Annotated in this window: 50 protein-coding genes, 1 tRNA gene and 1 pseudogene (1 of these 52 cut by a window edge); 18 read left to right on the plus strand and 34 right to left on the minus strand. The window is 59.9% G+C overall.

Features of this window, described 5'->3' with window-relative positions; genetic code table 11:
* From nadA to ACS4NR_RS15230, 20 genes are all read right to left on the minus strand, one after another.
* Window positions 1-407 carry the 5' end (the start) of a quinolinate synthase NadA gene (nadA, locus tag ACS4NR_RS15135; protein WP_003227499.1) on the minus strand. 652 nt of this gene lie to the left of the window's left edge, so 407 of the gene's 1059 nt are visible here — the first part of the coding sequence; its start codon is at window positions 405-407; its stop codon lies beyond the left edge, outside the window.
* Window positions 408-673: 266 nt separating this feature from the next.
* On the minus strand, window positions 674-1645 hold the full coding sequence (locus ACS4NR_RS15140) for a hypothetical protein (protein ID WP_166496459.1): 972 nt from the start codon (window positions 1643-1645) through the stop codon (window positions 674-676).
* A gap of 420 nt (window positions 1646-2065) precedes the next feature.
* Window positions 2066-2141, minus strand: a tRNA-Lys gene (locus tag ACS4NR_RS15145).
* A 62-nt stretch (window positions 2142-2203) separates the two neighbouring features.
* Window positions 2204-2896 carry a 7-cyano-7-deazaguanine synthase QueC gene (gene queC / locus ACS4NR_RS15150; RefSeq protein WP_095137036.1) on the minus strand — a complete coding sequence of 231 codons (693 nt, stop codon included), beginning with the start codon at window positions 2894-2896 and terminating at the stop codon, window positions 2204-2206.
* Window position 2897: 1 nt separating this feature from the next.
* Entirely contained in the window at window positions 2898-3545 is a 648-nt protein-coding gene (queE, locus tag ACS4NR_RS15155; protein WP_003227504.1) for a 7-carboxy-7-deazaguanine synthase QueE, read from the minus strand.
* A gap of 166 nt (window positions 3546-3711) precedes the next feature.
* The gene (ybgF, locus tag ACS4NR_RS15160; protein ID WP_456017790.1) at window positions 3712-4545 is read right to left on the minus strand and encodes a tol-pal system protein YbgF; all 834 of its coding nucleotides are present in this window, start codon (window positions 4543-4545) and stop codon (window positions 3712-3714) included.
* 6 nt (window positions 4546-4551) lie between these two features.
* Window positions 4552-5049 (minus strand): peptidoglycan-associated lipoprotein Pal, encoded by a 498-nt coding sequence (gene pal, locus ACS4NR_RS15165; RefSeq protein ID WP_003178634.1) that lies wholly within the window; start codon window positions 5047-5049, stop codon window positions 4552-4554.
* A gap of 52 nt (window positions 5050-5101) precedes the next feature.
* The gene (gene tolB, locus ACS4NR_RS15170) at window positions 5102-6382 is read right to left on the minus strand and encodes a Tol-Pal system beta propeller repeat protein TolB (RefSeq protein ID WP_164747834.1); all 1281 of its coding nucleotides are present in this window, start codon (window positions 6380-6382) and stop codon (window positions 5102-5104) included.
* A 17-nt stretch (window positions 6383-6399) separates the two neighbouring features.
* Window positions 6400-7476, minus strand: a complete 1077-nt coding sequence (tolA, locus tag ACS4NR_RS15175; protein ID WP_443534194.1) for a cell envelope integrity protein TolA — start codon at window positions 7474-7476, stop codon at window positions 6400-6402.
* On the minus strand, window positions 7476-7928 hold the full coding sequence (gene tolR / locus ACS4NR_RS15180; protein WP_161794900.1) for a protein TolR: 453 nt from the start codon (window positions 7926-7928) through the stop codon (window positions 7476-7478). The genes tolA and tolR overlap by 1 nt, the downstream gene beginning before the upstream one ends.
* Before the next feature lie 23 nt (window positions 7929-7951).
* Window positions 7952-8647, minus strand: a complete 696-nt coding sequence (gene tolQ / locus ACS4NR_RS15185) for a protein TolQ (RefSeq protein WP_007912733.1) — start codon at window positions 8645-8647, stop codon at window positions 7952-7954.
* The gene (ybgC, locus tag ACS4NR_RS15190; protein ID WP_027612533.1) at window positions 8637-9104 is read right to left on the minus strand and encodes a tol-pal system-associated acyl-CoA thioesterase; all 468 of its coding nucleotides are present in this window, start codon (window positions 9102-9104) and stop codon (window positions 8637-8639) included. Before ybgC ends, tolQ begins: the two co-directional genes overlap by 11 nt.
* A 127-nt stretch (window positions 9105-9231) precedes the next feature.
* On the minus strand, window positions 9232-10293 hold the full coding sequence (gene ruvB, locus ACS4NR_RS15195; RefSeq protein WP_007962024.1) for a Holliday junction branch migration DNA helicase RuvB: 1062 nt from the start codon (window positions 10291-10293) through the stop codon (window positions 9232-9234).
* Window positions 10294-10902 (minus strand): Holliday junction branch migration protein RuvA, encoded by a 609-nt coding sequence (gene ruvA / locus ACS4NR_RS15200; RefSeq protein ID WP_003227522.1) that lies wholly within the window; start codon window positions 10900-10902, stop codon window positions 10294-10296.
* 114 nt (window positions 10903-11016) lie between these two features.
* Window positions 11017-11544: a crossover junction endodeoxyribonuclease RuvC gene (gene ruvC / locus ACS4NR_RS15205; RefSeq protein WP_007951206.1), complete on the minus strand. Its 528-nt coding sequence runs from the start codon at window positions 11542-11544 to the stop codon at window positions 11017-11019.
* A gap of 158 nt (window positions 11545-11702) precedes the next feature.
* Window positions 11703-12449, minus strand: a complete 747-nt coding sequence (locus tag ACS4NR_RS15210) for a YebC/PmpR family DNA-binding transcriptional regulator (RefSeq protein WP_003227527.1) — start codon at window positions 12447-12449, stop codon at window positions 11703-11705.
* Window positions 12450-12578: 129 nt separating this feature from the next.
* Window positions 12579-14354 (minus strand): aspartate--tRNA ligase, encoded by a 1776-nt coding sequence (gene aspS / locus ACS4NR_RS15215; protein ID WP_003227530.1) that lies wholly within the window; start codon window positions 14352-14354, stop codon window positions 12579-12581.
* Window positions 14355-14454: 100 nt separating this feature from the next.
* Window positions 14455-14676, minus strand: coding sequence for an FmdB family zinc ribbon protein (locus ACS4NR_RS15220; protein WP_003227532.1), 222 nt, complete (start codon window positions 14674-14676; stop codon window positions 14455-14457).
* 133 nt (window positions 14677-14809) lie between these two features.
* Complete coding sequence (locus ACS4NR_RS15225; RefSeq protein ID WP_456017791.1) at window positions 14810-15145, minus strand: ribbon-helix-helix domain-containing protein; 336 nt, start codon at window positions 15143-15145, stop codon at window positions 14810-14812.
* A gap of 186 nt (window positions 15146-15331) precedes the next feature.
* Window positions 15332-15802 carry a Dps family protein gene (locus ACS4NR_RS15230; protein WP_007912745.1) on the minus strand — a complete coding sequence of 157 codons (471 nt, stop codon included), beginning with the start codon at window positions 15800-15802 and terminating at the stop codon, window positions 15332-15334.
* Window positions 15803-16112: 310 nt separating this feature from the next.
* Here ACS4NR_RS15230 and ACS4NR_RS15235 point away from each other — a divergent pair, with 310 nt between their 5' ends.
* The gene (locus ACS4NR_RS15235) at window positions 16113-16715 is read left to right on the plus strand and encodes a cold-shock protein (protein ID WP_027612531.1); all 603 of its coding nucleotides are present in this window, start codon (window positions 16113-16115) and stop codon (window positions 16713-16715) included.
* Between the two features lie 72 nt (window positions 16716-16787).
* Here ACS4NR_RS15235 and ACS4NR_RS15240 read toward each other — a convergent pair whose 3' ends face one another.
* Window positions 16788-16994 (minus strand): SlyX family protein, encoded by a 207-nt coding sequence (locus tag ACS4NR_RS15240; protein WP_007962092.1) that lies wholly within the window; start codon window positions 16992-16994, stop codon window positions 16788-16790.
* Window positions 16995-16997: 3 nt separating this feature from the next.
* The gene (locus ACS4NR_RS15245) at window positions 16998-17423 is read right to left on the minus strand and encodes an HIT domain-containing protein (RefSeq protein WP_456017792.1); all 426 of its coding nucleotides are present in this window, start codon (window positions 17421-17423) and stop codon (window positions 16998-17000) included.
* Window positions 17424-18316: 893 nt separating this feature from the next.
* Here ACS4NR_RS15245 and ACS4NR_RS15250 point away from each other — a divergent pair.
* Window positions 18317-19681, plus strand: coding sequence for an OprD family porin (locus ACS4NR_RS15250; RefSeq protein ID WP_456017793.1), 1365 nt, complete (start codon window positions 18317-18319; stop codon window positions 19679-19681).
* Between the two features lie 116 nt (window positions 19682-19797).
* Here the strand turns inward: ACS4NR_RS15250 and ACS4NR_RS15255 are convergent, their stop codons facing one another.
* Together ACS4NR_RS15255 and ACS4NR_RS15260 are read right to left on the minus strand one after the other, a co-directional pair.
* Complete coding sequence (locus tag ACS4NR_RS15255) at window positions 19798-20640, minus strand: mechanosensitive ion channel family protein (protein ID WP_041068538.1); 843 nt, start codon at window positions 20638-20640, stop codon at window positions 19798-19800.
* Between the two features lie 150 nt (window positions 20641-20790).
* Window positions 20791-21276 (minus strand): YajQ family cyclic di-GMP-binding protein, encoded by a 486-nt coding sequence (locus ACS4NR_RS15260; RefSeq protein ID WP_003227548.1) that lies wholly within the window; start codon window positions 21274-21276, stop codon window positions 20791-20793.
* A gap of 140 nt (window positions 21277-21416) precedes the next feature.
* On the opposite strand from ACS4NR_RS15260, the gene ACS4NR_RS15265 reads away from it, so the two are divergent.
* From ACS4NR_RS15265 to ACS4NR_RS15275, 3 genes are read left to right on the plus strand one after another with little or no spacing between them, the layout of a single operon-like run.
* On the plus strand, window positions 21417-22334 hold the full coding sequence (locus tag ACS4NR_RS15265; RefSeq protein ID WP_456017794.1) for a putative 2-dehydropantoate 2-reductase: 918 nt from the start codon (window positions 21417-21419) through the stop codon (window positions 22332-22334).
* A 45-nt stretch (window positions 22335-22379) separates the two neighbouring features.
* The gene (locus ACS4NR_RS15270; protein WP_456017795.1) at window positions 22380-24416 is read left to right on the plus strand and encodes a sensor histidine kinase; all 2037 of its coding nucleotides are present in this window, start codon (window positions 22380-22382) and stop codon (window positions 24414-24416) included.
* 3 nt (window positions 24417-24419) lie between these two features.
* Window positions 24420-25004 carry a cob(I)yrinic acid a,c-diamide adenosyltransferase gene (locus tag ACS4NR_RS15275; RefSeq protein ID WP_027612526.1) on the plus strand — a complete coding sequence of 195 codons (585 nt, stop codon included), beginning with the start codon at window positions 24420-24422 and terminating at the stop codon, window positions 25002-25004.
* Window positions 25005-25127: 123 nt separating this feature from the next.
* On the opposite strand, the gene ACS4NR_RS15280 is transcribed toward ACS4NR_RS15275, so the two are convergent.
* From ACS4NR_RS15280 to secA, 4 genes are all read right to left on the minus strand, one after another.
* A complete protein-coding gene (locus ACS4NR_RS15280; RefSeq protein ID WP_456017796.1) occupies window positions 25128-26072 on the minus strand; it encodes a Nudix family hydrolase in 945 nt (314 codons plus the stop codon).
* Window positions 26069-26701 carry a glutathione S-transferase family protein gene (locus ACS4NR_RS15285; RefSeq protein ID WP_443534178.1) on the minus strand — a complete coding sequence of 211 codons (633 nt, stop codon included), beginning with the start codon at window positions 26699-26701 and terminating at the stop codon, window positions 26069-26071. Before ACS4NR_RS15285 ends, ACS4NR_RS15280 begins: the two co-directional genes overlap by 4 nt.
* 160 nt (window positions 26702-26861) lie before the next feature.
* Window positions 26862-28079, minus strand: a complete 1218-nt coding sequence (argJ, locus tag ACS4NR_RS15290) for a bifunctional glutamate N-acetyltransferase/amino-acid acetyltransferase ArgJ (RefSeq protein ID WP_456017797.1) — start codon at window positions 28077-28079, stop codon at window positions 26862-26864.
* 122 nt (window positions 28080-28201) lie between these two features.
* Window positions 28202-30937: a preprotein translocase subunit SecA gene (secA, locus tag ACS4NR_RS15295; protein WP_115984280.1), complete on the minus strand. Its 2736-nt coding sequence runs from the start codon at window positions 30935-30937 to the stop codon at window positions 28202-28204.
* Between the two features lie 307 nt (window positions 30938-31244).
* On the opposite strand from secA, the gene ACS4NR_RS15300 reads away from it, so the two are divergent.
* Entirely contained in the window at window positions 31245-31700 is a 456-nt protein-coding gene (locus ACS4NR_RS15300; protein ID WP_166496449.1) for a DUF721 domain-containing protein, read from the plus strand.
* Window positions 31701-31827: 127 nt separating this feature from the next.
* On the opposite strand, the gene ACS4NR_RS15305 is transcribed toward ACS4NR_RS15300, so the two are convergent.
* Entirely contained in the window at window positions 31828-33315 is a 1488-nt protein-coding gene (locus ACS4NR_RS15305; RefSeq protein WP_456017798.1) for a helicase HerA-like domain-containing protein, read from the minus strand.
* Window positions 33316-33501: 186 nt separating this feature from the next.
* Between ACS4NR_RS15305 and ACS4NR_RS15310 the strand changes: the two are divergent.
* The 5 genes and pseudogenes from ACS4NR_RS15310 to ACS4NR_RS15330 form a co-directional block, all read left to right on the plus strand.
* Window positions 33502-34533 (plus strand): annotated as a pseudogene (locus tag ACS4NR_RS15310) (HAMP domain-containing protein); the annotation flags it as partial.
* A 93-nt stretch (window positions 34534-34626) separates the two neighbouring features.
* Complete coding sequence (locus ACS4NR_RS15315) at window positions 34627-35391, plus strand: methyl-accepting chemotaxis protein (RefSeq protein WP_371260380.1); 765 nt, start codon at window positions 34627-34629, stop codon at window positions 35389-35391.
* A gap of 260 nt (window positions 35392-35651) precedes the next feature.
* Window positions 35652-36764, plus strand: coding sequence for a glycosyltransferase family 4 protein (locus tag ACS4NR_RS15320; protein ID WP_456020393.1), 1113 nt, complete (start codon window positions 35652-35654; stop codon window positions 36762-36764).
* Window positions 36757-37533, plus strand: a complete 777-nt coding sequence (locus ACS4NR_RS15325; RefSeq protein WP_456017799.1) for a DUF2334 domain-containing protein — start codon at window positions 36757-36759, stop codon at window positions 37531-37533. The genes ACS4NR_RS15320 and ACS4NR_RS15325 overlap by 8 nt, the downstream gene beginning before the upstream one ends.
* Entirely contained in the window at window positions 37530-38525 is a 996-nt protein-coding gene (locus tag ACS4NR_RS15330) for a lysylphosphatidylglycerol synthase transmembrane domain-containing protein (RefSeq protein WP_456017800.1), read from the plus strand. The genes ACS4NR_RS15325 and ACS4NR_RS15330 overlap by 4 nt, the downstream gene beginning before the upstream one ends.
* 72 nt (window positions 38526-38597) lie before the next feature.
* On the opposite strand, the gene ACS4NR_RS15335 is transcribed toward ACS4NR_RS15330, so the two are convergent.
* Both ACS4NR_RS15335 and purU read right to left on the minus strand, forming a co-directional pair.
* Window positions 38598-38765 carry a hypothetical protein gene (locus tag ACS4NR_RS15335; protein WP_166496444.1) on the minus strand — a complete coding sequence of 56 codons (168 nt, stop codon included), beginning with the start codon at window positions 38763-38765 and terminating at the stop codon, window positions 38598-38600.
* A gap of 88 nt (window positions 38766-38853) precedes the next feature.
* Window positions 38854-39702, minus strand: coding sequence for a formyltetrahydrofolate deformylase (gene purU / locus ACS4NR_RS15340; RefSeq protein ID WP_003227580.1), 849 nt, complete (start codon window positions 39700-39702; stop codon window positions 38854-38856).
* Between the two features lie 337 nt (window positions 39703-40039).
* Here purU and mvaT point away from each other — a divergent pair, with 337 nt between their 5' ends.
* On the plus strand, window positions 40040-40417 hold the full coding sequence (gene mvaT, locus ACS4NR_RS15345; protein WP_003227581.1) for a histone-like nucleoid-structuring protein MvaT: 378 nt from the start codon (window positions 40040-40042) through the stop codon (window positions 40415-40417).
* A gap of 103 nt (window positions 40418-40520) precedes the next feature.
* On the opposite strand, the gene sbcB is transcribed toward mvaT, so the two are convergent.
* A complete protein-coding gene (gene sbcB / locus ACS4NR_RS15350) occupies window positions 40521-41951 on the minus strand; it encodes an exodeoxyribonuclease I (protein ID WP_443534165.1) in 1431 nt (476 codons plus the stop codon).
* A 181-nt stretch (window positions 41952-42132) separates the two neighbouring features.
* Between sbcB and ACS4NR_RS15355 the strand changes: the two genes are divergently transcribed.
* Genes ACS4NR_RS15355 through ACS4NR_RS15380 form a run of 6 tightly spaced genes read left to right on the plus strand, consistent with a single transcriptional unit; the run spans window position 42133 to window position 48849 of the window.
* Window positions 42133-42858, plus strand: coding sequence for an RDD family protein (locus tag ACS4NR_RS15355; RefSeq protein ID WP_095137017.1), 726 nt, complete (start codon window positions 42133-42135; stop codon window positions 42856-42858).
* Window positions 42855-43832 (plus strand): stage II sporulation protein M, encoded by a 978-nt coding sequence (locus ACS4NR_RS15360; protein WP_166496441.1) that lies wholly within the window; start codon window positions 42855-42857, stop codon window positions 43830-43832. The genes ACS4NR_RS15355 and ACS4NR_RS15360 overlap by 4 nt, the downstream gene beginning before the upstream one ends.
* Window positions 43819-45363 (plus strand): DUF4129 domain-containing protein, encoded by a 1545-nt coding sequence (locus tag ACS4NR_RS15365; protein WP_456017801.1) that lies wholly within the window; start codon window positions 43819-43821, stop codon window positions 45361-45363. The genes ACS4NR_RS15360 and ACS4NR_RS15365 overlap by 14 nt, the downstream gene beginning before the upstream one ends.
* Entirely contained in the window at window positions 45360-46523 is a 1164-nt protein-coding gene (locus ACS4NR_RS15370; protein WP_456017802.1) for a DUF4350 domain-containing protein, read from the plus strand. The genes ACS4NR_RS15365 and ACS4NR_RS15370 overlap by 4 nt, the downstream gene beginning before the upstream one ends.
* Window positions 46520-47521, plus strand: a complete 1002-nt coding sequence (locus ACS4NR_RS15375) for an AAA family ATPase (RefSeq protein WP_456017803.1) — start codon at window positions 46520-46522, stop codon at window positions 47519-47521. Before ACS4NR_RS15370 ends, ACS4NR_RS15375 begins: the two co-directional genes overlap by 4 nt.
* On the plus strand, window positions 47518-48849 hold the full coding sequence (locus ACS4NR_RS15380) for a DUF58 domain-containing protein (protein ID WP_456017804.1): 1332 nt from the start codon (window positions 47518-47520) through the stop codon (window positions 48847-48849). Before ACS4NR_RS15375 ends, ACS4NR_RS15380 begins: the two co-directional genes overlap by 4 nt.
* Before the next feature lie 55 nt (window positions 48850-48904).
* Here ACS4NR_RS15380 and ACS4NR_RS15385 read toward each other — a convergent pair whose 3' ends face one another.
* Both ACS4NR_RS15385 and ACS4NR_RS15390 read right to left on the minus strand, forming a co-directional pair.
* Window positions 48905-53581: a hypothetical protein gene (locus tag ACS4NR_RS15385; RefSeq protein WP_456017805.1), complete on the minus strand. Its 4677-nt coding sequence runs from the start codon at window positions 53579-53581 to the stop codon at window positions 48905-48907.
* Window positions 53574-57650 (minus strand): Tc toxin subunit A-related protein, encoded by a 4077-nt coding sequence (locus ACS4NR_RS15390; RefSeq protein ID WP_456017806.1) that lies wholly within the window; start codon window positions 57648-57650, stop codon window positions 53574-53576. The genes ACS4NR_RS15385 and ACS4NR_RS15390 overlap by 8 nt, the downstream gene beginning before the upstream one ends.
* Between the last annotated feature and the right edge of the window lie 21 nt (window positions 57651-57671).

Below are 57671 nucleotides of genomic sequence, written 5' to 3' on the forward strand. Positions count from 1 at the left end.
GTGCGCTCCGGGTGCTGATCGCAGAACGCCGAGAACTCGTCCACCGGGCAACCGAGGTCCAGCGAGCAGGTCGCGTCCAGGGTCGGCATCAGCACGCGTTTTTCCGGGTTGAGGATCTTCGCGGTCTCGCCCATGAACTTCACGCCGGCGACCACCACGGTCTTGGCCGGGTGAGCGTTGCCGAAGCGCGCCATTTCGAGGGAGTCGGACACACAGCCGCCGGTTTCTTCGGCCAATGCCTGAATCACCGGATCGCAATAGAAGTGGGCAACCAGCACCGCGTCCTGAGCCTTGAGCTCGGCGGCAATGGCGGAACGGTAGTAGGCCTCTTCCTCGGCAGTCAGCGGTTTGGGCTGTTTGGCATCGAGGTGGGCTTGAACCAGAAGGCGTTCGGAAATCTGCGTCATGTTCGCAAGACCTGCAGGCGCTTTCGCGCGAAAGTCGAGTATACACCCGGCTCCGGACCACTTGAGGGTACCGCCGGGAAAGTGAGTATTATCAGGCAAGGACAGCATTGAAGATGCGCAAGGCTACAGAATATCCCGTTGATACAAAAGATGATTCTGACCTGCGTCATGCATGGGGAAGCAGCGCCGTCCAAACAGCGCTGCCGTCACGAAAAGCATTGATGAGGGTTGATCGCCAATTTTCGCGCCTCATGGGCTATCGATGATTACTTTACGCCACGGGCTGCTTCCTCCGCGTCTTTTGCTTTGCGCGCATCTTCGGCCTTTTTTCTCGCTGTAGTCCATGTCTCGCTCAACGATTTGGCTTGAGCCAAAGAGGCATTGACCAGCTCGGATCCGGTGCTGATGTCCGCCTTCTCCGCCAACACATTGGCACCGCAGACCGAATGGAAATTCACCGTGCCTTTGTTGGGCAGACCAATGACCTGAACATAATTGGGATCTGCAACCGTGGTGACGAACTCCAGACCATATAGTTCACTAGCTGTATCGGTGAACCTGATTTTTGCGCTCCTGCAGGCAGGGATAAAAATGGCGTGCTGGGATTTGCCTTGGGTCGCGCTCAGGTAATCCTTCAGAGAGATCGTGGCGGGCGGCAAGGGACCGAATGACAGCGTGAACCCGACCTTGCCCGCAGCATCGGAGCTGCCGTTATCAGCCGTGTCTGGCAAATCCCCCTTGGTATAAGCGGTCAAAAAGGGCTCAGTGTCGATAGCCAATGGCAATGCAACCTTTGCCTTGGCGGGTGGCACCGGGCTGCCCTCATCATCCAGATCTATCGTTTGTGTCAAAAGCACAGAGGCGATGCTCGCCAGGGCGCCACCCACGGCCTGAATGGTTTTGATGCGATTGTCCTCGACCTCCGTACCGACTGATTGCAACAGGTTGGTGTTTTCTCGCTTGACCCATTTGAACGATGTCTTGATCAACCAGGGATCGTCTTGGTGAATCTGGAAAAGGTTGCCTTCAGACTCACCAGGAATCGCCTCCAGCACCCATTTTTTATCTTTATCGCGATCGAGCTTGAGTATGGTTTTGGGCAGGTTGAACTTCACCAGACCTTCAAGATCCGGCGGCGTTTTTGCCGTTACTTTTTCATATTGAACTGAAGGAAAATGTGTACCGCATCCACCGAGCGTCAACGCGCCCAGCAGCAGAACCAGCATTGGTTTATTCATCACGGCCTCCGAGTGGGGGCAATGGCGCCATCACAGCGATAGCATCATTGCGCCATCTGACCCTAGCCGCGCCCTCTTCCACCGTCGAACGATTACAACGGGTATCCCGCCCAACGGTCACGCTGCATATCGCACAAAAATTTTTTTGGCACCTGTAAGACCTGACAGGTTTTCATAACGTTTTTCAATAACGTCAATAACCGCAAATCACGGGCGATGAATTCATTGGCCAAGGCTGGAAGTAGAGGCTGATCAGGAGGGGGGTGCAATTTGACTGTGACACCAGCGACAGAAGGCCGGCATTCGAGAAGCATGTCTTGCGTTCTATCAAGAACAAAAGCGCAGCTATATTCACGGACAAAAAAAAACCCGGAAATCCTCACTTTCGTGGGCCTTCCGGATTTTCTAAACCGCCAAATATGGTGGGTCGTGTGGGATTCGAACCTACGACCAATTGGTTAAAAGCCAACTGCTCTACCAACTGAGCTAACGACCCGCTGTGTGGTGGCGCGTATAATACTGATTTTTAAGGACTATTCAACACCTTTTTGAAAAAAATCAAAAATAAGGTGTTGGGTCGTCCACACCAGCGGCCGCAAAGCCTTCTGCACGCAGGCGGCAGCTGTCGCATTTGCCGCACGCGCGGCCTTCATCGTCGGCCTGATAGCAGGAAACGGTCAGGCCGTAATCCACGCCCAGCTTCACGCCCGCCTGGACGATCTGCGCCTTGCTCAGGTTCTGCAGCGGCGCCTGGATGCGGAAACCGGTGCCTTCCACGCCCGCCTTGGTCGCCAGGTTGGCCATGCGCTCGAACGACTCGATGAACTCCGGACGGCAATCCGGGTAACCGGAATAGTCCACCGCGTTGACACCGATAAAGATGTCACGGGCGCCGAGCACTTCCGCCCAGCCCAGTGCCAGCGACAGAAACACGGTGTTGCGTGCCGGCACATAGGTCACCGGGATGCCCTCGCCCAGCTCTTCCGGGATATCGATGCTGGTATCGGTCAACGCCGAACCGCCCATGCCATTCAGGTTCAGGCCGATCACTTTGTGCTCGACCACACCCAGATCGCGGGCGACGCGCGCTGCGGCATGCAGCTCTGCGTGGGAGCGCTGACCGTAATCGAAACTCATGGTGTAGCAGGCGTAACCTTCAGCCCGGGCCATCGCCACGACCGTGGCCGAATCCAGACCGCCCGACAGCAAAATCACTGCACGCTTTTCGTTGGTGTTCAGTTGTTCAGTCATATCAGCGCCCCGGCTCGTCATTCCATAGATATTTATGCAGCTGCAATTGCAACCGCACCGGCAGGTTGTCTGCCACCACCCAGTCCGCCAGATCCCTGGCATTGAGGTCATGATGACTTGGGGAAAACAGCACTTCACCCGCACGTCGATCAAGACCGTACTGGATCAGCTTCGAGACCGCCCAGTCATAGTCGTCCCGCGAGCAGATGACAAACTTCACCTGATCGTTGGGCGTCAACAGTTCGATATTTTCGTAGCGGTTGCGGTGGGCCTCCTTGGAGTCCGGCGTCTTCAAGTCGACTACGCGACTGACGCGCGAATCTACCGCCGAGATATCGAGTGCACCACTGGTTTCCAGTGACACTTCGTAGCCGGCATCACACAACTGCTTGAGTAAAGGGATCGCATTGGGCTGTGCCAGCGGCTCACCGCCGGTGACGCACACATAGCGCGGACGATATCCGGCCACTTGCTCAAGGATGTCGTCGAGGGTGCGGATCGTGCCGCCGCTGAACGCATAGGCGCTGTCGCAGTATTGGCAACGCAATGGGCAACCGGTCAGGCGCACAAAAACCGTGGGCAGCCCGGCAGTCCGCGTTTCCCCCTGCAACGAGTAGAAAACTTCGGTAATTCTCAATGTGTCTTGCATAGTCGCCACGGGCGTAACAGCTAAACAGGCTGTCCGCCTCCGTCAGGCACTTCCGGCAACCCCGCCAACGCGTAGATCACCAGAAGCGTGTTTCAGAAAAAGGGCGTGAATTCTAACGAAAAAACCCGCGACAAGCGCGGGTTTCTTCCAAACGGGTCAAACACACTTACATGCGTTGCAGATCGCGTTGGGCCAACTGAGCAGCGGAGGTCCCCGGGTATTGGGAAACCACCTGTTGCAGAATGCCTTTGACCTTGTCGGTGTGACCGAGGCGGCGCTCTACATCAGCCAGCTTGTACAGCGAATCCGGCACTTTGGCGTGCTTGGGATAGAGCTGCGATACCTTGGCAAAAGCCTGACCTGCACCTTGCAGATCGCCCTTGGCCAGGTTCACTTCGCCCAACCAGTACTGGGCATTGCCAGCGTATTGGCTGTTCGGGTACTTGCGCAGGAATGCCGCAAAAGCCTGGCTGGCCTTGTCGAAATCCTTGGCTTTGATCAGGTCGAAAGCCGCATCGTAATACAGCTTTTCCTTGGCCGGATCACCCGGTTCGCTACTTGCAGCAGGTGCCTGGGCGGCAGCCCCGGCGCCAGCGGCAGCACCGGCAGCCGCACTTGCGTCGCCACCGGCAGAAGAATTCTCAGGAGTCGCGGCAGGTGCAACGCCGGATCCTATGCGCCGATCAAGATCCTGGTATCGCTCCAGGGATTCCTGTTTCATGCGCGCAACCTGATTCTGCAGTTCTTCGATCACGCCTTGCTGGCGCGATATCTGATCCTGCATCTGTTGCAGTTGGTTGAACAGCATGCCCTGTGCCGAGGCAGGGGCCGAAGCCGCTCCCCCGGCATAGGCGCCGTTCGTACCGTAACCCGCAGGCGGATAACTGCTCCCGCTATTGTTATAACCGGAGTTGTCATCGACCACAGGAACCGCAGCCCACACCGCAAGCGGTGCGAGACTGAGAGCCAGGACAGTTACAGCACGACGGCACGTTCGCATATCGAATTACTTACGCAGTTCGACGCGACGGTTTTGAGCCCAGGACTGCTCGTCGTTGCCGGTAGCAACTGGACGCTCTTCGCCGTAGGAAACCAGTTCCAGCTGAGCTGGGGAAACACCTTGCAGTACCAGGTAGCGCTGAACGGCTTTCGCACGACGCTCGCCCAGTGCCATGTTGTACTCACGAGTACCACGTTCGTCGGTGTTGCCTTCCAGAACAACGCGAGCGCCGTTTGCTTTCAGGTCTTTGGCGTGAACGTCCAGAGCGCGCATGGCTTCTGGCTTCAGGTCCGAGCTGTCGTATTCGAAGTAGAAGGTGGTGATTGCGCGCAGAGCAGCTTCTTCGCTCAGGGAACCGTCAACGGCACCAGTGTTTGCGCCGTAACCAGCGTTTGGATCAACAGCGCCTTCACCGGCGTTGTCGCCGCCTTTGGACGAGCAACCTACAGCTACAGCCATGGCCAGAGCCAGCGCAGCAAATTTACCAAACTTCAGCATTTCCATCGTGAAACTCCTAATGAACCCCAGTGTGTTAAGTAAAACGTAAAGCGCCGCGTCAGTTCAGGTAAGGGGACCAGGACGGTTCTCTGACTTCGCCTTGTGCGGTAGGAAGCGGGAGCCTCACGCGTCCATTAATGGACACGAGCATCAAGACTCCCCGGCCCTGCTGGCGGGTGGCGTAGATTACCATGGTGCCGTTGGGCGCAACAGTAGGTGACTCGTCCAGAGTGCTATCAGTGAGGATCTTTACACTACCTCGCTGCAAATCCTGGGCCGCCACCTTGAAATTGGTGAATCCGTCCTGGCGATGGATCATCACCAGCGTCTTTTCATCAGCCGAAAGCTTCGGGTTGGCGTTGTAGTTGCCAATGAAGGTCACACGCTCTGCACCACCGCCGCTGGCGCTGGTTTTGTAGATCTGCGGCTTGCCGCCACGGTCCGAGGTGAAGTAGATGGTCGAGCCATCCTTGCCCCAGTACGGTTCGGTGTTGATGCCAGGACCTGCAGTCACACGAGTGATCTGACGCGAACCCAGGTTCATCACATAGATGTCCGGGTTGCCGTCTTTCGACAGTACGAAAGCCAGGCGATTGCCATCCGGCGACCAGGCTGGCGCGCCATTCAGGCCTTCGAAGTTGGTGATCTGCTCACGGCGACCGGTGTCGATGTTCTGCATGAAGATCCGTGGACGCTTCTGCTCGAACGACACGTAGGCGATGCGCTTGCCATCCGGTGCGAAACGCGGCGACAGGATCGGCTCGCGCGATTGCAGCAGAGTCACGGCACGGGCACCGTCGTAGTCCGAACGCTGCAGGGTGTAGCGAGTGTTCTTCTCGGAGAAACGCTCCGCGGTCACGTACAGCAGACGGGTCGAAAACGCACCTTTGATACCGGTGAGTTTTTCGAACGACTGGTCAGAGATGAAGTGCGCCATGTCACGCAGTTGCTCGGTGGTACCGGAAACACTGCCGTCAGCCACTTTCTGCTCGGTGGCCACGTTGAACAGTGCCCACTGCACCTGCAGACGACCGCCTGCTGGAGCAATGCTGCCGACCATCATGTATTGAGCACCCACCGCCTTCCAGTCACGGAAGATGATTTCGCTCGGCTGGCTTGGCTGGCTGATCATGTTTTGCTTTGGAATCGGCGAGTAGTAGCCCGAGTTCCGCAAATCGTTACCAATGATTTCAGCCATGTCGTCCGGCAGCACGGCACCGCCCTGCATGCCGAACGGTACGACGGCGATCGGGGTGGCCCGATCGCTGCCGCTGGTGACCAGAATGTTCTTTTCATCAGCCATCGCGATCCCTGCCATGCAGCAGATCACGACCAGCATTCCTCGAAGAAGGTTTCTCACAAGGCTAGATCCTCAGGTGTGAATGTCATCTTGAATGAACGATACGGAGCGAAATCGCTCGGCTTCATTCCCTGCATTTCTGTCAAACGTCCAATATTCTTCACTGCCGCGACTGCCGACGCATCGAACGGACCATCGCCACTGGACTTGGCCACGCTGACCGAAGTCACCGTACCGTCCGGCAACATGCCGATTTGCAGCACGACCGTCATGCCTTTGCGTGCTGAAGGAGGACGTGCCCAACCTTCAGCTGCTCGCGCACGAATCAGGTCATCGAAACTGCCCGCGACTTCGTCACCCTGTTCATCGGCCATGGCCTGCTCACGCTGTGGCGTATCGGAAAGCAAATCTGCCAGGGCCTGAGCCTTTTTCTCTTCGGCGGACTTACGTGCCGCTTCCTGCGATTTCTTCTTCGCAGCATCGGCAGCAGCTTTCTTCTTCGCTTCGTCGGCGACTTTCTTCTTCGCCTCTTCAGCTTCAGCTTTTTTCTTGGCGTCTTCGGCGGCTTTCTTCTTCGCGTCTTCGACGATCTTCTTCTTGGCTTCTTCAGCGGCCGCTTTCTTGGCCTCTTCTTCAGCCGCCTTCTTGGCTTCTTCTTCGGCTTTCTTCTTGGCTATATCAGCCAATTGTTTCTCTTCTGCCTTCTTGGCCTCGGCTTTCTTCGCATCGTCGGCTTTCTTGGCTTCATCAGCCTTTTTCGCCTCGTCCGCTTTCTTCGCCTCGTCGGCCTTCTTGGCTTCCTCGGCCTTTTGAGCCGCTTCTTCTTTCTTTTGTTCCGCAGCCTTCACCGCTTCCTGCTCGACCTTTTTCTGTTCCATCTGCTCGACTTCGGTCTGGCGCGCGGCGGATTTCTTCGCCTCACCCGCAATCTTCTGATTGGTCTGGGTGGTTGCCTGACTTTTCGATTTCAGCTGGTAAAGGGTCGCCTGGACAATCGGCTTGGCCGGCGGCAACTCGGGTGTGAAGGCGAAACTGACGAACAGCATGCCAAACACCAGCACGTGCAGGACAATCGCCAGAACACTGGGCCAGAAGTAGCTTTCCGAGGCGGACGGCTCTCGCTGTTGCTGCATCAGGGGGCCTCGGTAATCAAACCAACATTACCGACCCCGGCTTTCTGCAACCCGCCCATGGCACCCATGACGGCACCGTAGTCGACCGACTTGTCGCCACGGATAAAGACCTGGGTACGCTTGCCGCCTTCGGTGCCGGCGCGAATGATCTTGGTCACCGCGTCAGTCATCTGCGGCAGCGTCATTGCCCTGTCCTGCTGCTTTTCTGTATCGACTTCGCTGCCAAGGTTCCAGTAGTAGGTCTTGTCAGCCTTGATCGAAATGGTCAGCACCTGAGTGTTGTTGTCCTGCGGCAAGGCTTCGCTGGAAACCTTGGGCAGATCCACTTTCACGCCCTGATTGAGCATCGGCGCGGTCACCATGAAGATAACCAGCAGCACCAGCATCACGTCGATGTATGGCACCACGTTCATCTCGGCGACCGGCTTGCGCTTGTTTCGGGCTCGAGCGATTAAAGCCATCGGGAAATACCTGCTTATTCTTCGCTGGTGTGCACTTTGCGGTGCAGGATCGCCTGGAACTCATCGGCGAAGGTGTAGTAGCGGCTCAGCAAGGTTTCGCTGCGGGCAGAGAAACGGTTGTAAGCGATAACGGCCGGGATCGCGGCGAACAGGCCGATCGCGGTGGCGATCAGGGCTTCAGCGATACCCGGGGCCACGGTGGCCAACGTCGCCTGCTGGGCGCTGGCCAGACCGCGGAAGGAGTTCATGATGCCCCACACGGTACCGAACAGACCGATGTACGGGCTGACCGAACCAACGGTAGCGAGAAACGGCAGGCTCTGCTCCAGCTTCTCTTCCTCGCGGGAGATGGCAACGCGCATGGCACGGGCCACACCTTCCATCACCGCTTCCGGGTCAACACCTGGCTGCTGACGCAGACGGGAGAATTCCTTGAAACCGGCACGGAAGATCTGCTCTACGCCCGAATCCGGATCCGGGTTGCTGCCGGCCTGACGGTACAGCTTGGACAGATCGATACCCGACCAGAAGCGCTCTTCGAAGCTCTCCAGGGCGCGTCGACCAGCACGCAGCAGATTGCTGCGCTGAAAGATCATGATCCATGAGGTCACCGATGCGGCCACCAGAGTCAACATTACCAACTGCACCACGATGCTGGCATTGCTGACCAGGCTCCACATGGAGGAATGGTCGACGACGTTAGCTTCCACGCTTTATCTCCTGCTTTGAGTGTGTACCCGTGCCGCCCGCGTCGGCAAAGGCCGCACGCAAGGATTCGGGCATGGCCCGGGGTTTCAAACTGTCGGTGCGCACGCAGGCCACCAGAAACTGCCCTTCACAGAGCAGCACATTATCCGTAGCCCGCCTGACCTGCTGTTTGAAGCGCAGGCTGGCACGGTTCAATTCGATTACATCAGCGCTTACCAGCAGTTCGTCGTCCAGTCGCGCCGGCGCGTGGTAACGCGCTTCGCTGGAATGCACGACAAACAACAGGTCCTCCCCGGCCAGTTCCGACTGGGCAAAGCCCAGCGTCCGGAGCCGCTCGGTTCGAGCCCGTTCCATAAACTTGAGGTAATTAACGTAATACACGATGCCGCCCGCATCGGTGTCCTCGTAATAAACGCGACAACGATGTGCGAACGGCTCAAGCCCGTTTTGCGCGCGCATACTCTAGTGCTTACTCCTCGGGTTGCCAATCCGGCCAGGCAACTGTTTTTTCAGTGTTTAAGGCTTTACCGCAAAAGTACCGTCCTGTGACAGTACAAACGCTGAATAAATCGCCAAAAAATGTGTATCAATCGTCCACGGCATCGAGAAACTCGTCTGCCACGGGCATTTCACCCATTCGTGACGGAATGTTTAAACCGAAATGCAGGTACGCATGCCGCGTCACCACCCTGCCCCGTGGCGTGCGCATGATGTAACCCTGTTGAATCAGGTACGGCTCCAGCACGTCTTCGATGGTGTGGCGCTCTTCACTGATCGCCGCCGCCAGACTGTCGATACCCACCGGGCCGCCATCGAACTTCTCGATCATGGTCAGCAGCAGACGCCGATCCTGATGATCGAACCCGTGCTCGTCGACGTCCAGCAGGTTCAACGCCAGATCGGCCACCGACTTGGTGATATGGCCCTTGGCGCGCACTTCGGCAAAATCGCGCACCCGACGCAGCAGGCGGTTGGCGATTCGCGGCGTACCACGGGCACGACGAGCGATTTCGAAAGAACCCTCCGGATCCAGTGGCAGACCGAGAATAGCCGCAGACCGACTGACAATCGTCGCCAGATCCGCCGTGCTGTAGAACTCAAGACGCTGGACGATACCGAAGCGGTCACGCAACGGGTTGGTCAGCATGCCGGCACGGGTCGTGGCGCCAACGAGGGTGAACGGTGGCAGATCAAGCTTGATCGAGCGCGCCGCCGGCCCTTCGCCGATCATGATATCGAGCTGGAAATCTTCCATCGCCGGATACAGCACTTCTTCAACGATGGGCGACAGACGATGGATTTCGTCGATGAACAACACATCGTGCGGCTCAAGATTGGTCAGCAGTGCCGCCAGATCTCCCGGACGCTCAAGCACCGGGCCCGACGTGCTCTTGATCGACACACCCATTTCCTGGGCAATGATGTTGGCCAGCGTCGTTTTACCCAGGCCCGGCGGGCCGAAGATCAGCGTGTGGTCGAGGGATTCACTGCGGCCACGCGCCGCCTGGATGAACAGTTCCATCTGCTCGCGCACGGTCGGCTGGCCAATATAGTCGGCCAGACTGACCGGGCGAATGGCCCGATCCTGGACTTCTTCGCGCTCGCGCGGGCTGTGCGCGGCGGCGATCAGACGATCAGCTTCAATCACTTAAATCATTCCCTTCAGGGCGCGGCGGATCAGGTCTTCACTGCTCAAATTCTTGTCCTTGATGGCGGTAATCGCCTTGCTCGCTTCCTGCGGCTTGTAGCCCAGGGAAATCAGCGCGCTGACCGCATCGTTTTCAGCGGTGTTGACCGGCGCCGGGCCGTCCGGCTGATTCGGCACCAGGGCGAACATGGCCGGCGAGGTTTCCCAGGCCTTGAAGCGATCCTTCAGTTCAACCAGCAGGCGCTCAGCGGTTTTCTTGCCGACCCCCGGGACCTTGGTCAGCGCCGAGGTGTCCTGGGATTGCACGCAGCGAATCAGTTCATCGACTTCCAGGCTCGACATCAAGGCCAAGGCCAGTTTCGGCCCGACACCATTGAGACGGATCAACTCACGAAAAAAGTCTCGCTCACGCTTGCCGGCGAAGCCATAGAGTAACTGCGCGTCTTCGCGTACGACCAAATGGGTGTGCAGCGTCAGCGGTTCACCGACCGACGGCAAGCGATAAAGGGTGGTCATGGGCACTTCCAGCTCATACCCGAGGCCGTTTACATCCAGAATCAGGTGCGGAGGCTGTTTCTCAGCCAGGGTGCCGCGCAAGCGTCCAATCACGTTTCAGATCCTTGAGCGTTGGCCAGCCGTGGGCTGGCGACAGATGGAAGGCGGGAATCGGGCCGACGACCCAGGCGCGAAATCCGCATTCCGCAAAAATGATTGCTGATGCTATCAGAGACGCAGGCGCCCGCCACGACTGCGTGCGGTACCCAGGCCATGCGGCAGCAGACTGGAACGGGTGTGCGCGTGACAAATGGCAATGGCCAGGGCATCCGAGGCATCGATCTGCGGTTTGCTGGTCAGCTTGAGCATGTGCATGACCATCATCTGCACCTGTTCTTTATTGGCGGCGCCGGTGCCGACCACGGCTTGCTTGACCTGGGTGGCGGTGTATTCGGCAATCTCCAGGCTTTCCTCGGCACCAGCCACAATCGCCGCGCCGCGAGCCTGCCCGAGCTTGAGCGCCGAGTCGGCGTTTTTCGCCATGAACACTTTTTCGATGCCCATGGTCACCGGGCCATAGGTCTGAATGATTTCACGCACGCCGCGATAAACGATCTGCAGCCGCTCATGCAGCTCACCGGCGCCGGTACGGATGCAGCCCGAGGCGACATAAATGCAGCCGCCGCGTCCGGTATCGCGAACAATCCCGTAACCGGTGATGCGCGAGCCGGGGTCGATACCCAGAATTAAAGTCATAACGCCTGCGGAGTCGGTAAAAACAGGAAATTCAGAACAGCGAATAACCAATGTGGGAGCGGGCTTGCTCGCGAAAGCGGTATGTCATTCAGCATTGATGCTTGCTGATACTCCGCCTTCGCGAGCAAGCCCGCTCCCACATTGAAGCCTAGTCGCTCTTAACCGAGCTGAGCGGCCACGTCTTCCGGAATGTCCGCGTTGGAGTAGACGTTCTGCACGTCATCCAGATCCTCGAGCATGTCGATCAGCTTGAGCACCTTCTCCGCGCCTTCCAGATCCAGCTCGGCGCTGGTGGTCGGCTGCATGACGATTTCCGCGTCGTCGCCCTTGAAACCCGCTGCTTCCAGCGCGTTACGCACCGCATAGAAGCTGGTGAACGAGGTGAACACGTCGATCGAGCCGTCTTCATGGCTGACCACATCGTCGGCATCGGCTTCCAGCGCCGCCTCGGTCAGGGCGTCTTCGTCAACGCCCGGGGCGAAGCTGATCTGCCCTTTGCGCTCGAACAAATAGGCGACCGAGCCGTCGGTGCCAAGGTTGCCGCCGCACTTGCTGAACGCATGGCGTACGGCCGCTGCGGTACGGTTGCGATTGTCGGTCATGCACTCGACCATCACCGCCACGCCGCCCGGGCCGTACCCCTCATAGGTCAGCTCTTCAACGTTGTCCGCTTCGGTCGCACCGGCACCACGGGCCACGGCGCGATCGATGATGTCGCGGCTCATGTTCGCGCCGAGGGCCTTGTCCAGGGCCAGACGCAGACGCGGGTTGGAACCGGGATCACCGCCGCCCTGACGGGCCGCAACGGTCAGCTCGCGGATCCACTTGGTGAAGATCTTGCCTCTCTTGGCATCCTGACGTTCTTTGCGGTGCTTGATGTTCGCCCACTTGGAATGACCTGCCATAACTCGCTCCGAATTCTCTTTGAAACGTTGCCCGCCCCGCTCACGCAGTGGCCAGCAAACAAAAAAATCTCGACCTGCTCTCTATAGAAAGAAAAAAGGCGCATCCGAAGATGCGCCTTCAGGCCCGTCTTACTCAGCCTTTGGCGTTTCGCGCAAACGAATGTGCAGCTCGCGCAGTGCCTTGGCATCCACCACACCCGGCGCTTGCGTCATGACGTCCGCAGCACTCTGGGTTTTCGGGAAAGCGATCACTTCACGGATCGACTGGGCGCCGGTCATCAGCATCACCAGACGATCCAGACCGAAGGCCAGACCACCGTGCGGCGGTGCACCGTACTTCAGTGCGTCGAGCAGGAAGCCGAACTTCTCTTCCTGTTCCGCTTCATTGATACCCAGCAGGCGGAACACCGCTTGCTGCATTTCCTTGCGGTGGATACGGATCGAACCGCCACCCAGCTCGGTGCCGTTCAGCACCATGTCGTAGGCGCGGGACAAAGCGCCGGCCGGATTGGCTTCCAGCTCTTCAGGGGAGCACTTCGGTGCGGTGAACGGGTGGTGCAGCGCCGAGAAGCTGCCGTCGTCGTTTTCTTCGAACATCGGGAAGTCGACGACCCACATTGGCGCCCACTTGCAGGTCAGCAGGTCGAGGTCGTGGCCGAGCTTGATACGCAGCGCGCCCAGGGCTTCGCTGACGATCTTGGCCTTGTCGGCGCCGAAGAACACGATGTCGCCGTCAACCGCGCCGACGCGATCGAGGATCACGTTCAGGTTGGCTTCAGGGATGTTTTTCACGATCGGCGATTGCAGACCTTCAACACCGGCAGCGCGCTCGTTGACCTTGATGTACGCCAGGCCCTTGGCACCGTAGATGCCGACGAACTTGGTGTAGTCGTCGATCTGCTTGCGCGGCATGCTCGCCCCGCCTGGAACGCGCAGTGCAGCGATACGGCACTTCGGATCGTTGGCCGGGCCGCTGAACACCTTGAATTCGACTTCTTTGAGTTGATCGGCAACGTCGACCAGTTCCAGCGGGTTACGCAGGTCCGGCTTGTCGGAACCGTAACGACGCATGGCTTCTTCAAAGGTCATGTGCGGGAATTCACCGAATTCCAGATCCAGCACTTCCTTGAACAGGTTGCGGATCATGCCTTCGGTCAGGCCCATGATGTCTTTTTCGTCGAGGAAGCTGGTCTCGATGTCGATCTGAGTGAACTCAGGCTGACGGTCGGCACGCAGGTCTTCGTCGCGGAAGCATTTGGCGATCTGGTAGTAACGGTCGAAACCGGCAACCATCAGCAGTTGCTTGAACAACTGAGGCGATTGCGGCAGCGCGAAGAACGACCCGGCGTGAGTACGGCTCGGCACCAGGTAGTCGCGGGCGCCTTCCGGGGTAGCGCGGGTCAGAATCGGCGTTTCCACGTCGAGGAAGCCGTTCTCGTCGAGGAAACGACGGATGCTGGTGGTCATGCGCGAACGCAGACGCAGCTTCTCGGCCATTTCCGGACGACGCAGGTCCAGGAAGCGATAGCGCAGGCGGGTTTCTTCGCCGACGTCGGAGTATTCGTTGAGCGGGAACGGCGGGGTTTCCGACTCGTTCAGCACTTCCAGCTCGTAGCCCAGCACTTCGATCATGCCCGACGCCATGTTGGCGTTGGTCGCACCGGCCGGACGCAGACGCACCTTGCCGGTGATCTTCACCACGTATTCGCTGCGCACGCGATCGGCGGCGGCGAAGCTCTCGGCGCGATCCGGATCGAACACCACCTGCGCCAGACCATCACGATCACGGATATCGAGGAAAATCACCCCGCCGTGGTCGCGACGACGGTGAACCCATCCGCAAAGGGTAATTTCCTGGCCTTCCAGGCTTTCGTTCAGTTGGCCGCAATAATGGCTGCGCATCATGGTAGTGGTTTCGCTTCTCGTAATTCGAAATTCGGTGGAGATCCCGTCGCACTCAAGCACTGCGAAATCTCACGCGTGTCGTTCGACATGGGTGTGAACCCTAGTCAGATTTGTCGCCACCGGCCAGATTCTTCTTGGCTCCGGTCTTGAAATCGGTTTCGTACCAACCGCTGCCGCTGAGGCGAAAACCCGGCATGGACAGCTGTTTCTTGAGCTCTGGCGCCTGACAGGCAGGGCAGTCGACCAGCGGTGCCTCGCTGATCTTTTGAATGGCTTCCAACTGATGACCACAGGAAGCACATTGATAATCGTACATCGGCATGGGGGTGTCTCGGCGATCAGATTGCCACCGCGCGCAGGGCTTTGCGGCGAAAGAGCGGGATTATATCCATTAAATGCGGGCTGTGCAGCCGTAAGACTGCACAGCCCGCCACGTCATTTCAAGTATTGCCCGTTCAGGGCATGACGGCCGCCGGGGTACCGCGCAGGCCATTCATCACGCACACCACCCGCACCAGACCACTGAAGTTTTTCACCCCGCCGTGGCGCAGGTGCACTTCGCGGTCCACATGTGACAGCAGCGTGCTGACCGAACAGCCGTTGTGCCCGGCCATGTCACCAAGAATGTTCCAGTAAACCTGCTCGAGCCTCAAGCAAGTGGCAAAGCCGTTCAAACGCACTGACCTTGCCAGCGGCCGGATCAGCTCAAAATCGAAATCGCTGACGAACGGATCGACCTTCATTTCCCGTTGCGAACCGAGACGCTCGCATCGCCTGTCTCCCTCTACCATATCGCTGACACTCCTTTGTCATCGCTGCTTTTATAAAGACAACATCCTGTGCCTTCATAAAAACGCAGACGCAAAGTCAGCGCCAGATGACTAGTTGCCCAGCAACGTAGGATAAGCCGACATGTTCAGTAAGATTTGCAACAGCACGCGGACATCCACACCTGCGGAAGTCCGCGCACCGCATTATCAGGCCTCGAGCAACGCGCGCAGCATCCACGCAGTCTTCTCATGCACTTGCATACGCTGGGTCAACAAGTCGGCCGTCGGCTCGTCACTGACCTTGTCCAACAGCGGGAAGATGCCGCGAGCGGTGCGAGTGACCGCTTCCTGGCCGTCGACCAACTGCTTGATCATGTCCTCGGCACTTGGCACCCCGACTTCTTCTTTAATAGAGGAGAGACGCGCGTAAGTCGCGTAGGCACCCGGCGCAGGAAAACCCAGAGCGCGGATACGCTCGGCGATCAGATCCACCGCCAGCGCCAGCTCGTTGTATTGCTCTTCGAACATCAGATGCAGGGTCCTGAACATGGGACCGGTGACGTTCCAGTGGAAGTTATGGGTTTTCAGATACAGCACGTAGGTGTCCGACAGCAGCCGCGACAGCCCCTCGACGATGGACTTGCGGTCTTCTTCACTGATACCGATATCGATTGCCATGTTTACCCCCTAAGGCGATTGAATTCATCCAACAGGTGCAGACCCACTCTAGCAAGACAGCCGCCACCTCGCAGCCGTCAATCTTCACTCGCCATGCGACAAATCGACCGGGCACGTGCCGCTGGCCGGGGTGATTTGAGTAGCTGCAGGCTTTGCTGTTAAATAGGCAGTGTGTCGCTACGCCCCATTTTTCGGGGTTTCGCGCATAGGCTGATGCCGGGCACGTGTCCAACGCCTCTTTATTGTTTCCGAAGCGAACCGTGCGCCTTCAGCTCTTCCTTGTGAGCCGTCATAACGTGAGCCAATCAAAATGTTGAAAATCGTCCACCTGCTAATGGGCGCAGCGGCTTTGCTGCTGTCGTTCATACCTAGCTTGAAATCCGAAGCCGTTCCTTACCTGCAACAACCCGATGCACTTTACCTGGCCTTTTTCGGCCTGCTGAACCTGGTCATCGCTCCAGTGATTCCTTACTGGAACAAAGGCCCGCGCCAGCATCTGCAAAATCTGGTCAGCGCTCTTCTCGTGCTGACTGTCGTCCTGCAAACCCTGACCCTGATCGCACCGATGCCTGTCATCGCCGGTCAACCGGCTGTGCTGTTCAGCCTGGTGATTGCCCTGGTTGCCGTGGTCCTGCATCTGGCCATCAGCTTCTACAAGTCTTCACCGGCCGCCGCACCGACTACCTATGACATGAGCAACCGCGATACCGGTACCGTCAAGTGGTTCAACACGTCCAAAGGCTTCGGCTTCATCTCCCGGGATTCCGGCGATGATATTTTCGTGCACTTTCGTGCAATCCGTGGCGAAGGCCACCGCGTACTGGTCGAAGGCCAGCGCGTGGAGTTCTCGGTGATGAACCGGGACAAAGGCCTGCAAGCCGAGGACGTGATCGCCGCCCTGCCGCGTCGCTGATCCAAGGCAATAAAAAACCGCGAGCAGCCAGGCTGCTCGCGGTTTTTTTACGCCTGCATAAACGTGTTGGCATCAGTAATGCGGTGGTGGCGCCTCTTCCTCGAACGAATCGAACTGCCCGACCATCTCTTCCTGACGCTTGAGCAACGCCGCCATTTGCAGTTGCAGGCGCTCGATCACCCGCTGCTGCGCCACCAGCTCGTCGTTCAGCGCCTGAATGGTGTCATCCTGAAAAGCCAGGCGGCTTTCCAGATCGGTAACGCGTTCTTCAAGGTTCATGGTTCAACCCTCCAGAAACGTGAAGTGTTCGGTCAGCACCACACGCAGCCGCTCACGAATGGCCGCTACCTGCTCGGCGCTGTAGGGTTTGGCCGGGTGTTTGCCCCAGACCGGCGCCGGCCATGCCGCGTCGTCACGCTTGCGCACGATCACATGCATATGCAACTGGCTGACAACGTTGCCCAGCGTCGCGACGTTCATTTTGTCAGCGTCGAACAGATCCTTGAGCAACTCGGCCAACGCCGTGGTTTCCTGCCACAACTGCTGCTGGTCGGCGACATCCAATTGAAACAACTCGCTGATATCGTCGCGGCGCGGTACCAGGATGAACCACGGGTAATTGGCATCGTTGGACAGCAGCAGCCGGCAGAACGGGAAGTCACCGATGGGCAGGGTGTCCTGTTGAAGTCTTGAATCTAAAGCAAACACTGCGTGCACTCCCGGCTGATCTACACAATTCAGCTTAGCGCCCATCCCCGACGGGTAACGCACCAAGCGACAGGCAGGCAGCATACCTGCGAATGCGTCGGGCTTCACGATGCAGTGCAGGGTCAGGCCTCCACGGCCCTGACAAGAGACATTTAAAACGATTGCGCACCATTGCGGTGCCAGGGCCGGCTTCGAACACGAGCAAATACCCGAACAGCCTGAATCACCTGACAGCAGAAGCACCGCAGCTGTATGAATCCGGTACAGCCTGTAAATTTTTTGCACCAAAACCGCACAGTGCGTCTACGCTCAGTGCGTCGGGCATCCGCCAAATACTCACTGACGGGGTGAACCGGTAACGTTTTTGGCTGTCACGCCCCTGCGCGAACGTGACAACACGATGCAAAGGTGTGCGTCAAGCCCCTGATACAAAAGGGCTTGAACCCCTGCTTTTATGCGGTTTTTACGGCTACAGACAGGTGTTCAGAAAAATAAACGTAGCAACCCTGCACTTTGTGCACGCTTGTTGCATTGAGACACACATGGTCTATAAGCGCACCACCGGAAGTGGCAGCTTGAGACCAACCAAACACGGTGGCAGGGTTGCCCCAATGGAGATTCAAGTGTTTTGCCAGGGACTCTTTTTTACCGATGCAAAAAGGCCCAGAAACAGCGATAAAGTTGTCAGCCCGGCTGCATGGGTACTGTGAATTTGCGACATCAACCCAGCTGTTTGCGACGTCGTCGTAAAGAACACGAAAGGTTGTATGTGCAAGTATCGCCAACATTGTCGGCGTGATATAAGTTTGCGCCGACACAAAAAGAAAGAGCCGCCCAGATAATAAAACAGGTGGGACGGCAGTACTCTTCTAAAACCAAAGGAGCAAATCACGATGCGCGTGATGAAGTGGAGCATGATCGCACTGGCAGTTGCTGCAGCCGCCAGTACTCAGTTGGCTACGGCCGCCCCGTTTGTTAGTGACCAGGCAGAAGCCAAAGGTTTCGTTGAAGATGCAAAACTCACCGAAACGTTGAAGAACTACTACTTCAACCGCGACAACAAGAACGGTGGCGCTGACCAGAAGGACTGGACCCAGGGTTTCCTGACCAATTTCAACTCCGGTTACACCCAAGGTACTGTCGGCGTAGGTATTGACGCTTTCGGCTACCTGGCTCTCAAACTGGACGGCGGTGACGGTACCTCCGGGTCGGGCAACATGAGCCGTAGCGATGTCGTCAATCCGAACAACGGCGCTCGCGACGTAAATGACAGCCAAGGCAAAGCCGGCGCTGCCATTAAATTCCGCATCTCCAAAACCGAACTGAAAGTCGGCGACCAGCAGCCAAGTACTGCTCCTGTGTTCGCAGTTGGCGGCTCCCGTATCATTCCGCAAACTGCCAGCGGCTTCCAGCTGCAGAGCAGCGAAGTCAAAGACCTTGACCTCGAAGCCGGTCACTTCTACTCGGCGACCAGCCAGGACAAAAACGCCCGTAACGGCGGCCTGTATGCGAACTACGCTGGCGTAGAAGCCAATTCGATCGACTATTTCGGCGGCAAATACGGCATCACCGACAACCTGAGCGCATCGCTCTACGGTGCCAAGCTGGAAGACGTCTGGAACCAGTACTACGCGAACGTGAACCTCACCACCCCATTCGGTGGCGACACTTCGCTGAACACTGACTTCAACATCTACCGCACCACCGATACCGGTGACAAGCTGGCAGGTGACATCAGCAACACTGCCTTCTCCCTGGCAACCGCGCTGTCGTTCCTGAAGGCACACACCTTCACCCTGGCCTTCCAGAAGGTTAACGGCGATACCCCGTTCGACTACGTCGGCGTGGGCAAGAACAACCGTGGCGGCGACTCGATCTTCCTCGCCAACTCCATCCAGTACTCTGACTTCAACGGTCCAGGCGAGAAATCCCTGCAAGCCCGTTACGACCTGAAAATGGCCGAGTACGGCGTACCAGGCCTGAGCTTCATGGTTCGTTACGTCAAAGGTTGGGATATCGACGGTACCGGTCTGGCTGCAAACAGCCAATACCGCACCAGCACTGGCGCACCGCTCTACGGTGAAGATGGCAAACACCACGAAACCAACTTCGAAGCCAAGTACGTTGTTCAGTCTGGCCCAGCGAAAGATCTGTCGTTCCGCATCCGTCAAGCCTGGCACACTGCCAACGCCGACCAGGGCGAAGGCGACGTTAAAGAGTTCCGCCTGATCACCGAATACCCACTGAACATCTTGTAATCGTCAGTGGTTAGTTTGAAAGCATAAAAAAGGCCCATCTTCGGATGGGCCTTTTTATTGCCTGTCACTTGTAATAGATGCCTGACCAACAAGTCAGGCATTTAATTAGCAACCTATCATTGTGTGGCTGTTTCCTGAACCACACGAATCACACGCTGTGGAAACGGGATATCAATACCGGCAGTCTTTAAACGATCACGCGACTGTTCGTTAAACATGAACATCACATCCCAATAGTCTGCAGTTTTAACCCAGACACGCAGAGAAACAGTGATCGAACTGTCACCCAATGTCGAAATGACCGCTTGTGGTGCAGGGTCCTGCAACACGCGCTCATCCTTGGCCAGATCCAGCAGCACCTGACGGGCTTTCTGCAGATCCGCTTCGTAATCCACACCCACATCAAACACCACTTTGCGGGTTGGCTGACGGTTGGTGTTGGTGATGATGCCGTTCGACAGATTTCCGTTCGGGACGATGATGGTCTTGTTGTCACCGGTACGCAGCACGGTGTGGAAAATCTGGATGCTGTCGACAGTACCCGCCACGCCTTGCGCTTCGATCCAGTCACCGATACGGAATGGACGGAACAGCAGAATCAGCACGCCGCCGGCGAAGTTCGCCAGGCTACCCTGCAATGCCAGGCCGATCGCCAGACCAGCCGCACCGATCGCAGCCACGAACGAGGTGGTTTCCACACCGATCATCGAGGCGACGCTGACGATCAGCAGCACCTTGAGGATGATGTTCGCCAAGCTGCTGATAAAGCCTTGCAGCGCCAGGTCGGCATTGCGCAGGGCCAGCAGACCGCCGAGTTTTTGCGTGACCTTGTTGATCAACCACCAGCCGATCGCCAGGGTAATCACCGCCAGCAGCACGCGGCTGCCGTATTCCATGATCATCGGAATCCACGCCTGGGACGCCTTGACCAGGTTGTCTACCTCAGCATTCAAATCCATCTTCCATCTCCTGATTTCCGGCTACCCGGGCTGTACACATATAAAAAGTGGGAGCGGGCTTGCTCGCGAAAGCGTTGTGTCAGGCAACTCATTGTTGAATGACACAACGCTTTCGCGAGCAAGCCCGCTCCCACAGCCATCTGACCGGACTTAGTCGCGGAAGTTGTTGAACTGCAGTGGCATGCCGAATTCCTTGGCGCGCAGGGCCGCAATGGCTTCCTGCAGGTCATCGCGCTTCTTGCCGGTCACACGTACCTGCTCGCCCTGAATGGCGGCCTGCACCTTGAGCTTGGCGTCCTTGATGTGCGCGACAATTTTCTTCGCCAGCTCCTTGTCGATGCCTTCCTTGAGGATCGCGTCCTGCTTCATCAGCTTGCCCGAGGCGTAAGCGTCTTTGACTTCAAGGCACTGCACATCGATCTTGCGCTTGGTCAGGGCCAGCTTCAGGATCTCGATCATCGCTTCCAGCTGGAACCCGGCTTCAGCGGTCAGATTGACGGTCAGGTCCTTTTCCTTGAACTCGAAGCTGCCTTTGCCTTTCAGGTCATAACGACGATCGAGCTCCTTCACGGCGTTCTCGACCGCGTTGGTCAGCTCGTGTTTGTCCAGTTCGGATACCACGTCGAACGACGGCATGTAATCTCTCCAATAAAAAGGCGCGCTCGATCAGGAGGGAGCGCGCTTGGCTTGCGGTTAAAATCCGGCTCATTATAACGGGTCTTTTCCCACCGATACGGCGAGCCTTGCATGCCAGTACCTTACCGAGTGAAAAACTGATGTCCACCCCCTGGCACATTCTCGGCGCCGGCAGCCTCGGCACCCTGTGGGCCACGCGCCTGGCGCGGGCCGGTCTGCCGGTACGCCTGATCGTGCGTGATGCCGAGCGCTTGCGCAGCTATCAGGCGGCCGGCGGTCTGACGCTGGTCGAACACGGCGCAGCCACTACCTATGCCATCCCCGCGCAAACGGCCGACGACCCGGAACCGATCCGCCGCCTGCTGGTCGCCTGCAAGGCCTATGACGCCGAAAGCGCCGTCGCCCGCCTCGCCCCGCGCCTGAGCGCAGATGCCGAGCTGATCCTGCTGCAGAACGGCCTCGGCAGTCAGGACGCGGTGGCGGCACGCGTTCCGCAGGCACGCTGCATCAGCGCTTCCAGCACCGAAGGTGCGTTCCGCGACGGCGACTGGCGCGTGGTGTTTGCCGGCCACGGTTTCACCTGGCTGGGTGATGCCGGCCATCCGGTGGCGCCGATCTGGCTGGACGATCTTGAGGCGGCAAAAATCCCCCATGAATGGAGCACCGACATCCTCACCCGGCTGTGGCGCAAACTGGCGCTCAATTGCGCGATCAATCCGCTGACCGTGCTCCACGATTGCCGTAACGGCGGGCTTGAGCAGCATCAATGCGAAGTCGCCACGCTGTGCGCGGAACTTGTCGAATTGCTGGAGCGTTGCGGTCAACCGGCAGCCGCGGTCAATCTGCAGCAGGAAGTCGAACGGGTGATCCACGCCACAGCAGCCAATTACTCGTCGATGTATCAGGACGTGGCCAACCGCCGCCGTACCGAAATCAGCTACCTGCTGGGCCACGCCTGCAAAGTCGCCACCCGTCATCAACTCAACCTGCCGCACCTCACTCAATTGCAGCAGCGTCTGGTCGGCCATCTGCACAGCCTTGGATTGCCCAGCGACTGAGCAGCGGCTACGCTGGCCACTTGTTCCTTTGCTGCGATAAACCTGATGCCATTGCGCCAGCGCCTTGAAAACCTGCCGGTCGGCCAGAAACTGCTGGCCGCCCTGCTGGTGTTATTGACCACTGTGCTATTGGTCGCCAACCTGACCTTTATCAGCGCCGCCTATTACATCTCCCAGGAAAGCATGGCGCCGCAAGCCCTGCAGACCATCGGCCGGCTGATCTCCAACCCGAGCCTGGTCGCGCAAGCCCTCGAGTCGCCGCAAAGCGCCGAACGCCTGCTCAAGGAGCTCGACAGTTATTCGCCGCTGCGCGCAGCAGCGCTGTATGACGGCAAGGGTGACCGTCTCGCTCAGGTGCAGCGTGGCGACAAGCTCAATCTGCCGGAACGTTATCGACACGTCGAAGCCTGGCAACTCACCGAGTTTCGCAGCAACCAGTTGATCACCCTGCCCCGCCCCGGCACCGCGCCTGGGCACTTGCTGCTGGTCGCCAGCAGCGAACTGCCGATGGCGTTCTACACCGGCACCCTGACTGCCAGTCTCGGCATCCTGATTTTCAGTGTGCTGCTGTGGCTGGTGATTGCGCGACAGATCAAACGCCTGATCACCCGCCCGATTCATGAACTGGAAGAGCTGTCGCGTCAGGTCACCCGTGAAGAGAACTATGCCCTGCGCGCCTCACGCGGCAACCACGATGAAATCGGCAGCCTCGCCGAGGCGTTCAACACCATGCTCTCGCGCATCGAAGCCCGCGAGCAGCAGCTCAAGCGCGCCCGCGATGACTCGCAGGCCGCCTACGATCAGGCGCAGGGTCTGGCCGAAGAAACCCGTCACACCAACCGCAAGCTGGAGCTGGAAGTCCAGGTGCGGAGCAAGATCGAGAAGAAGCTCACCGGCTTCCAGAACTACCTCAACAGCATCATCGACTCCATGCCCTCGGCGCTGATCGCCCTCGACGAGCAGCTCTACGTGACCCAGTGGAACCAGGAGGCCAGCGCCCTCTCCGGCACGCGCCTGGATGAAGCGCTGAACCAGCCGATCTTCCTCGCCTTCGAACCGCTCAAGCCGTTTCTGCCGCAACTCAAGCAGACTGTGGAAGAGCACACGGTGGCGAAGATCGAGCGGGTGACCTGGTTCAAGGATGACGAACCCAAGCATTACGCCCTGACGTTCTACCCGCTGATGGGCGGTGCCGGGCGCGGTGTGGTGATCCGGATCGACGACATCACTCAGCGCCTGTCGCTGGAAGAAATGATGGTGCAGTCGGAGAAGATGCTCTCGGTGGGTGGCCTCGCCGCCGGCATGGCCCATGAGATCAACAACCCGCTCGGCGCGATTTTGCACAACGTGCAGAACATTCGGCGGCGACTGTCGGCAGATCTGCCGAAGAACCTCGAAACCGCTGAACAGCTCGGCATCGAACTGGACACGGTCAACCGTTACCTGCAAAGCCGCGAAGTGCCGAAACTGCTCGACGGCATCCAGCAGGCCGGCGCGCGGGCGGCAAAAATCGTCACGCACATGCTCAGTTTCAGCCGCCGCAGCACTAGGCAAATGGCCCCCTGCGATCTGCCGGCGCTGATTGATCAGGCGGTGGAAATTGCCGGTAACGACTTCGATCTGGCAATCGGTTTCGACTTCAAGGGCCAGGCGATCATCCGCCAGTTCGACCCGGCGCTCGGCCCGGTGCCGGGCACCGCCAACGAACTGGAACAAGTGCTGCTCAACCTGCTGAAAAACGCCGCGCAAGCCATTCATCAGCGCGAAGATGACAGCGAGCCGGGGCGGATCATCCTGCGCACCAGACTCAATCCGCCATGGGCCGAGATTCAGGTCGAGGACAACGGCATCGGCATGAGCGAGAACGTGCGCAAACGCACCTTCGAGCCGTTCTTCACCACCAAGGAAATCGGCCAGGGCACAGGGCTGGGGCTGTCGGTGTCGTACTTCATCATCACCAACAACCACAAAGGGCAGATGGAAGTGCAATCCGCGCCGGGCCAGGGCACCTGCTTCACCTTGCGCCTGCCACTGACCCAACCGGCGGCCATCGCCGCCGAAACCAATCAACTACCGAGGTAACCCATGGGCTTTCGCTTGTCGAAAATTTACACCCGCACCGGTGACACAGGCGAAACCGGCCTGGGCGATGGCCGCCGCGTGCCCAAGGATCACCCGCGCATCGAAGCGATTGGCGAAGTCGATACGCTGAACAGTCAAGTCGGTGTGCTGCTGGCCGGATTGATCGCCGAACGTGAGGCATTCCCGGGATTGAATGAACTGATCGACGTGCTCGCGCCTTGTCAGCATCGTCTGTTTGATCTCGGCGGAGAGCTGGCGATGCCGGAGTATCAGGCGCTGAACACGGCAGAAATCGAGCGTCTGGAAGCGGCGATTGATGTGTGGAACGAGGAATTGGGGCCGCTGGAGAATTTCATTCTGCCCGGCGGTTCGATGCTGATTGCCCAGGCCCATGTGTGCCGCAGTCTGGCGCGCAGTGCCGAGCGCCGTTGTCAGCACTTGAACGCGATCGAGCCGTTGGCCGGGGTTGGTTTGGCGTATATCAATCGGCTGTCGGATCTGTTGTTCGTGGCCGCAAGGTTGATTGCGCGGCGGCAGGGAATTGCCGAGATCTTGTGGCAACCGGCGGCGAAGCCTTCAGATATATAGCGCCTGTAAGGACGCCTTCGCGAGCAAGCCCGCTCCCACAGTTGATTGCATTCATCCAGTTGGAATGCAGTCAAATGTGGGAGCGGGCTTGCTCGCGAAGAGGCCATCAGCCTCACAACATAATCAAGCTTCTGGCCAGAACGCGCGAATCCCCGCCACACCCTGAGCCCCGACACTCCAGGCCTTCTCGCGCTCCGCCGGGCCGACCCCGCCGAGCAAGAACACCGGCTTGCTGAAGCCCTCGATCAACGTCGAAGCCTGCTCCCAGCCCAATGGCTGCGCATCCGGGTGGGTCAAGGTTGGTTGAACCGGCGACAGGGTGACGAAATCCACGCCCATCTGCTCGGCCAGTGCCAGTTCTTCAGCGTTGTGGCACGAAGCCGCCAACCAGCGCTCAGGCGGCAACGGCCGCCCTGCTTCGGCGTATTTGCGCAGTTGTGCGGCGGTGATGTGCCAACCGGCCGACGGGAAATCGCCGAGCCATTCGAACGGGCCCTTGATCATCAACTGCGCCTTGCCGGCACACAGACCGGCTGCATCCACCGCCAGATCGCGGTATTTCGGGTCATAACCGTTCGGCGCGCGCAGCTGGATCAGTTTGATCCCGCCGGCAATCGCCTTCTGAATGCCGCGCAGCAAAGCCGGGGCTTCCAGATCTTCCGGGGTGATCAAGTATTCGCCAGGCAGGCGCGCGGCGGCAACGATCGGCTGATTGGCGGCCGGAAACTCGTAGTTCAGCAGATCCTTGGCGGTCGCCCAGGCCAATGGCTGGCCTTCGGCGCCATGCGGTTCACCGCTGAAGCTCGACACTTCCCAGACATCCAGCAACACCTGCTTGTCCGGGTAATCGTGGCGAACCTTGATCAGCGGACGCGCGGCGCCAACGACAATGCCCAGCTCTTCCTGGAGTTCGCGAGCCAGGGCGCTTTCGACCGATTCGTCAGCCTCGACCTTGCCGCCGGGAAATTCCCACAGGCCGCCCTGATGCTGGGTGTCGGCACGGCGGGCGATCAGGATCTTGCCACTGCCGTCACGAATGACGGCAGCCGCGACGTGTACGCGTTTCACGGATTCAACTCCTCCAGTCCAGCCTTTTGCCACGCCTTGAAGGCCGGCCATTGGTAGACGGTTTCAACATAGGCTTGATCAACCGCCGGCAACTGCACCTGGTAAGTCCGCAGGCGCACGGCAATCGGTGCGAAGAACGCATCGGCCAGGCTCACCCGGCCAAACAGATACGGCCCTGGCTCCGTGGCGGCAGCGCGGCATTCAGCCCACAGCGCGAGCATGCGTTCGATATCGACCTTCACTTCCGGCGGCACCGGGCTGAGCGGTGCGTCGTGGCTCAGGTTGAACGGCATGTGATTGCGCATAGCGAAGAAGCCACTGTGCATCTGCGCGCAGGCGGATCGCGCCTGGGCACGGGCGAACAGGTCGGCTGGCCAGAGCTGTTCGGACGGGAACTGTTCGGCCAGGTATTCGGCGATCGCCAGAGAGTCGGCGATGGTGCCGCGAGAAGTTTGCAGCAACGGCACCTTGGCGGTCGGCGAATGCTTGAGCAGCTTCTCGCGGGTGTCGGGCTTGCCGAGCTTGATCAGTTCTTCGCTGTAGGGAGCGCCGGTCAGTTCCAGCGCCAGGGCGGCGCGCAGGGACCAGGAGGAAAGCAGTTTGTCGCCGATGATCAGGTGCAGGGACATGGTGTGGCGCCTTTTCGTCAGGAGGATCAGGCTGGAATTCTTGGTGCCTGATTAGTCGCCATCGCGAGCAGGCTCACTCCTACAGGGGATCCGTGTCGTTCACTAATCTACTGTAGGAGTGAGCCTGCTCGCGATGGCGGCGACTCGGTCTCAGATTAAATCAGGTGCGGTACTCGGCGTTGATCTTCACGTACTCATGCGACAGGTCGGTGGTCCAGATGGTTTCGCTGCAGTCGCCGCGACCCAGTTCGATGCGGATGGTGATCTCTTCCTGCTGCATCACCGCCGAACCCTGTGCCTCAGTGTAGGTCGCTGCGCGCGCGCCACGGCTGGCGATGCACACGTCGCCGAGGAACACGTCGATCTTGCTCACATCCAGATCCGGCACGCCGGCACGGCCGACAGCCGCCAGAATACGGCCCCAGTTCGGGTCGGAGGCGAACAGCGCGGTCTTGATCAGCGGCGAGTGGGCCACGGTATAACCGACGTCGAGGCATTCCTGATGATTGCCGCCGCCGTTGACTTCAACAGTCACGAACTTGGTCGCGCCTTCGCCGTCACGCACGATGGCCTGGGCCACGTCCATGCACACTTCGAACACCGCCTGTTTCAGCTTGTTGAACAGCTCGCCCTCGGCATGGGTGATTTCCGGCAGCGCGGCCTTGCCGGTGGCAATCAGCATGCAGCAGTCGTTGGTCGAGGTGTCGCCGTCGATGGTGATGCGGTTGAACGACTTGTTCGCACCGTCGAGCATCAGGTTGTGCAGCACGTCGCGGGAGACTTTGGCGTCGGTGGCGATGTAGCCGAGCATGGTCGCCATGTTCGGGCGGATCATGCCCGCGCCCTTGCTGATACCGGTGACGGTGATGGTCACGCCGTCATGCTGGAACTGGCGGCTGGCACCCTTGGGCAGGGTGTCGGTGGTCATGATGCCGGTGGCGGCGGCTTCCCAGTTGTTTTCCGACAGATCATCCAGCGCCGCTTGCAGTGCGCCTTCGATTTTCTCGACCGGCAGCGGCTCACCGATCACGCCGGTGGAGTACGGCAGGATCTGGCTGGCATCGACACCGGTCAGCTCGGCCAGTTTGGCGGTGGTGCGCTCGGCAGCCGCCAGGCCTGGCTCACCGGTACCGGCGTTGGCGTTGCCGGTGTTGGTCAGCAGGTAACGCACGTCGTTCTGCACGCGTTTTTTCGCCAGGATCACCGGCGCGGCGCAAAAGGCGTTCAACGTGAACACACCGGCCACGGTCGAACCTTCGGCACAGCGCATCACTACCACATCCTTGCGCCCGGGGCGCTTGATGCCGGCCGAGGCGATACCGAGTTCAAAACCGGCAACCGGGTGCAACGTTGGCAAAGGACCAAGACCAACAGCCATGAATGCGCTCCTTACTCAATGATGTCAGCACCGCTCACAGGGATGGCGGTGGTGTAAATGGCAAAACGCCGCGACGGCAGGAGCCGGTCGCGGCGCGGGTATTTCAGCGATTGAAACGGGAGTTACTGGATCTGCCCGTGGCAATGCTTGAATTTCTTGCCCGAACCGCAGTAGCACAGTTCGTTGCGACCCAGCTTCTGCTCGTTGCGAACCGGCGCGGTGGCGAGGGCCACATCGACCTCCTCACCCAGCACTTCCGGCTGCTCCAGACCAGGGGCCTCGGCGTGTTCGAACTGCATGCGCGCGGCCAGTGCTTCGGCTTCCTCACGCAGGCGTTGCTCTTCGGCTTCCGGATCTTCGCGGCGCACCTGAACGTGCGACAGCACACGGATCGAGTCGCGCTTGATCGAATCCAGCAGCTCGGAGAACAGCGTGAACGACTCGCGCTTGTATTCCTGCTTCGGGTTCTTCTGGGCGTAGCCACGCAGGTGGATACCGTGACGCAGGTGATCCATGGTCGACAGGTGGTCTTTCCACAGGTCGTCCAGCACGCGCAGAACGATCTGCTTCTCGAACGAGCGCAGTGCTTCGGCACCGGCCTGATCTTCTTTCTCGTTGTACGCTGCCATCAGCTCGACCATCAGCTTCTCGCGCAGGGTCTCTTCGTACAGGTGATCGTCTTCGTCGAGCCATTGCTGGATCGGCAGTTTGACCCCGAAGTCGCTGGCAATCGACGCTTCCAGACCGGCAACGTCCCACTGCTCTGGCAGCGATTGCGGCGGAATGTGCGCGCTGACGGTGGCGTTGAGCACGTCCTGACGGAAATCGGCGATGGTTTCACCGATGTTGTCGGCGGCCAGCAACGTGTTACGCATGTGATAGATCACTTTACGCTGTTCGTTGTTGACGTCGTCGAACTCGAGCAGTTGTTTACGGATGTCGAAGTTACGACCTTCCACCTTGCGCTGCGCCTTCTCGATCGCGTTGGTCACCATGCGGTGCTCGATCGCTTCGCCCGGCTGCATGCCCAGGGCTTTCATGAAGTTCTTCACCCGATCGGAGGCGAAGATGCGCATCAGGCTGTCTTCCAGCGACAGGTAGAAGCGGCTGGAACCGGCATCGCCCTGACGGCCGGCACGGCCACGCAGCTGGTTGTCGATACGACGGGATTCGTGACGCTCGGAGGCAATCACCTGCAGACCACCGGACTCCAGCACTTGCTGGTGACGCTTCTGCCAGTCGGCCTTGATCTGGGCGATCTGCTCGGGGCTCGGGTTTTCCAGCGCCGCAACTTCCACTTCCCAGTTACCGCCCAGCAGAATGTCGGTACCACGACCGGCCATGTTGGTGGCGATGGTCAGGGCGCCCGGACGACCGGCTTGCGCGATGATCTCCGCTTCTTTTTCGTGGAACTTGGCGTTCAGCACCTTGTGCTCGATGCCTTCCTTGTTGAGCAGGTTGGACACGTGCTCGGAAGTTTCGATGGTCGCGGTGCCCACCAGGATCGGACGGCCCTGGGCCATGCCTTCCTTGATGTCGTTGATGATCGCCGCGTATTTCTCTTCGGCGGTCAGGAACACCAGGTCGTTGTAGTCCTTGCGCGCCAACGGTTTGTTCGGCGGAATGACCATGACCTGCAGGCCATAGATCTGGTGGAATTCGAACGCTTCGGTGTCAGCGGTACCGGTCATGCCGGACAGCTTGGTGTACAGACGGAAGTAGTTCTGGAACGTGGTCGAAGCCAGAGTCTGGCTCTCGGCCTGGATGTTCAGACCTTCCTTGGCTTCGATGGCCTGGTGCAGGCCTTCGGACAGACGACGACCCGGCATGGTACGACCGGTGTGTTCGTCGACCAGTACGACCTGACCGTCCTGCACGATGTATTCGACGTTGCGGTGGAACAGTTTGTGCGCACGCAGACCCGAATAGACGTGGGTCAGCAGGCCCAGGTTATGCGCCGAGTAGAGGCTCTCGCCTTCGGCCAGCAGGCCGACGCCGGTGAGCATTTCTTCGATGTACTGGTGACCGGCTTCGTTGAGTTCGACCTGACGGGTCTTCTCGTCGATGGTGTAGTGACCGGCCTTGGTGACCTGGCCTTCGACTTCTTCGACGTGCAGTTCCAGCTGCGGGATCAGTTTGTTGATCTCCATGTACAGCTTGGAGCTGTCCTCGGCCTGACCGGAAATGATCAGCGGGGTACGGGCTTCGTCGATGAGGATGGAGTCGACTTCGTCGATCACGGCAAAATTGAGTTCGCGCTGGAATTTTTCTTCCATGCTGAACGCCATGTTGTCGCGCAGGTAGTCGAAACCGAATTCGTTGTTGGTGCCGTAGGTGATGTCGGCAGCATAGGCGGCGCGCTTCTCTTCCGGCGGCTGGAACGGCGTCACGACGCCGACGGTCAGGCCGAGGAATTCATACAGCGGACGCATCCAGTTGGCGTCACGGCGGGCCAGGTAGTCGTTCACGGTTACAACGTGCACGCCCTTGCCGGACAGCGCGTTGAGGTAAACACCCAGGGTGGCCACGAGGGTTTTACCCTCACCGGTACGCATTTCGGCAATCATGCCTTCATGCAAGGTCATGCCGCCGATCAACTGAACGTCGAAGTGGCGCATGCCCATGACGCGCTTGCCCGCTTCACGGGCGACCGCGAAGGCTTCAGGCAACAGCTTGTCGAGGGATTCCCCTTTGGCGATACGGGCCTTGAACTCGTTGGTCTTGGCACGCAATTGATCGTCCGAAAGGGCCACCATTTGCTCTTCGAAGGCATTGACGAGCTGCACCGTCTTGAGCATGCGTTTGACTTCACGCTCGTTCTTGCTTCCAAAAAGTTTCTTTAACAAAGGCGCAAACATATCGGCAGGATCTTCCACACTAAAGGGATGGAGGGCGGCCCCGTGAGTCGCCCGTGCAGCCCTCATGGCCGCATGCGAACGAGCATTCTACCCGGAAACGGTGGTGAGGAAAGTGGCGATATTCCACGATGCTGGCACTGCGCTTTGACGGGGCTCACTTAAAATAGGGGCGTTTTGCTCAACTTCAACCCATAAGGGAAAGAAGTTAGTCGTTGATTTAATGAGCAAAGCAGGGACAAAAGCAATGGGCGAGTGGTTCCGTTGCTTTCTGCTACCATGGCGCTTCTGTTACTTCAGGTGTTCGATCATGGCATTTCGCCCTCTTACAGCCAGAGCGCCCGCCGTTCTGCTACGCGAAGCCAAGCCGCTCAAAGCCATTCTCGGTCATGCCCAACGCCTCGCTCATCTGCAACGCCTGCTCGAAAGTCAGTTGCAACCCGCTGCCCGCGCGCATTGCCATGTCGCCAAGTGGCGTGAAGGCGAACTGTCACTGGTGGTCACCGACGGCCATTGGGCCACACGCCTGCGCTACCAGCAAAAACGCCTGCAACGGCAACTGCAGCTGTTTGAAGAGTTCGCCAACCTGACGCGAATCAAATTCACTGTGCGACCACCGATCGTCCAGCCTGGGGCTGTCGGGCACACGATGGACCTGTCGAGTAATGCCGCGGCAACCATTCAGTCCACGGCGGACGGCATCAGCGATCCAGGCCTGCGCGCGGCGCTTGAGCGTCTGGCGGCGCACGCCAAAGACAAAACCTGAACTCAATCCAAAAAACTGACACTTATCCAATGTGAGAGCGGGCTTGCTCGCGAAGGCGTCCTTTCAGTCAACATTATTGTTAACTGGCAGACCGCTTTCGCGAGCAAGCCCGCTCCCACAGTTTGGATCAACGCCGTTTGCTGCCGCCGAGCAACGAGCCCATCAATCCGCGCACCAGTTGCTTGCCCAGATTGTTGGCCGCCTGACGCATGGCGGACTTCAAGGCCTGCCCCGCCGCCGTGCCCAGAAACTCTCCGGCACGATCAGCCAGGCTTGGCTCTTCGGCTGCCGACTTGCCCGCGGGCGCATCCGCCTCCGGCGCCAGATCCTTGCGCCCCATCAGGATTTCATACGCCGACTCACGATCGATCGGCTTTTCATAACGCCCCTTGAACGGCGACCCGGCGATCAGCATCGTGCGTTCGGTTTCGCTCAACGGCCCGATCCGCGACTGTGGCGGCGCCACCAGCACCCGCTGGACCGTCTCCGGCGTGCCTTTTTCCTGCAACGTTCCGACCAGTGCTTCACCGATACCCAGCTCGGTCAGCACCGATAAGGTGTCGAACGCCGGATTTGGCCGGAAACCATCGGCCACCGCCCGCAGGGACTTCTGTTCCTTGGCGGTGAACGCACGCAAGCCGTGCTGGATGCGCAGGCCAAGTTGTGCCAGCACGTTATCCGGCAAATCCCCCGGCGACTGGGTGACGAAATACACACCCACACCTTTCGAGCGAATTAGCCGCACCACCTGCTCCAGACGCTCCTGCAGCGCCTTGGGCGTATCGCCGAAGAGCAAATGCGCTTCATCGAAGAACAGCGCCAGCAGTGGTTTGTCGGCATCGCCGCGCTCCGGCAACTGCTCGAACAGCTCGGCCAGCAGCCACAGCAGGAACGTCGCGTAGACCTTAGGCGCCTCATGTACCAGACGGCTGGCATCAAGCAAATGAATGCGCCCACGGCCATCAGCGGCTGGTTGCAGAATGTCTTCGAGTTGCAGCGCCGGTTCGCCGAACAAGGCTTCAGCGCCCTGCTGTTCCAGGGTCGCCAGCCGGCGCAACAGTGCCTGGCTGGAACCCGTGGTCATCAGCGCCGCGTCTTCGCCCAACAGTTGCGGGTTGTCCTTGAGGTGATTGAGCAGCGCCTTGAGGTCTTTCAGGTCCAGCAGCAACAGGCCTTCGCGATCCGCCACTTTAAACGCCGCGTACAGCGCCGACTGCTGGCTGTCGGTCAGTTCCAGCAGGCTGCCGATCAGCAGCGGGCCCATTTCACTCAAGGTAGTGCGCAACGGATGACCGGATTTCCCGTGAATGTCCCACAGCGTCACGGGATAAGCCTGCGGCTTGTGATCGAGCCAGGACATCCCGGCGATGCGCTCGGCGACTTTGCCCTGCGGATTGCCGGCGGCACCGAGGCCGCACAGGTCGCCCTTGATGTCGGCGGCGAACACCGCGACCCCGGCGTCACTGAATGCTTCGGCAAGACGTTGCAAAGTCACCGTCTTGCCGGTCCCGGTCGCACCGGCGATCAGCCCGTGACGGTTGGCCAGGCGCATGGCCTGAGCAATCGGTTGCCCCGCCAGATCGGCGCCAATAACGAGTTGCGATGTGTCAGGCATTTTGTCACCTATGGTTAATCTTTAATCCGTTGTGGCCGATAGCTAAGGGCGAGAACCTGACTGAAAAGTCGGTCGGACATTTCCCTAAGGAGAGTCGGAAATATCAGTTTGTTTCACCCTTGCCCATATTGCGCGTCTTTATAAAAGCACGCCCAGGACATTAAGACCTTAGCGGAACCCCAAGCCATGAACAAAAACCTGCGCTTCAGCCATAAAATTTTGCTTGCCGCCGCCCTCATCGTCATCGCCGCTTTCGCCTCGTTCACGCTGTACAACGACTGGCTGCAACGCAACGCGATCCGCGATGACCTGAACAACTATCTCAACGAGATGGGCGAAGTCACCGCCGACAACATCCAGACCTGGCTCAACGGGCGCATTCTGCTGGTCGAGAACGCCGCCCAGAATATTGCCATCAACCCGGAACCGGCCAACGTCGCCAGCCTGCTGGAACAGAAATCCCTGACCTCGACGTTCATGGCCACTTACCTGGGCGATGCCACCGGCCACTTCACCATCCGCCCGGACGTGAAGATGCCGGACGGTTTCGACCCACGAGTGCGCCCTTGGTACAAAGGTGCCGAGAGCAGCAGCGCATCGACCCTGACCGAACCGTACATCGACGCCGCCACCGGGCAGTTGATCATCTCCATCGCCACCGCCTCGAAAAAGGCCGGTCAGAGCGTCGGCGTGGTGGGCGGTGACCTGAGCCTGCAAACCCTGGTCGACACCCTGACTGCGCGAGACTTCTCCGGCATGGGCTATGCCTTCCTGGTCAGCGCCGACGGCAAAATCCTCGTGCACCCGGACAAGGCACTGGTGATGAAGTCACTGAAAGAAGCCTATCCGCAGGACACCCCGCGCATCAGCAGCGACTTCAGTGAAATCACCGTCGATGGCAAGACCCGCATCGTCAGCTTCGCCCCGATCAAAGGCCTGCCCTCGGTGAACTGGTACATCGGCCTGTCGGTGGACAAGGACAAAGCCTTCTCGATGCTCAGTGAGTTCCGCACCTCGGCGGTGATTGCCACGGTGATTGCGGTGGTGATCATCATCGCGCTGCTGGGCATGCTGATTCGCCTGCTGATCCAGCCACTGCACGTCATGACTCGCGCCATGGAAGACATCGCCGATGGCGAAGGCGACCTGACCAAACGCCTGACCATCGTCAATAACGATGAATTCGGCGTGCTGGGTACCGCATTCAACCGTTTCGTCGAGCGTATTCACGGTTCGATCCGCGAAGTGTCGTCGGCCACCGGGCAAGTCAACGAGGTCGCGCTGCGCGTGGTCGCGGCGTCCAACTCGTCGATGTACAACTCCGACCAGCAAGCCTCGCGCACCAGCAGCGTCGCCGCCGCGATCAATCAACTGGGCGCCGCCGCTCAGGAAATCGCCCGCAACGCCGCGCAAGCCTCGAACCAGGCCAGTGACGCCCGCGGCCTCGCCGAAGACGGCCAGCAAGTGGTGGATCGCAGCATCAAGGCGATGAATCAACTGTCGAGCATGCTCAGCGCCTCCAGCACCAACATCGAGTCGCTGAACAGCAAAACCGTGAACATCGGGCAGATCCTCGAAGTGATCACCAGCATCTCCCAGCAGACCAACCTGCTGGCGCTCAATGCCGCCATCGAAGCGGCGCGTGCCGGTGAAGCCGGACGCGGTTTTGCCGTGGTCGCCGACGAAGTGCGCAACCTGGCGCACCGCACCCAGGAATCGGCGCAGCAGGTGCAGACCATGATCGAGGAGCTGCAGGTCGGCGCCCGTGAATCGGTGAGCACCATGAGCGACAGCCAGCGCCACAGCCAGGACAGCGTGGAAATCGCCAACCTCGCCGGCGAACGCCTCAACAGCGTGACCCAGCGTATCGGCGAGATCGACGGGATGAACCAGTCGGTGGCGACCGCGACCGAGGAACAGACGGCGGTGGTCGAGTCGATCAACGTCGACATCACCGAGATCAATACGCTGAACCAGGAAGGCGTCGAGAACCTGCAAGCGACCTTGCGCGCCTGTTCGGATCTGGAGCAGCAGGCTTCGCGTCTGCAGCAACTGGTCGGCAGTTTCCGCATCTAAGGCGCTGCCACTGGCCTCTTCGCGAGCAAGCCCGCTCCCACATTGGATCTGTGTTGTTTGCATATCCTTGTGAGAGCAAGCCTGCTCCCACATGGGATCTGTGTCGTTTGCAGATCCCTGTGGGAGCGGGCTTGCTCGCGAAGGCGCCCTGTCTAACACCGCAACACCTCGCTGACACTCCCACCGCGCAATCCCGACCGAACATCTATTCTGGATAAAGGTCAACCAAGGGAGTGCAACGCAGCGGAGGGTTGATCACTGTGCATATCGCCGACATCACCATGTTCTACGCCCCGGCCAGCGGCGGCGTACGTACCTATCTGGACGCCAAGCATCGCCGGTTGGGCGTCAAATCGGGCATTCGTCATAGCCTGCTGATCCCCGGCGCACATTTCGGTGAAAACGACGGTATCTACACCGTACCCGCCCCCGCCCTGCCCTTCGGCAAAGGCTATCGCTTTCCGCTGCGCCTCGCGCCGTGGCGCAATGTCCTGCAGGGTTTGCAGCCGGATCTGATCGAAGTCGGCGACCCGTACCTGACAGCCTGGGCGGCGCTCGACGCTCGACGGCAACTGGATGTGCCAGTGATCGGCTTTTATCACTCGGACCTGCCGTTGCTGGCGAGCAATCGCATGGGCCATTGGGTCACGCCGAATGTCGAGGCGTACGTCACCAAGCTCTATGGCAACTTCGATCGAGTGCTGGCGCCCAGCCAAGTCATGGCGGACAAGCTCACCGGACTGGGGGTGCGCAATGTATTCGTGCAGCCATTGGGAGTGGACCTGCAAACCTTTCATCCTGACGCCCGCGATAACGGCCTGCGTGCCGAACTGGAGATTGCCGAAGACACCCGGCTGCTGATCTTTGCCGGGCGCGGCTCGAAAGAGAAGAACCTGCCGGTGCTGCTCAAATGCATGCAGCGCCTCGGCCCACGCTATCACCTGCTGCTGGTCGGTTCTTCGATGCCGGCCGCCGTCCCGGACAACGTCAGCGTGATCGACGCCTTCTGCCCGGCGCCCACCGTCGCCCGCTTGATGGCCAGCGCCGATGCCCTGATCCATGCCGGTGACCAGGAAACCTTCGGTCTGGTGATCCTCGAAGCCATGGCCTGCGGGATTCCGGTGGTCGCGGTGGCGGCCGGGGCGTTTGAAGAGATCGTCGCCGACGACTGCGGCTTGCTCTGTGCACCAAACAACCCGCAAGCCATGGCCAACGCCGTGCGCGAGCTGTTCAGTCGCGGTTGCGTGAAACTCGGCCAACAGGCGCGGCAACATGTCGAACGGCGTTATTCCTGGGACTGCGTGGTCGACAGCCTGCTCGGCCATTACCACGCGGTGCTCGGTCACTCGCTGCCAAGGGTGGCCAATGGCTGAGTCCTCGAATGACCGCGCAGTGCTGCTGGTGCTGCACGACGTGGCGCCGTCGACGTGGGCGGATTATCGGCCGTTTATCGAGGCGGTAGACGCAATGGGTGACGTGCCGATGACCTGGCTGGTCGTTCCGGATTTCCATGGTCACGACGCACTCGAGGAGCATCCAGCGTTCTGCCGAATGCTTGGCGAGCGGCTGGCCCGTGGCGATGAACTGACCTTGCACGGCTATTACCATGACGACCGCGAGCCAGCGCCAGCCACGCCCCGCGACTGGTTCATGCGCCGAATCTACACCCACGAAGGGGAGTTTTATCGCCTGTCCCGCGAAGCTGCGCTGGCTCGCCTGCGCGACGGCATCGAACTGTTCCGGCGCAATGACTGGCCGTTGCACGGCTTCGTCGCCCCGGCATGGCTGATGAGCGAGGGCACGCGTCAGGCCCTTCGCGAAACGCCATTGAGCTACACCAGCGACCCGCAACATCTTTATCAATTACCGGATTTCACCGCCGTCAACGCCCCAGGCCTGGTCTGGAGTGCGCGCAGTGCCTGGCGCCGGGGCCTGTCAAAAATCGTCAGCGAGCAACGCGAACAGCAGTGGCGCGACGCCGCGGTGATTCGTCTAGGCTTGCACCCGGTAGACATGCGCCACCCCTTCGCGCGTGATTACTGGCTGCAAACCCTTGAACGGCTGCTGGCAGAAGGACGCACGCCCATGAACAAAATCGACTGGCTCACCCGGCAACGCAGGCGAATGGAGCGCGCTGCATGAGTCGCGGCATTGTGCTGTTGATCGGCCTGCTCGCCGCCGTGCTGATTCCCGTGCTGCTCGGCGGCGGCGAGATCGGCGCGCGGTTACAGAATTTTCCGCTGCACTGGCTGCTGATCATGTTCGGCATGATCCTGCTCTGCTGGGGCATCAACACCCTGCGTTTGCGCCTGCTGCTGGGTGATCAGCGCGAACGGGTCACGCCGCTGAAAAGCCTCGGCGTGGTCATGGCCGCCGAGTTTGCCTATTGCGCCACCCCCGGCGGCAGTGGCGGGCCGCTGACGATCATGGCCTTGCTGGCGCGCTGCGGCGTGCGCCCGGCCCGGGGCAGCGCGGTGTTTGCCATGGATCAGCTGAGTGATCTGCTGTTCTTTCTCTGCGCCCTGAGCGGAATCCTGATTTACGCGTTGTTTCAGCATCTCAGTGATCGCCTGGAGTGGTTGCTGATGGTCAGCGCCGTGTCGCTGTTCGGTGGGCTGTTCAGTTGCGTGCTGCTGGCGCGCTACCACCGCCGCCTGATCCTTCTGAGCGGACGCCTGCTCGCCCGCCTCAACGTGCAACCGGCCACGCGTCGGCGCTGGGCACGCAAGCTGCTGCATTTTCTCGACGCGTTTATCGACACACTCAAGCTGCCGTGGCAGACCCTGGTCAAGGTGTTCGCCCTGACCTGCATGCACTGGCTGCTGCGCTACAGCGTGTTGTATCTGGCCCTGCGCGGACTGGGCGCGGATCTGCAGTGGGCCTGGAGTTTTCTGGTGCAGATGCTGTCGCTGGGGGCTGGTCAAATGAGCCTGCTGCCCGGTGGCGCGGGCGCCGCAGAGCTGACCTCGGCGGCGCTGCTGGCGCCGATGGTCGGTAAGTCCACCGCGGCGGCAGCGATTCTGATCTGGCGCGTGGTGACGTTCTATTTCTATCTGGTGGTGGGCGGCCCGGTGTTTTTGATGATGCTCGGGCGGCCATTGCTCAAGAAGCTGTTGAAGATTCGACAAGCGTAAAGATCGCAGCCTTCGGCAGCTCCTACAGGGGATCGCATTTCAATGTAGGAGCTGCCGCAGGCTGCGATCTTTTCAGGCCTCTCCCTCCGGCTCGGGTTTCACCTGTTCCCATAGCTCGGCAGCCCCGGGAAACTCGGTGCCGTCTTCCGGGCTTAGGTCATCCGGATCGTAGCGGCTCAAACAGCCCTCCCCCAGAGTGGCAGGCGCTTTTGAAGTGGCTTTATCCAATGGGTCGCTCACGGGCAGTTCCTCAAGGGCGGAAACGAAAAAAGGGCCTGGGACGATTGAACGCCCAGGCCCTTCTTTATTCAAGTACGCGTGGGTTCGATCAGAACACCACGGTCTTGTTGCCGTGCACCAGCACGCGGTCTTCGAGGTGATAACGCAGGCCACGGGCCAACACCATCTTCTCGACGTCACGGCCGAAACGCACCATGTCTTCGATGCTGTCGCTGTGGCTGACGCGTACCACGTCCTGCTCGATGATCGGACCGGCGTCCAGCTCTTCGGTCACGTAGTGGCAGGTCGCGCCGATCAGCTTCACGCCGCGCAGCGACGCCTGGTGATACGGCTTGGCACCGACGAACGATGGCAGGAAGCTGTGGTGAATGTTGATCACCTTGTGCGCGTATTCGCGGCACAGCGCCGGCGGCAGGATCTGCATGTAGCGCGCCAGCACCACCACTTCCGCATCGTGCTGTTTGACCAGACGCGAGACTTCGGCGAAGGCCGGCTCCTTGTCCTGCGGGTTGACCGGGACGTGGTAATAAGGAATGCCGTGCCACTCGACCATGCTGCGCAGGTCGTTATGGTTGGAAATCACACAGGAGATTTCGCAATCGAGCTCGTCGCTGTGCCAGCGGTGCAGCAAGTCGGCCAGGCAGTGAGATTCGCGGCTGGCCATCAGCACCACGCGTTTCTTCTGCTCGGTGTCGGTAATACGCCAGTCCATCGAGAACTCTTCGGCGATCGGCGCAAACTTCTCGCGCAGCACTTCAATACCGAACGGCAGCGAATCGGCGCGGATCTCGTGACGCATGAAGAACCAGCCGTTCTGATTATCCGAGTGGTGGCTCGCTTCGGTGATCCAGCCGTTGTGGGATGCCAGAAAGTTACTGACTTTGGCAACGATGCCAACGCGGTCAGGGCAAGAAATCACCAACCGAAAGGTGCGCATGAGGGGGAAACTCCAGAACTTCGCAAAGGCGGCCATTCTAGCGATTGTGCGCGAAAACTGCAGTATTGATGAGCACGCACCGCAGAAGATGCGGTTCACGGCAGTTGAGCGTGGCGCAAGCCGCAGCGATGACGCACCAGTGATGCTGTTCGACCCGATAATTGTGAATAATCGTGATGACTGCATCACATTATTTAAATGACCATTCAATTTAACGGTTATTTGACGTAACTAATTCAAATAAAAAATCCGCTTAAATGTTTACTTGATGAAACAGCCTGACTATTATTGCGGCACTGTCCCCTGCCATTCAACACATCTGCATAAGGTAGTTACCATGTCCTTGATCAACGAATATCGCGCCACCGAAGAAGCCATCAAAGAGCTGCAGGCCCGTTTGAAAAACCTGTCGCAAGACGACAAATTGCAAGCCGAGCTGGAATTCGAAGGCAAACTGCGCACCCTGATGGGCGAATACTCCAAATCCCTGCGCGACATCATCGCCCTGCTGGATCCGGAATCGAAAACCAAAGGCACCCGTGGCGCCGCAGTAAAAACTACCGGCACCAAGCGCGCGCGCAAAGTTAAACAATACAAAAACCCGCACAACGGCGAAGTCATCGAAACCAAAGGTGGCAACCACAAGACTCTGAAAGAGTGGAAAGCCAAGTGGGGCGGCGACGTGGTTGAAGGCTGGGCTACCCTGCTGGGCTAAGCCACAACGCCGGTCGCAGACTGCTTCAGCGGCCCATGAAAAACGCCAGCCTGCGCTGGCGTTTTTTTATGCCCGACATTTCATGGGCACACTATGTTCGATTTCAAAGATTCAAACGTTTGCGCAATGCCTGGACATAATTCTGCCACTCATTGAGCACTTGATTCTGTATCGGCGTAGCACTAAGCGCCCATTGCTGCGCGGCTTCGGCAAAAGATTGCAGGGTATTAGGCGCCCCCATTTGCGGCTCGGACAAACGCTGCTGGCAGAATATTCTCCAGCGTTCTTGCTCCTCGGAATTCAACGTATCGGGAAAGTTGCGTGCGCGATATCGAAAGAGTAATTCCGGCAGACGTTCGTCATCGAACGGCCAGTGCTCTTGCGCTAATTGCGCCGGATCTGCCGTCCTCACTTGCTCGCATAGACGCCGATCGCGATCACCGATAAATCCATCGTACAACTGCTGTTCCGGGTCTTCACTCGGGGTGAAATCTTCGCTGGCATAAATTGCCGTAACTTTATCTTTCCAAACTTGTTGTGCGTCACTTAGCCGCAGCGCACGCGCCTGATAGAGCGCCATGTCCAGGCCCAGGCGCTGCTGATCGTCGGCCCGCAACACCGACAACGGCGCCACCACCGGGCAGCGATTGATGTGAATCAGTTTCAGCGGCACCGGCAGTTCACCCTCGGCGAGGTCGTCGCGGCGGGTATACAGGCGCTGGCGCAGGGTTTCAGCGTCCAGATCCAGCAGGCCTTGCGGATCGAGGTGCAGGTCACAGACGATCAGTGCATTGCGATTGCGTGGATGCCAAGCCAATGGCAGCACCACACCGACATAGTGCCGCGCCGCCGAGAAGCGCCCGGAGATATGCACCAGCGGCTGCAAAAGACGAATCTGATCCATGACCTTCTGTTTGCTGCGCAGTTGAAACAGCCAGTCATACAACTTCGGCTGTTTCTCGCGGATCAACCGCGCCAGCGCGATGGTTGCGCGCACGTCCGAGAGTGCTTCGTGGGCATGCCCGTGGTCGATGTTGTTGGCAGCCGTCAGGCGTTCGAGCTTGAGGGTCACCTTGCCTTCGTCATCGGTTGGCCAGACCAGGCCATCCGGGCGCAATGCATACGCGGCGCGCACCACATCGATCAGGTCCCAGCGACTGTTGCCGCCCTGCCATTCACGGGCATAGGGGTCAAAGAAGTTGCGGTACAGGCTGTAGCGGGTCATCTCGTCGTCGAAACGCAGGGTGTTGTAACCCGCACCGCAAGTGCCGGGCGCCGCCAGTTGCGCGTGTACGCGGGTCATGAAGTCGGCTTCACTCAAGCCCTGCTCGGCGAGACAGCTCGGGGTGATCCCGGTAATGGCGCACGCTGCCGGATGCGGCAGGATGTCTTCGCTGGGCTGGCAGTAGAGGTTGACCGGTTCGTCGATTTCATTGAGGTCATGGTCGGTGCGAATCCCGGCGACCTGCAGCGGACGGTCGTTGCGCGGATTGATGCCGGTGGTCTCGTAGTCGTACCAGAAGATTGAAGTCACGGGCGGTTCCTGAACTGAAGATCGGCAAAGTCTAGGCGTTGAACCGCCATCGCGGCCAGCGCTGTGTCACTCAACCACCGCGCGCCACACGCGGTGCAATACATAGTTATGTCGTTTTCCCCCAAGAGGCTGCTAGCATCGGACGAACTTCGCATCCCGATCCGGCCCCATCAGGTAGCCCATGCTCGAGAACACAGCACTGCCACGGAAAGCACCGCTGACCCCGCCACTCGATACCCGCTATCAAGTGGAAACCCCGGAAGGTATCGACCTGCCGCTGCGCCCGGCCGGTCTTATGGTGCGTAGCCTTGCTTTCGGCATCGACCTGGGCATTCGCGGGGCCATCCTCGGCGTGCTGTTTCTGGTGCTGGCGTTTCTCGGTCAGCTCGGTATGGGCCTGGGCTCGTTGCTGCTGTTTGCCGTCAGCTGGTGGTACATGGTGCTGTTCGAAGTGCTGCATCAGGGCCGCTCGCCGGGCAAGCAATGGATGGGTCTGCGGGTGATTCACGATGACGGCACACCGATCGGCTGGTCCGCCTCGCTGCTGCGCAACCTGCTGCGCTTTGTCGATCTGCTGCCGTTCGGTTATTGCTTTGGCGCCATCAGTTGCCTGCAACATCCCACCTTCAAACGCCTCGGCGATATCGCCGCCGGCACCCTGGTGGTCTACAGCGAACGCCCACTCGCACGCCCGCAACTGCCCGACGCCCTGCCGCGAAGTTCACCAGTTCCGCTCAACCTCGGCGAACAACGCGCGCTGCTTGCCTTCGCCGAACGTCAGGCTGAACTGTCGCCGGCGCGGGTCAACGAGCTGGCCGCCCTGCTCGCCCAACCGCTGCGCATTTCGGCACCCAAAGCGGTCAGCGAACTCAACGGCATTGCCCGCGGTTTGTTGGGGCCGACATGAAGCAGAGTCTTTTCGAAGCTCGCCACAAGGCCGAATGGGAGCGTTTCACCCTGGCCCTCGAACGCCTCGAACATGGCAAGGACACCTCGCAGGTTGCCGCTTTCCCCAAGGCTTATCGGCGCCTGTGCCAGCATCTGGCGCTGGCACAGGAGCGTGGCTACAGCAGTTTTCTGATCGACTCGCTGCAACAGCTGGTGTTGCGCGGGCACCAGCAACTCTATCGGCACCGCAGTCGCTTCGGCGCCAACCTGCTGGGGTTCATCCTCGCTGACTTCCCCCGACTGGTGCGCGCCGAATGGCCGTTCGTGCTGGCCGCCGGCTTGGTGTTTTTCGGCAGCCTGATCGGCTTTGCCTTGCTGGTGTATGCCTTTCCCGAACTGATTTACAACCTGATCCCCGCCGAACAGGTGCGCGACATGCAAAGCATGTACGACCCGGTGGCCGGGCACCTCGGGCGCTCGGCCGAACGGGCGTCCAGCGAAGACTGGGTGATGTTCGGCTATTACGTGATGCACAACATCGGCATCGCCTTCCAGACCTTCGCCAGCGGTTTGCTGTTGGGCGTGGGCAGTGCGTTTTTTCTGTTCTACAACGGGCTGGTCATCGGCGCAGTGGCCGGGCACCTGACCGAGATCGGTTTTGGCCAGACGTTCTGGTCGTTCGTGATCGGCCACGGCGCCTTCGAGCTGACGGCCATTGCCCTGGCGGGTGCGGCAGGGCTGAAACTCGGCTGGGCGGTGATTGCACCGGGGCGGCTTACCCGTGGTGAAGCGCTGGTGGAGGCGGCGCGCATAAGCGTGCTGCTGGTGTGCGGGGTCATGCTGTTCCTGTTGATCGCGGCGTTCATCGAAGCGTACTGGTCGTCGAAGACCGGGGTCACACCGCCGATCAAGTATGCGGTTGGTGCCGCGTTGTGGCTCGCAGTGGCGGCCTATCTGCTGTTCGCCGGAAGGACACGCCATGCGCCTGAGTGATGCCACCGTGGCGATCCGCCCGCGCAGCAGTTGGGAAGCCATAGACCTGGGCGTGCTCATGAGTCAGCAGCACCGGCGCCTGTTGATGACCAGTTGGGCCATCATCACCCTGCCGCTGTTCGCCGTACTGACGTTGTTGCTGTGGGATTCGCCGTCGCTGGCGGTATTCATTTTCTGGTGGCTGAAACCGGCATACGAACGCCTGCCGCTGTACATCTTGTCCAAGGCCCTGTTCGGCGAAACACCGACGCTGCAACAGGCCCTTGGCGAATTTCCACGGCTGCTCAAGCCGCAACTGCTGGCCAGCCTGACCTGGCGCCGGTTGAGCCTGAGTCGCAGCTTCCTGCTGCCGGTGCTGCAACTCGAAGGCCTCGACGGCACGGCCCGCCAGCAACGCTTACAGGTGTTGCTGCAACGCAATGTCGGCGCCGCGCAATGGCTGACGATCATCGGCATGCATCTGGAGACCGCGCTGTGGATCGGCCTGATGGTGCTGTTCTACATGCTCCTGCCACAGCAGATTGAAACCGACTGGGACTGGCAATCACTGTTCCTCGATGCCGATCACCATTGGCGTTGGCTGGAGCACCTGACCAACGCCTTCTACGCGTTGGTGCTGGTGGTCTGGGAACCGATTTATGTCGCCTGCGGTTTCAGCCTGTACCTGAACCGGCGCACCGCACTGGAGGCGTGGGACATCGAGCTGGTGTTCCGCCGTTTGCGCCAGCGCCTGAACACCAGCGCTCTGGGCCTGCTGCTGGTTATCTGTCTGTTGCTGCCAGCGGTGCCACCGGCGTGGGCGGATGCGCCGGCAAACACCCCGGAAGCACCCCGCCTGCTGAATCAGCCGCTGACCAGTCAGGCTGCGCATGACAGCATCAAGACGCTGCTCGAACAACCGCCGTTCAAGAACAAGGAAAGCGTGACCCGCTATCGCTTTGGCGACGACCCGCCAGCCCCGTCCGAGGGCAAACCCGGCGAGGCACCGCAATGGCTGAAAACCCTGCTCGGCTGGCTGGACAGTCAGCGCTTCAATGCGCTGGCCGGCCTGATTGAAGTGTTGTTGTGGGGAGCGTTGATCGCCGCAGTCGGCTGGCTGATCTGGCGCTATCGCGAATTCCTGAGCACCTTCGTCAGTCGTCGGCCGAAGTTGCCCGCCCGGGTCAGGCCACCGCTACCGCAGCAAGCGTTTGGCCTGGACCTGAGCCCGCAAACCCTGCCCGACGACATCGCCGCCAGTGCCGAACAACTCTGGCACACCCAGCCGCGCGCCGCGCTGGGCCTGCTCTATCGGGGATTGCTCAGCCGTCTGCTGCACGACTTCGACCTGACTTTGAAACCTGCCGACACCGAGCATCAGGTACTGCTGCGGGTCGAGCAATTGCAGCGCCCGGAACTGCTGGCGTTCAGTCGCAGCCTGACACAGCACTGGCAGAACATGGCCTACGGGCATCGCGTGCCGGCGACGCATCTGCAACAGGAACTGTGTGACGGCTGGCGCGCCCTGTTCGACCATGGAGCGCGCGCTTGAACCGGCGCAACGCATGGCTGCTCGGCGGGCTGATCGTCGCCCTGCTCGCGGCGTTGAGCGTTTATCTGTACTTCAAGGCCCGGCCCTATCAGGAGGTGATCGATCACGGTCCTTCGCCCCTGGCGCAGGCCAATCCTTATCTGGCGGCAGAGATGTTTTTGCGTGAACGCGGCCTGAATGTCGGCCAAGCCGAAACGCTGGCGGTACTGCCGGAGATCGATCCGCGTCGGCACACCCTGCTGTTATTCGGCGAACGTTCGCGCATGACCCCGCGTGAGGTCGATCAAGTATTGAATTGGGCCCGCGCCGGTGGGCGTCTGGTGTTCGTGGCCGAAGCGCTGTGGGACAAGCAGGCCAGGCAAAGCGATGATCTGTTGCTGGATCGAGTGCAGTTGCAGCAGTCCCTGAGCACGGACCTCAAGGAGCCGCCGGCAGAACTGACCGATGATCCGTACCCGAACCTGACCAAACTCTACCTGGAAGACGAGGACGCGCCGGCCTACGCCGGTTTCGACACCGCGTTCCATCTGGAAGACCCGAAGAATCTCGCTCAGGCCTGGGCCAACAGCGCCAAGGCCACGCACATGATGCAACTGCCGTACGGCCTCGGCTCGATCACCGTGGTCACCGATGCCGAACTGTGGAAGACCCCGGCCATCAGCAAGCACGACAACGCCTGGCTGCTCTGGTACCTGAGCGCCGACACCGACGTCACGCTGATTTTCAACACGGCACACGATGGTCTGTTGACCTTGCTCTGGCGTTACTTCCCGCAAGCCATCGTCGCCCTGCTGGCGCTGATCAGCCTCGGCCTGTGGCACGTTGCTGTGCGCCATGGGCCACTGCAGGCACCCGCCCCGAGTGGCCGGCGCCAGTTGCAGGAACACCTGCGCGCCAGTGCCGATTTCATCCTGCGCCACAACGGTCAGCACACGCTGTTGCAAGCCCTGCAACAGGACGTGCTGCGCCGTGCCCGACAACGCCATCCCGGCTTCGACCAGTTGAATGTGGCCGAGCAATGGCTGGTGCTGTCGCGCCTGACCCGCCAGCCGACCCGCGCCATCAGTCAGGCTCTGAGCCCGGTGCCGAAACAGCGCATGAGCAGCGCCGATTTCAGTCGCCAGGTGGCCCACCTGCAAACCTTGAGGAACACGCTATGAGTGAACAGATCGAGCCCGGCAGCGCCAGCCACGCCGCCCAGCAACGCCAGCGTGCCAGCCAGTTGGCGCAAGCGCTGCGCGGCGAATTGCAGAAGGCCCTGATCGGCCAGAACAGCGTGATCGACGATGTGCTGACCGCGCTGATCGCCGGCGGTCACGTACTGCTTGAAGGTGTCCCGGGACTGGGCAAGACCTTGCTGGTACGGGCGCTGGCGCGCTGCTTCGGCGGCGAGTTCGCGCGCATTCAGTTCACCCCGGACCTGATGCCCAGCGACGTCACCGGCCACGCGGTGTACGACCTGCACACCGAGCAGTTCAAGCTGCGCAAGGGGCCGCTGTTCACCAACCTGCTGCTGGCCGACGAGATCAACCGTGCCCCGGCAAAAACCCAGGCGGCACTGCTCGAAGCAATGCAGGAACGCCAGGTCACCCTCGAAGGCCGGGCGCTGCCGATCGCCCAGCCGTTCATGGTGCTCGCCACCCAGAATCCGATCGAGCAGGAAGGCACTTATCCACTGCCGGAAGCCGAACTCGACCGCTTCATGCTCAAGGTGCGCATGGATTACCCGGAGGCCGAGCAGGAGTTGAGCATGGTGCGTCAGGTCAGCCGCTCGACCCGCGCCGACATGCTTGATGTGCAGCCGCTGCGCACGGTCCTGCAAGCCAAGGACGTGCAAGCCCTGCAACGCATCGCCAGCGACCTGCCGATCGACGATCAAGTGCTCGATTACGCGTTGCGGCTGGCGCGCAGCACCCGTTCCTGGTCCGGTCTGAGCCTCGGCGCCGGGCCGCGTGCCTCGATTGCGCTGGTGCGATGCGCCCGCGCCCGCGCGTTGCTGCGCGGCGGCGAGTTCGTGATTCCCGATGACATCAAGGGCTGCGCGCTATCGGTGCTGCGTCATCGGGTGCGGGTGGCGCCGGAGCTGGACATCGAAGGTCTGCAGGTCGATCAGGTGCTGCAGCAACTGCTCGACCAAGTGCCGGCACCGCGCTTGTGAAACCGTCACGCCTGCTGCTGATCTGGCTCGCTATTCTGCTGGCCGTCGGTATGCTGCTGGGCACGCTGCAAGCCCTCGATATCGACGTGCCCGCCACGCTGTTGTCGATCAACTGGGGCTTGCTCCTGGCCCTGCTGGTGCTGGCGATCATCGATGCGCTACGCCTGAACAAGCTGCCCTCGCCGCGCATCCAGCGGCAGATGCCCGGCAGCCTGGCACTCGGCCGTTGGAGCGAGGTGCGGCTGCAGCTCAGCCATGACTTCATCGAGCCGGTCGCGGTGGAGATTTTCGACCACGTGCCACAGGGCCTGAGCTTCGAAAACCTGCCGCTGGCGGTCGAACTGCAACCCGGGCAATTCAGCGCGGTCGGCTACCGTCTGCGCCCGCTCAAGCGCGGTCACTTCCGCTTCGAACAGTGCGAAATCAACCTGCCCAGCCCGTTCGGTCTGTGGACAGGCAAACGCCTGCTCGCCGTGAGCGGCGAGATCCGCGTCTACCCGGATTTTGCAAAGCTCTACGGTGGGCAGTTGCTGGCGGTGGACAACTGGCTCAGCCAGCTCGGTGTGCGCCAGCGCCAGCGTCGCGGGCAGGGTCAGGAATTTCATCAGTTGCGCGAATTTCGCGAGGGCGACAGCCTACGCCAGATCGACTGGAAAGCCACCGCCCGCCAGCGCACGCCGATTGCCCGCGAGTATGAAGACGAGCGTGATCAACAGATCATGTTCATGCTCGATTGTGGCCGGCAAATGCGCAGCCAGGATGGTGAGCTGTCGCATTTCGACCATGCGCTGAATGCGTGTCTGCTGCTGAGCCATGTCGCGCTGCGTCAGGGCGATGCCGTAGGGCTTAGCACATTCGCTGTCGCGCAACCGCGTTTTCTCGCGCCGATCAAGGGTGCCAGTCAGCTCAAGGTCCTGCTCAACGCCGTTTATGATCTGGACAGCAGTCAGCGTCCTGCCGACTATTCAACCGCGACCAGCCAGCTGTTGGCCCGGCAGAAGCGCCGGGCGCTGATCGTGCTGCTGACCAATCTGCGTGACGAGGATACCGAAGACCTGCTCGCCAGCGTCAAACGTCTGAGCCAGCAGCATCAAGTACTGGTGGTCAGCCTGCGCGAGGAAGCCCTCGACCGCGTGCGCAATGCCCCGGTACAAACACTGCCCGAAGCACTGGCCTATTGCGGCACGGTGGATTACTTCAATGCCCGGGCCGAGCTGCATGAGCAGTTGAATGCTCATGCAGTTCAGGTGCTGGATGTGCGCCCTGAGGAACTGGGCTCAGCAATGGTGACGCGATACTTGAGCTGGAAGAAGATCGGAGCAATTTAACGACGTGGGAACAGATGAAAGCTCACGCCGCTAACAGCATCCAGTCAGTGCCGCGTTATTTATCTTCTGCATCCTCATTCGCGCTCCGCGCGATGACCCGGAATCGAGCACCATTTGAACCAACAATGCCCGGACTATACAACGACATCGCAAATTGCGTTTGCACGGGAACATCTACCTTCATTTTCCAGAGGACAATCCGTTGGTCGACTCTCCTTAGCACATTGATAGCTGGAGTAAAGATGATGCCTGGATGAGTGCATCCGACAGAGCATTGCCGACCGATCCAATCGACTGGAAAATTTCCCTGAATACTGACCTCGCTGCCTTGCACTAGAGGACTGATCACCTGAAACGGAATGCTGACGATCAAATCATCGGCTATCAGTGCAACTTCGTTTATCACACGATTGTCATAGTCGCTCACCCATACATCAACACCAGCCGTGACATCGTCTCGCCCGCTCCTCACGGAAGCACTGAGCCTTGCTATTCCGGTTTCGGGGTACTCCGTCGGCAGAACCGAATGCCGAGACCAGCCGCTCGCATCAGTTGTCACCACTACCGATTGATTTGCCGTTAAAGACCAGGTCACCTCTATATTTTCTGCAGGCCTGCCGGTAGTTCGGTTCAGCACTTGCACCTGCGCAGACTGCGGTTTGGAAAGTTCCACAGCCGTACTGGCCACCGTCAGATCCTTTAGCTCCAAGTCATGACTAACGAAAAATTCCAGCGATTGTGAATTTTGGAAGCCTACCGTTGCAGTGAGTACGAAAGTCCCCAATTCCCACTGTTCGAAGTCCACCCGCGATTTGCCGTCAACTCCTGTTTTGGTGTCAGGTAAATTCCTTCCTGGAAACGCCCATACGACTTTTATTCCACCAACGGGCTTGCCGCTTGAATGCGATACAACGGTCACTTCCGCAATGATTCGCTGGCCGGGAAGAATAGTTTGCGAGGGGCTGGTCAACGACTCAATCACCGGCACTATGCCGTAATACCCCAGTTGCGCCATATCCCAACCACCCATCCCGCCTCGGACAGTGGCCGATAAGACTCCATCTCCGTCAGCCGGATAAGTAAAGGTCAACCGCGCAAGACCCTCTTCATCCGTCACCGACGGCGTCAAGGCAGTGCCTGCAAAATCCCAGCGCACCTGCACACCCGCCAGCGGCAAACCGGTAAGTGCCGAGATCACTTTGGCAATGGCATGCGCGCGCTCCTCATTGGGTGGCAATCGTGAATCTTCCGGTTCGTAGAATTCGCTGATAACTCGCGGTTCTTCAAGCGTGTACGGCAGATCAACCGACTCCGATTGCGCCGCCTCTCCCACCGTCGCCGTCACTACCGCCGTGCCCGGTGTCCGCGGTTTGAAACGCACAATGGCGACACCATAAAAGTCGGTCAGACTGGTGACCGTCCCCAGATCCTCGTTGCGCCAGGTCACCAATACCCCGGCGATACCTTGACCGGAAACGGACGACACCACCTTTACCTGCTCGACCAGTTCCTGCTCCCATTCCACCACTTGCTGAACGCTACTACTGGTGAGGAGTTTCCACACCTGTGCCCCGGCCCCCAGCGACATCGCATTGGCCGGTGACAGGCTGGCGAGGCGCTCCGCTCCCAGACGCAGCGCGAAGCCACCGTCCTTCAGGTCGGCGCAACGCAGGAAATAACGCAAACCGATTGCCGAGGGCCGGCGCGATGCGCCGAGCGCAGGTTCGAAACTCAGCCCCAGTTCCGCAGGGCCGGTGCCGGTCAAGCCCAAGGTCAGTTCCTGGTCGAACAACGGGCTGCCATCCGGAAGCAGTACTTCGATGGCATGTGAGCCATTGCGTCGCGGAAAGTACGTGTGACTGCCCCATGGATGTTCATCATGCCCATCGAAACGCACCCGCACCGCTTCCCAAGGATCACGGGCAAGCGTCGTGAAGGACAGGGCACGCTGCTCTTCGTAGCCATCGAACGGGCTGTGCACATTGGCCACCACCTCCTGCCGACCAACCGTGCCCGGTAGCAGGCCAAAACCCGACCAGCCGAGGTCATCGCTGGCGACGATGTCGGAGCCGGTTGCGCTCGTCCACTGCACCGCCACCTGCGCTACCGCCTGGCTGGTAAAAGCCGAGACCACCCGGACCCAGCTCCAGGCTTTATCCTTGCCAAGGACGGCATCGACCGCAGACTCACGCCAGCCTTCGATTCGCAACTTGTTGTGGCCGAGCTGCATCGGGTTGGCGGTCATGGACAGGTTCAATGCAGGCAAAGAAAGCCCAAGTGCAAAGTCGCCAGCGGTCTCGCTCGCGCTGAAGTCCAGTGCCCATCCGATCCCCCCGTCGTCAAGTGGCCGGGCACTATCGAGCGGAGGTTCGACGCTCGCGCCCAGCTCTTCGGCCGGGGTTCCCAGCCACATCAACATCCCCTGCAGGCCCACCAGCGGGCTCAAGGCATTGGGCAGGTAGCGCAAGGTGTGCGTGGCCCCGATGCAGGGAAACATTCTCTGACTGGCGTTTGTCGCAGTCACCTGGTCCAGCATCAACGTCAGTTCATCCATAAGCTCTGTGGAGATCAGCCGACCGAACAACTCCCGGGGCGCGGTAAGCCCCGGGCTGCTCAAGGTCAGGCTGAACAGACTGCTGGTACTCGACGCGACCTGCGAACTGAAGCGCCATTCCAGCCCCGATGGCTCAAGCATCAGCGGCTTGCCGATATCCGAGACGGTCAAGCCGATCCCCGGCGGCTCGCCACGCCATTGCAGCGTGATCATCTGTCCAATCAGCGAGCTGCCGGGCGTGGGTTGTATCCGCAGGGTGTGCGGGTCTCCGCGCCAGCACAGCAGGCCTAATTCGGTCAGGTCAACCTCATTGCCGTCAAACAGGATGTTGATTTTGTTTTTCCAGGGACTGCTCTGCAGTGCCTTGACCGTAAACGGTCGCTCCACCGGCACCGCTTCGTCATGCGCCAGCACGCGGGCGGTCACCACCAGCTCACCGTCGCGGCTCGGTTGATACAACACGCTGGCCCAGCCACCGATCCCCGATCGGGTGGCAATCGTGCCTTCGGGAGTCTGCCAGTCCACCCGTGCATTGTTGACCGGATCGCCGTTGCCGCCGGTGACCACATGCACCACCTGCACCCGCAACAGAACACTTTCGCCTTCGTCCACCACGGGAAATTTGTTGGCCTCCTGAACGTCGCCAATGCGCACCAGATTACGCGCCAGTGACATCGGTTTTCTGCTGGAGGGCAACAGCAGCTTCGAACACAGCAACTGCAAGTGGAAGCGACCGTCGAGTTTGTCCTGGCAGATCAACTCCCAGTTCAGGTCTGTTGTGCCTACAGGTATCGAGGCTTCCAGCTCCGGGCGCAGTTGCACGCCCAACTGTGCGGCGCTGTCGCCTTCCCAATGCAGTGCCATCGTGGAACCACGTAACACTTCAGGCACCCGCACGCTCAGTTGATAGGTCGAGCCACGGTTGGGATAGCCGGTCTTCTGCGCCCAGGGCAAGGCGTTGCTTTCTACCACCGCCAGAACGTCCTTCCATGGATCGCTCGCCAGCACACGAACGTCCAGTGTCGTGGTCTCGACCCCGCTGGCGTAGTAAGGGCTCGCTACCGAGGCCTGGATAACCATGTCGCCTGCTGCATTGGGCAAGTAATCGAAATATGCCCAGCCCTCGGCGTCGGTCGGTGTCGTGCTCAGCACCCCCAGCCCTTCGGTGGTCCAGGTCACCGTGCGCCCGGCCAGAAACTGACCGGTGTACCAGGAGGCCACTCGCACCCCCAGACGCACCGATTGCGTCAACTCCAGCACCGGGAAATACGCGGCCTCCAGCACCTCACGGAACACCAGCCGGTGATGCCCCAGCGAGACTTGCATCGAATACGGCTCGGCGGTGTACTGGTTCACCAACTGCACCGTGAACAGGTAAGGATCCTGATCACCGATCAGCGGGCACTGCAGGTTCCACGGCAAATCCAGCGGCTGATCGACGCCCCAGTCAGGCGTTGCGATAACCGCGCCTTGTGGATTGTCATCGCTCACCAATGCAGCTTTGGTGTGCAGCCAGGGGCTGTCGGGGTCGGGTACGAACGCAAGCTGATGCTGGAAGCTCCCGTCCGCACCCAGGCAGAGGTGAACCAGCTTGCCGGATGACGATTGCTCCGCGTCCACCTTCACCGTCTGCATTCGCGCGGGCTCAAGTTGCAAGTCCAGGCGAATCCGAGTGATCAACACCAGAGAGTTATAGTCCTCGGGATCAGCATTACCCGGAGCGACCACTGTGACGCGAATCTTGTCCTGGCGCTGCAACGGCAGATCGAGCTCGGCGTTGTACTTGAGCGGTCTGAATTCCAGCGGCAACCCTTGAGTGATCCGTGCCTGGTCCTCTTCAAGGTTACGAGGGCTGCCGGGCGGCAACGGGATTTCTCCAAGCGTGGCTCCACTTTCATCAGTGAATATCATGCGGCCCGCTTCGGTATGCCGCGTTTCATACAGGAAACTCAGCACGTACCTGGCTCCGGCGCTCGGCGTTACAGGTACGGTCATTTCCTGAAAGGCAGAGGCAAGGTTTGCTACTGAAAGCATCCTGATCTGTATGCCTTCGTACGGCTCGCCCACGACCGTAACCCAGCGGCTGTTAACCGGCCCCTTTTCCCAATGGCTCAAGGCCTCACGGAAATCACCATTGAGCACCAGACTGTCATTAGCCTGAATGACGGGTTCAACCATGATGGCCTGCTCCTTTGATATTGCCTGTCTGGCGGGACGTGATCGCCCGGGTGACCAGGTCTTTGACGGCGAGGGTAAACGTCGGCTCACCGGCCTTGGCCGTGTATCGGACGCGCAGAATGATGTCGGTGAGTGATTTGAGCATCGGTGCTTGCGGCTCGCTCTGGGGCCAGGGAAAGTGCAACTGCCAGCGCGAGATCGCACCGGTGTTCTCGAACGGGTTGAGCAAGCCTTCATCCGGTTTGCCGGCGTTCATGCCGGTGTCGGCGATCCCCACGGATAAACCTATCTGCTGGCCACTGCGCAGATTGAACAGCACCTCGACCGGCGCCACCTTGCCCGCCGGCTGATGCAGGTACTCGACCGAGCGCGCCGAGGCCTGGGTAGCGGTCATGCTGCCGACCTGCAGCAGCGTCGCCTGTACATCCTGATAAGGTCCGAGCAGTACGGGCAGGTCGACCTCGACCAGATTGAGCAGCCGGCAATACTCCCCCGGGTGATCGCGATCAAATGACAACTGCGTCAGCTGGAACTCCAGCACGCCCTTGTCGATCAACTCGGCCAGCGCCTTGGGCCAGTCGGAGAATCCCGCCTGCGGATCAACCTGGTCATCGAACAGCTGTCGCAACGAAATGGTCTTGACCCGCTCCAGACGGCGCTCATGGCTTTGCAGGTACAGGCGATCCATGCGCAGCAGGTACTCGCGCAAGTGTTCACCGGCAGTCAGTCCATGACGGTTGTCCAGCCAGACCTGCGGCAACGCCTCAGCGGTTTCGTAATCGCCGGTTTCAGCACTCAACGACGACCGGGCACTCAGGCACAGACTGACCACCGCATCGTAAGCCTGATAGTGCAAGGCCTTGAGCTGGCCCAGCAGCCAGCCGAACAATTCTGCGTTGGTCGCGCGTTTCTTCAGGTAGTTGTAGAGCGCCAGTGCCTGACCGTTGGCCCGCAGGGTTTGCTCCAGACTCGTTCTGGCGGCATCGAGGGCAAATGTCTGCGCGGTGATCTGCTCGGCGATCGCCCCGACCTCGGCCAGTGCCTGATCTCGTTGCAACTCCCACTCTCTGCGGCGCAGGCGGTAGCTTTCGGTGATGGCTTGTTTATCCGCGTCGATCTGCAAAACCATCGCGCTGATTTCCAGACCAAAGACCATAGCATCCGCAGCTTTTTCCAAACGATGCCCACCGACAGCCGTGCCGGCAATGTTCGGCGCAGCCGCCAATGCCGCGCCTACAGACTTGATCGCGTGCAGCCCGGTGTTGATCCCTTTGACCACCGTCAGTTTGTCCATGATCTGATATTCGGCATCGCTGATGTGTTCGTAGTGCCAGGCGTTGTATCGATCGGCCCGTTGCTGGGCCATGGCCTGACTCTGACCGAGGGCCGTGAGGCTGGCTTCAAGCTGGGCAATGGATTGCTCTTGAACCGCGCGGGCGTAGTCGCCCAGCTCCTTGAGGTGCTCTTGCTGCAGTTCTTCCTGTTCCGCCCGATCGCGCTGTTCCAGCAGACGCAATACCTGGCTGCCGTACTCCTGCAGTGTCTGCACGGCGCGCAGCGCCGCCTCGTAGCTGACGCGCCAGCGAAAGGCCCCCACCACCAGACGTCCGCCCATCGGCCGCGGCATGCCGACTCCGCCAGCGGCCAGATCGCGCAACAATTGATTGGGATCGGTGGGCGGGCTGAACAGCGGAACGTCCAGTGGTTTACCGTCAAGGGTCAGGTTGTTGCGCAAGTTGCTCAGGCGCTGCCCCGGCAAGTCGAACAGCTCAAGCAACTGCTCATTGATCGGCAGTTTGAACGACTCGTTCGCCAGCAGGCCCATCAACGGTGACGCTTCGGCGGCTGGAGGAATGTCAGCCAGGGAAAACTGCAGCTCCTGCTCGAACTGCTCAAGCGCCGGGCGGCTCGTGCTCTGGTTCAGCAAGGCTTCTACCGTCTGCGCTTGCCAACGGGTTACTGCCCGGGCGGAAGGCGGCTTGCCCATCAGAAACTGCGCCTGCACGTAACACAGTTTTGCCGCCACCAGCGCATCGCGGGTGAGCTGGCGGTAGTACCAGTCGCCCCACGCCACCAGGTTCTTCACATACTCGGTGAACACCAGAATCTGGTAGTGCTGGGGTGCGGCATAGGCAATCGCGTCCGGATCGGTCGGCAGCATGGCTTCGACGCCCACATTCCCCACAGCGGCCAAAGGCCGGCAACGCCAGTATTCAGGCCTCGGCGGCGCATTCCCTGGTTTTTCCGGGTCTCGCGAATCTTGCGGATCGAACACGTAATGGGACCAGCTTTGCGCTTCCTGGTAGCGATCCTCGGCCCGCAGACGGGCCGCCACCAGATGCGGCAGATGGAAAAACAGCTCCCAGAAATACAGACCGTTGGCCCCGTCGAACGCCCCGTTCGGCTCGGCGATCGGCCCCGAGGCTGGAGGCGGCTCCGCCAGGAACTGGGTCTCCCAGTCGAGTACGGCATCCACGGAAATATTGCTCAGTTGCACCAGCTCCGGGCCGAACAGCGAGTTCAAGCGCGCGCGCTGCAACATTCCGGGCTGCCTGAAACCGATGAACTGCGCCGCATCCAACGCGTTCTTTTCCAGAGTCGGTGGTACGAAACGGGTGATCTTGGTGAGTGAGACTGTAAAGGTCTTGCTGCCTTGGCCTGTGCCGCTCAAGGTAAATTCGGCCAGCCCGGTAAATCCGCCTTTCGCGCGTTGCAGTTTCATCCACTCAGTAGCCCAACCACCCGCGACGGGCTGCTGGGCTTTGGTTTCTGTCGGGTCATCCCCGGCCGGATTGTTCAGCTTCAAGGTAAAATCGACCTTCTCATCTCCAACCGGAGACCGCGCCCGGCACAGGCCTCTAACCCACAGAAAGTCGTCTGTTCCTACCTCCGAAAACACCGCCTGCAGCCCGTAATAAGCCGTCAAATCCCCCGAGGTCTCACTCTTGATCTCGACCACCGGCTGATTTTTCGGCGTCAGTGCATGCTGCAAGGTCAGGACATCGGTGAAGCGATGACTGGCCAGATATACAAGCCAGTTGCCGTCGTCTTCAGGCAACGGACGAAAGAACACATCACGGGTGGTGCTCACCCTCAGACCCGCCGGGCTGATAAGCAATACACCCAGGCGACCCTTGGGGTGAATTGCATCGGAAAACGTTGTTGCAATCAGCCGGGAATCAAGGCTCCTGTCGCTGTTGTTGGTGTCCTGATCAGCGCTATACAAGCTCAGCGGTGCCGACCATTCTGCGTTCTGGCTCATGAACGCCAGGTTGATATCCAGTCTGGGGGCCAAATAGCCCTCGCTCCCCTTGATACCCACCGGGTCGCGCCACTCAGCCCACACCAGACACAAACGCCCGCCCCAAAACAACGGGCGCATATCCAGAACCCTGTTCCCCACTGGAATGTCGACAGGTTGCCATTCACTCCATGCCGCCGGGTTGACCGGATTGCCGGAAGCGGTGAGCTCGATGTCGGCCTTGCGCCAGAAATACTGAAACGGCTGCACCCGCTGCCGGCCGACGAAATAGTAAGTGGCATTGCTTGCCGAGTCGCCATCCAGACAGGCGCTGATGACATCCAGGTTGCAGGTCTGCTCGAATGCCTTGAGGTATTGCTGCGAGGCACGCTGCACCGAATCGCCGGTCAGCCGCGCCTGATTCAAGTCATTTTCCAGTGCCTTGAACAGGCGGGTCTTGCGCTGCCGCACAAAGGGGTTGATGAAGTTTTCCGGGTAGACCGAAATCAAGGACAGCGCCGCCCAGTCGGGGTAATTGCTGTACAGCTCCCAGAGTTTCAGGTCCTGCGCCGGAAAAGCCTTGTTTTTATAGCCCGGCTCAAGCTTGCGATACGCCGCATGAATGAATTGCTGCGCACAACTGGTCGCCTCGGCGACCCACGAACTTTGCACCGGGTAGTTGTCCAGCGGGTCCATGCGCAACAGCTCGAACAGATCCTGCGGCGTTTTCACGAAGGAGTAGCGGGTCCTGGCAGCCTGACCGATGCAGTAATCGACCAGTGCTGCGCGGCGTTTTTCCAACAATGGAGCCAGATTGCGTTGAGTCATGGTCTTGTCCTGCATCCTGAG

Source organism: Pseudomonas sp. JQ36 (assembly GCF_053851495.1).

What these genes read in the sequence shown, in the direction of transcription:
- queC (WP_095137036.1), bottom strand. Translation starts at nt 2,896, where the DNA reads ATGACTGAACAACTGAACACCAACGAAAAGCGTGCAGTGATTTTGCTG.
- ACS4NR_RS15355 (WP_095137017.1), top strand. Translation starts at nt 42,133, where the DNA reads ATGCTCGAGAACACAGCACTGCCACGGAAAGCACCGCTGACCCCGCCA.
- mvaT (WP_003227581.1), top strand. Translation starts at nt 40,040, where the DNA reads ATGTCCTTGATCAACGAATATCGCGCCACCGAAGAAGCCATCAAAGAG.
- ACS4NR_RS15140 (WP_166496459.1), bottom strand. Translation starts at nt 1,645, where the DNA reads ATGAATAAACCAATGCTGGTTCTGCTGCTGGGCGCGTTGACGCTCGGT.
- aspS (WP_003227530.1), bottom strand. Translation starts at nt 14,354, where the DNA reads ATGATGCGCAGCCATTATTGCGGCCAACTGAACGAAAGCCTGGAAGGC.
- tolA (WP_443534194.1), bottom strand. Translation starts at nt 7,476, where the DNA reads ATGCAGCAACAGCGAGAGCCGTCCGCCTCGGAAAGCTACTTCTGGCCC.
- ACS4NR_RS15390 (WP_456017806.1), bottom strand. Translation starts at nt 57,650, where the DNA reads ATGACTCAACGCAATCTGGCTCCATTGTTGGAAAAACGCCGCGCAGCA.
- tolB (WP_164747834.1), bottom strand. Translation starts at nt 6,382, where the DNA reads ATGCTGGTCGTGATCTGCTGCATGGCAGGGATCGCGATGGCTGATGAA.
- pal (WP_003178634.1), bottom strand. Translation starts at nt 5,049, where the DNA reads ATGGAAATGCTGAAGTTTGGTAAATTTGCTGCGCTGGCTCTGGCCATG.
- ybgF (WP_456017790.1), bottom strand. Translation starts at nt 4,545, where the DNA reads ATGCGAACGTGCCGTCGTGCTGTAACTGTCCTGGCTCTCAGTCTCGCA.
- ACS4NR_RS15275 (WP_027612526.1), top strand. Translation starts at nt 24,420, where the DNA reads ATGGGCTTTCGCTTGTCGAAAATTTACACCCGCACCGGTGACACAGGC.
- ybgC (WP_027612533.1), bottom strand. Translation starts at nt 9,104, where the DNA reads ATGCGCGCGCAAAACGGGCTTGAGCCGTTCGCACATCGTTGTCGCGTT.
- ACS4NR_RS15365 (WP_456017801.1), top strand. Translation starts at nt 43,819, where the DNA reads ATGCGCCTGAGTGATGCCACCGTGGCGATCCGCCCGCGCAGCAGTTGG.
- ACS4NR_RS15285 (WP_443534178.1), bottom strand. Translation starts at nt 26,701, where the DNA reads ATGTCCCTGCACCTGATCATCGGCGACAAACTGCTTTCCTCCTGGTCC.
- ACS4NR_RS15220 (WP_003227532.1), bottom strand. Translation starts at nt 14,676, where the DNA reads ATGCCGATGTACGATTATCAATGTGCTTCCTGTGGTCATCAGTTGGAA.
- ACS4NR_RS15255 (WP_041068538.1), bottom strand. Translation starts at nt 20,640, where the DNA reads ATGGATTTGAATGCTGAGGTAGACAACCTGGTCAAGGCGTCCCAGGCG.
- ACS4NR_RS15250 (WP_456017793.1), top strand. Translation starts at nt 18,317, where the DNA reads ATGCGCGTGATGAAGTGGAGCATGATCGCACTGGCAGTTGCTGCAGCC.
- ACS4NR_RS15230 (WP_007912745.1), bottom strand. Translation starts at nt 15,802, where the DNA reads ATGGCAATCGATATCGGTATCAGTGAAGAAGACCGCAAGTCCATCGTC.
- ACS4NR_RS15235 (WP_027612531.1), top strand. Translation starts at nt 16,113, where the DNA reads ATGTTGAAAATCGTCCACCTGCTAATGGGCGCAGCGGCTTTGCTGCTG.
- ruvC (WP_007951206.1), bottom strand. Translation starts at nt 11,544, where the DNA reads ATGACTTTAATTCTGGGTATCGACCCCGGCTCGCGCATCACCGGTTAC.
- ACS4NR_RS15260 (WP_003227548.1), bottom strand. Translation starts at nt 21,276, where the DNA reads ATGCCGTCGTTCGACGTGGTATCCGAACTGGACAAACACGAGCTGACC.
- ACS4NR_RS15225 (WP_456017791.1), bottom strand. Translation starts at nt 15,145, where the DNA reads ATGGTAGAGGGAGACAGGCGATGCGAGCGTCTCGGTTCGCAACGGGAA.
- queE (WP_003227504.1), bottom strand. Translation starts at nt 3,545, where the DNA reads ATGCAAGACACATTGAGAATTACCGAAGTTTTCTACTCGTTGCAGGGG.
- ACS4NR_RS15360 (WP_166496441.1), top strand. Translation starts at nt 42,855, where the DNA reads ATGAAGCAGAGTCTTTTCGAAGCTCGCCACAAGGCCGAATGGGAGCGT.
- ACS4NR_RS15270 (WP_456017795.1), top strand. Translation starts at nt 22,380, where the DNA reads ATGCCATTGCGCCAGCGCCTTGAAAACCTGCCGGTCGGCCAGAAACTG.
- ACS4NR_RS15210 (WP_003227527.1), bottom strand. Translation starts at nt 12,449, where the DNA reads ATGGCAGGTCATTCCAAGTGGGCGAACATCAAGCACCGCAAAGAACGT.
- secA (WP_115984280.1), bottom strand. Translation starts at nt 30,937, where the DNA reads ATGTTTGCGCCTTTGTTAAAGAAACTTTTTGGAAGCAAGAACGAGCGT.
- argJ (WP_456017797.1), bottom strand. Translation starts at nt 28,079, where the DNA reads ATGGCTGTTGGTCTTGGTCCTTTGCCAACGTTGCACCCGGTTGCCGGT.
- ACS4NR_RS15375 (WP_456017803.1), top strand. Translation starts at nt 46,520, where the DNA reads ATGAGTGAACAGATCGAGCCCGGCAGCGCCAGCCACGCCGCCCAGCAA.
- ACS4NR_RS15385 (WP_456017805.1), bottom strand. Translation starts at nt 53,581, where the DNA reads ATGGTTGAACCCGTCATTCAGGCTAATGACAGTCTGGTGCTCAATGGT.
- ACS4NR_RS15330 (WP_456017800.1), top strand. Translation starts at nt 37,530, where the DNA reads ATGAGTCGCGGCATTGTGCTGTTGATCGGCCTGCTCGCCGCCGTGCTG.
- ACS4NR_RS15265 (WP_456017794.1), top strand. Translation starts at nt 21,417, where the DNA reads ATGTCCACCCCCTGGCACATTCTCGGCGCCGGCAGCCTCGGCACCCTG.
- ACS4NR_RS15240 (WP_007962092.1), bottom strand. Translation starts at nt 16,994, where the DNA reads ATGAACCTTGAAGAACGCGTTACCGATCTGGAAAGCCGCCTGGCTTTT.
- ACS4NR_RS15300 (WP_166496449.1), top strand. Translation starts at nt 31,245, where the DNA reads ATGGCATTTCGCCCTCTTACAGCCAGAGCGCCCGCCGTTCTGCTACGC.
- purU (WP_003227580.1), bottom strand. Translation starts at nt 39,702, where the DNA reads ATGCGCACCTTTCGGTTGGTGATTTCTTGCCCTGACCGCGTTGGCATC.
- ACS4NR_RS15315 (WP_371260380.1), top strand. Translation starts at nt 34,627, where the DNA reads ATGTACAACTCCGACCAGCAAGCCTCGCGCACCAGCAGCGTCGCCGCC.
- ACS4NR_RS15325 (WP_456017799.1), top strand. Translation starts at nt 36,757, where the DNA reads ATGGCTGAGTCCTCGAATGACCGCGCAGTGCTGCTGGTGCTGCACGAC.
- ACS4NR_RS15305 (WP_456017798.1), bottom strand. Translation starts at nt 33,315, where the DNA reads ATGCCTGACACATCGCAACTCGTTATTGGCGCCGATCTGGCGGGGCAA.